52 protein-coding genes, 1 tRNA gene and 1 pseudogene (2 of these 54 running past the window's edge) are annotated in these 56,280 nt (G+C 73.0%); 23 read left to right on the top strand and 31 right to left on the bottom strand.

From position 1 onward, the window contains the following. Together ABD954_RS20440 and ABD954_RS20435 are read right to left on the bottom strand one after the other, a co-directional pair. On the bottom strand, positions 1-1,691 hold the 5' portion of the coding sequence (locus ABD954_RS20440) for an outer membrane protein assembly factor BamB family protein (protein WP_345487571.1). 133 nt of this gene lie to the left of the window's left edge; 1,691 of the gene's 1,824 nt are visible here — the first part of the coding sequence; its start codon is at positions 1,689-1,691; the stop codon falls past the left edge of the window. Between the two features lie 134 nt (positions 1,692-1,825). Further along, positions 1,826-3,631, bottom strand: a complete 1,806-nt coding sequence (locus tag ABD954_RS20435) for an ABC-F family ATP-binding cassette domain-containing protein (protein ID WP_345487569.1) — start codon at positions 3,629-3,631, stop codon at positions 1,826-1,828. 133 nt (positions 3,632-3,764) lie between these two features. Here ABD954_RS20435 and ABD954_RS20430 point away from each other — a divergent pair, with 133 nt between their 5' ends. After that, entirely contained in the window at positions 3,765-4,385 is a 621-nt protein-coding gene (locus tag ABD954_RS20430; protein ID WP_345487567.1) for a Uma2 family endonuclease, read from the top strand. Here ABD954_RS20430 and ABD954_RS20425 read toward each other — a convergent pair. Next, positions 4,363-5,688: an acyltransferase family protein gene (locus ABD954_RS20425; protein ID WP_345487565.1), complete on the bottom strand. Its 1,326-nt coding sequence runs from the start codon at positions 5,686-5,688 to the stop codon at positions 4,363-4,365. The two genes, ABD954_RS20430 and ABD954_RS20425, sit on opposite strands and share 23 nt — an antisense overlap. 184 nt (positions 5,689-5,872) lie before the next feature. On the opposite strand from ABD954_RS20425, the gene ABD954_RS20420 reads away from it, so the two are divergent. Then, entirely contained in the window at positions 5,873-6,913 is a 1,041-nt protein-coding gene (locus tag ABD954_RS20420) for an SMP-30/gluconolactonase/LRE family protein (protein WP_345487563.1), read from the top strand. 38 nt (positions 6,914-6,951) lie between these two features. On the opposite strand, the gene ABD954_RS20415 is transcribed toward ABD954_RS20420, so the two are convergent. The 6 genes from ABD954_RS20415 to rsmI all read right to left on the bottom strand — a co-directional run bounded on the left by ABD954_RS20415 (position 6,952) and on the right by rsmI (position 12,628). After that, positions 6,952-7,848: a 4-(cytidine 5'-diphospho)-2-C-methyl-D-erythritol kinase gene (locus tag ABD954_RS20415; protein ID WP_345487561.1), complete on the bottom strand. Its 897-nt coding sequence runs from the start codon at positions 7,846-7,848 to the stop codon at positions 6,952-6,954. Beyond that, positions 7,845-8,798 carry a 16S rRNA (adenine(1518)-N(6)/adenine(1519)-N(6))-dimethyltransferase RsmA gene (gene rsmA / locus ABD954_RS20410; RefSeq protein WP_345487559.1) on the bottom strand — a complete coding sequence of 318 codons (954 nt, stop codon included), beginning with the start codon at positions 8,796-8,798 and terminating at the stop codon, positions 7,845-7,847. The genes ABD954_RS20415 and rsmA overlap by 4 nt, the downstream gene beginning before the upstream one ends. A 28-nt stretch (positions 8,799-8,826) precedes the next feature. Then, positions 8,827-9,993 carry a resuscitation-promoting factor gene (locus ABD954_RS20405; protein ID WP_345487557.1) on the bottom strand — a complete coding sequence of 389 codons (1,167 nt, stop codon included), beginning with the start codon at positions 9,991-9,993 and terminating at the stop codon, positions 8,827-8,829. Between the two features lie 141 nt (positions 9,994-10,134). Next, positions 10,135-11,004: a TatD family hydrolase gene (locus ABD954_RS20400; protein ID WP_345487555.1), complete on the bottom strand. Its 870-nt coding sequence runs from the start codon at positions 11,002-11,004 to the stop codon at positions 10,135-10,137. Positions 11,005-11,108: 104 nt separating this feature from the next. Further along, positions 11,109-11,588, bottom strand: coding sequence for a hypothetical protein (locus ABD954_RS20395; RefSeq protein WP_345487553.1), 480 nt, complete (start codon positions 11,586-11,588; stop codon positions 11,109-11,111). A 155-nt stretch (positions 11,589-11,743) separates the two neighbouring features. Continuing rightward, positions 11,744-12,628 (bottom strand): 16S rRNA (cytidine(1402)-2'-O)-methyltransferase, encoded by an 885-nt coding sequence (gene rsmI, locus ABD954_RS20390; RefSeq protein WP_382745532.1) that lies wholly within the window; start codon positions 12,626-12,628, stop codon positions 11,744-11,746. Between the two features lie 61 nt (positions 12,629-12,689). On the opposite strand from rsmI, the gene ABD954_RS20385 reads away from it, so the two are divergent. The 5 genes and pseudogenes from ABD954_RS20385 to ABD954_RS20365 all read left to right on the top strand — a co-directional run bounded on the left by ABD954_RS20385 (position 12,690) and on the right by ABD954_RS20365 (position 17,608). After that, positions 12,690-14,462 carry a dolichyl-phosphate-mannose--protein mannosyltransferase gene (locus ABD954_RS20385; RefSeq protein ID WP_345487549.1) on the top strand — a complete coding sequence of 591 codons (1,773 nt, stop codon included), beginning with the start codon at positions 12,690-12,692 and terminating at the stop codon, positions 14,460-14,462. Between the two features lie 150 nt (positions 14,463-14,612). Next, the gene (locus ABD954_RS20380; RefSeq protein ID WP_345487547.1) at positions 14,613-16,244 is read left to right on the top strand and encodes a penicillin-binding transpeptidase domain-containing protein; all 1,632 of its coding nucleotides are present in this window, start codon (positions 14,613-14,615) and stop codon (positions 16,242-16,244) included. 228 nt (positions 16,245-16,472) lie between these two features. After that, on the top strand, positions 16,473-16,973 hold the full coding sequence (locus tag ABD954_RS20375) for a YbaK/EbsC family protein (RefSeq protein ID WP_345487545.1): 501 nt from the start codon (positions 16,473-16,475) through the stop codon (positions 16,971-16,973). A gap of 27 nt (positions 16,974-17,000) precedes the next feature. Beyond that, a pseudogene (locus ABD954_RS20370) lies at positions 17,001-17,150 on the top strand (EamA family transporter); the annotation flags it as partial. A 71-nt stretch (positions 17,151-17,221) separates the two neighbouring features. Further along, a complete protein-coding gene (locus tag ABD954_RS20365; RefSeq protein WP_345487543.1) occupies positions 17,222-17,608 on the top strand; it encodes a hypothetical protein in 387 nt (128 codons plus the stop codon). A gap of 49 nt (positions 17,609-17,657) precedes the next feature. Here the strand turns inward: ABD954_RS20365 and ABD954_RS20360 are convergent, their stop codons facing one another. Then, entirely contained in the window at positions 17,658-18,080 is a 423-nt protein-coding gene (locus ABD954_RS20360) for an ATP-binding protein (protein WP_345487541.1), read from the bottom strand. Here ABD954_RS20360 and ABD954_RS20355 point away from each other — a divergent pair. Together ABD954_RS20355 and ABD954_RS20350 are read left to right on the top strand one after the other, a co-directional pair. Continuing rightward, the gene (locus ABD954_RS20355) at positions 18,074-18,862 is read left to right on the top strand and encodes a GntR family transcriptional regulator (RefSeq protein ID WP_345487539.1); all 789 of its coding nucleotides are present in this window, start codon (positions 18,074-18,076) and stop codon (positions 18,860-18,862) included. The genes ABD954_RS20360 and ABD954_RS20355 overlap by 7 nt on opposite strands. Next, positions 18,859-19,509 (top strand): YdcF family protein, encoded by a 651-nt coding sequence (locus ABD954_RS20350; protein WP_345487537.1) that lies wholly within the window; start codon positions 18,859-18,861, stop codon positions 19,507-19,509. Before ABD954_RS20355 ends, ABD954_RS20350 begins: the two co-directional genes overlap by 4 nt. A gap of 56 nt (positions 19,510-19,565) precedes the next feature. Here ABD954_RS20350 and ABD954_RS20345 read toward each other — a convergent pair whose 3' ends face one another. The 4 genes from ABD954_RS20345 to ABD954_RS20330 form a co-directional block, all read right to left on the bottom strand. Next, positions 19,566-20,744 carry a serine hydrolase domain-containing protein gene (locus ABD954_RS20345; RefSeq protein WP_345492331.1) on the bottom strand — a complete coding sequence of 393 codons (1,179 nt, stop codon included), beginning with the start codon at positions 20,742-20,744 and terminating at the stop codon, positions 19,566-19,568. Between the two features lie 93 nt (positions 20,745-20,837). Beyond that, the gene (locus ABD954_RS20340; protein WP_345487535.1) at positions 20,838-21,596 is read right to left on the bottom strand and encodes an energy-coupling factor ABC transporter ATP-binding protein; all 759 of its coding nucleotides are present in this window, start codon (positions 21,594-21,596) and stop codon (positions 20,838-20,840) included. After that, positions 21,593-22,354, bottom strand: a complete 762-nt coding sequence (gene cbiQ / locus ABD954_RS20335; RefSeq protein ID WP_345487534.1) for a cobalt ECF transporter T component CbiQ — start codon at positions 22,352-22,354, stop codon at positions 21,593-21,595. Before cbiQ ends, ABD954_RS20340 begins: the two co-directional genes overlap by 4 nt. Position 22,355: 1 nt before the next feature. Next, positions 22,356-23,387, bottom strand: a complete 1,032-nt coding sequence (locus tag ABD954_RS20330) for an energy-coupling factor ABC transporter permease (protein ID WP_345487532.1) — start codon at positions 23,385-23,387, stop codon at positions 22,356-22,358. A gap of 164 nt (positions 23,388-23,551) precedes the next feature. Between ABD954_RS20330 and ABD954_RS20325 the strand changes: the two genes are divergently transcribed. Further along, positions 23,552-23,914, top strand: a complete 363-nt coding sequence (locus tag ABD954_RS20325) for an SsgA family sporulation/cell division regulator (RefSeq protein ID WP_345487530.1) — start codon at positions 23,552-23,554, stop codon at positions 23,912-23,914. A gap of 227 nt (positions 23,915-24,141) precedes the next feature. Here the strand turns inward: ABD954_RS20325 and ABD954_RS20320 are convergent, their stop codons facing one another. Continuing rightward, on the bottom strand, positions 24,142-26,352 hold the full coding sequence (locus ABD954_RS20320; protein WP_345487529.1) for an MMPL family transporter: 2,211 nt from the start codon (positions 26,350-26,352) through the stop codon (positions 24,142-24,144). A gap of 131 nt (positions 26,353-26,483) precedes the next feature. Next, a complete protein-coding gene (locus ABD954_RS20315; protein WP_345487527.1) occupies positions 26,484-27,056 on the bottom strand; it encodes a TetR/AcrR family transcriptional regulator in 573 nt (190 codons plus the stop codon). A gap of 185 nt (positions 27,057-27,241) precedes the next feature. On the opposite strand from ABD954_RS20315, the gene ABD954_RS20310 reads away from it, so the two are divergent. After that, positions 27,242-30,865, top strand: coding sequence for a S41 family peptidase (locus tag ABD954_RS20310; protein WP_345487525.1), 3,624 nt, complete (start codon positions 27,242-27,244; stop codon positions 30,863-30,865). On the opposite strand, the gene ABD954_RS20305 is transcribed toward ABD954_RS20310, so the two are convergent. From ABD954_RS20305 to ABD954_RS20285, 5 genes are all read right to left on the bottom strand, one after another. After that, positions 30,808-31,344: a GNAT family N-acetyltransferase gene (locus ABD954_RS20305; RefSeq protein ID WP_345487523.1), complete on the bottom strand. Its 537-nt coding sequence runs from the start codon at positions 31,342-31,344 to the stop codon at positions 30,808-30,810. The genes ABD954_RS20310 and ABD954_RS20305 overlap by 58 nt on opposite strands. A 168-nt stretch (positions 31,345-31,512) precedes the next feature. Then, positions 31,513-31,686: a hypothetical protein gene (locus tag ABD954_RS20300; RefSeq protein WP_345487521.1), complete on the bottom strand. Its 174-nt coding sequence runs from the start codon at positions 31,684-31,686 to the stop codon at positions 31,513-31,515. A 111-nt stretch (positions 31,687-31,797) separates the two neighbouring features. Next, complete coding sequence (locus ABD954_RS20295; protein WP_345487519.1) at positions 31,798-32,679, bottom strand: SDR family oxidoreductase; 882 nt, start codon at positions 32,677-32,679, stop codon at positions 31,798-31,800. After that, a complete protein-coding gene (locus ABD954_RS20290) occupies positions 32,676-33,584 on the bottom strand; it encodes an alpha/beta fold hydrolase (protein WP_345487517.1) in 909 nt (302 codons plus the stop codon). Before ABD954_RS20290 ends, ABD954_RS20295 begins: the two co-directional genes overlap by 4 nt. Next, positions 33,581-35,143 carry a flavin-containing monooxygenase gene (locus ABD954_RS20285; protein ID WP_345487515.1) on the bottom strand — a complete coding sequence of 521 codons (1,563 nt, stop codon included), beginning with the start codon at positions 35,141-35,143 and terminating at the stop codon, positions 33,581-33,583. Before ABD954_RS20285 ends, ABD954_RS20290 begins: the two co-directional genes overlap by 4 nt. 295 nt (positions 35,144-35,438) lie before the next feature. Here ABD954_RS20285 and ABD954_RS20280 point away from each other — a divergent pair, with 295 nt between their 5' ends. Then, entirely contained in the window at positions 35,439-36,059 is a 621-nt protein-coding gene (locus ABD954_RS20280) for a MerR family transcriptional regulator (RefSeq protein WP_345492329.1), read from the top strand. A gap of 317 nt (positions 36,060-36,376) precedes the next feature. Here ABD954_RS20280 and ABD954_RS20275 read toward each other — a convergent pair whose 3' ends face one another. Then, entirely contained in the window at positions 36,377-37,192 is an 816-nt protein-coding gene (locus ABD954_RS20275; protein ID WP_345487513.1) for an exodeoxyribonuclease III, read from the bottom strand. 49 nt (positions 37,193-37,241) lie between these two features. Here ABD954_RS20275 and ABD954_RS20270 point away from each other — a divergent pair, with 49 nt between their 5' ends. Continuing rightward, a complete protein-coding gene (locus tag ABD954_RS20270; protein ID WP_345487511.1) occupies positions 37,242-37,733 on the top strand; it encodes a GNAT family N-acetyltransferase in 492 nt (163 codons plus the stop codon). Between the two features lie 362 nt (positions 37,734-38,095). Further along, entirely contained in the window at positions 38,096-39,073 is a 978-nt protein-coding gene (locus ABD954_RS20265; RefSeq protein ID WP_345487509.1) for a trypsin-like serine peptidase, read from the top strand. A 116-nt stretch (positions 39,074-39,189) separates the two neighbouring features. On the opposite strand, the gene ABD954_RS20260 is transcribed toward ABD954_RS20265, so the two are convergent. The 7 genes from ABD954_RS20260 to galU all read right to left on the bottom strand — a co-directional run bounded on the left by ABD954_RS20260 (position 39,190) and on the right by galU (position 44,613). Further along, positions 39,190-39,263, bottom strand: a tRNA-Ala gene (locus ABD954_RS20260). 95 nt (positions 39,264-39,358) lie between these two features. Next, a complete protein-coding gene (gene sepX, locus ABD954_RS20255; RefSeq protein WP_345487507.1) occupies positions 39,359-40,408 on the bottom strand; it encodes a divisome protein SepX/GlpR in 1,050 nt (349 codons plus the stop codon). 153 nt (positions 40,409-40,561) lie between these two features. Next, on the bottom strand, positions 40,562-41,185 hold the full coding sequence (locus ABD954_RS20250; RefSeq protein WP_345487505.1) for a GNAT family N-acetyltransferase: 624 nt from the start codon (positions 41,183-41,185) through the stop codon (positions 40,562-40,564). Further along, on the bottom strand, positions 41,182-41,718 hold the full coding sequence (locus ABD954_RS20245) for a MogA/MoaB family molybdenum cofactor biosynthesis protein (RefSeq protein WP_345492327.1): 537 nt from the start codon (positions 41,716-41,718) through the stop codon (positions 41,182-41,184). The genes ABD954_RS20250 and ABD954_RS20245 overlap by 4 nt, the downstream gene beginning before the upstream one ends. 86 nt (positions 41,719-41,804) lie before the next feature. Continuing rightward, positions 41,805-42,290, bottom strand: coding sequence for a cyclic pyranopterin monophosphate synthase MoaC (moaC, locus tag ABD954_RS20240; protein WP_345487503.1), 486 nt, complete (start codon positions 42,288-42,290; stop codon positions 41,805-41,807). A 57-nt stretch (positions 42,291-42,347) separates the two neighbouring features. Beyond that, positions 42,348-43,733, bottom strand: a complete 1,386-nt coding sequence (glp, locus tag ABD954_RS20235; protein ID WP_425584043.1) for a molybdotransferase-like divisome protein Glp — start codon at positions 43,731-43,733, stop codon at positions 42,348-42,350. Continuing rightward, on the bottom strand, positions 43,714-44,613 hold the full coding sequence (gene galU, locus ABD954_RS20230) for a UTP--glucose-1-phosphate uridylyltransferase GalU (RefSeq protein ID WP_345487501.1): 900 nt from the start codon (positions 44,611-44,613) through the stop codon (positions 43,714-43,716). Before galU ends, glp begins: the two co-directional genes overlap by 20 nt. 143 nt (positions 44,614-44,756) lie before the next feature. On the opposite strand from galU, the gene ABD954_RS20225 reads away from it, so the two are divergent. Further along, entirely contained in the window at positions 44,757-45,362 is a 606-nt protein-coding gene (locus ABD954_RS20225; RefSeq protein WP_345487499.1) for a 5-formyltetrahydrofolate cyclo-ligase, read from the top strand. A gap of 339 nt (positions 45,363-45,701) precedes the next feature. On the opposite strand, the gene ABD954_RS20220 is transcribed toward ABD954_RS20225, so the two are convergent. Beyond that, positions 45,702-48,431 (bottom strand): penicillin acylase family protein, encoded by a 2,730-nt coding sequence (locus ABD954_RS20220; RefSeq protein WP_345487497.1) that lies wholly within the window; start codon positions 48,429-48,431, stop codon positions 45,702-45,704. 225 nt (positions 48,432-48,656) lie between these two features. Here ABD954_RS20220 and ABD954_RS20215 point away from each other — a divergent pair, with 225 nt between their 5' ends. From ABD954_RS20215 to mscL, 6 genes are all read left to right on the top strand, one after another. Continuing rightward, positions 48,657-50,279: a potassium/proton antiporter gene (locus ABD954_RS20215; protein WP_345487496.1), complete on the top strand. Its 1,623-nt coding sequence runs from the start codon at positions 48,657-48,659 to the stop codon at positions 50,277-50,279. A 246-nt stretch (positions 50,280-50,525) separates the two neighbouring features. Beyond that, on the top strand, positions 50,526-51,806 hold the full coding sequence (locus tag ABD954_RS20210; protein ID WP_345487494.1) for an MFS transporter: 1,281 nt from the start codon (positions 50,526-50,528) through the stop codon (positions 51,804-51,806). Between the two features lie 68 nt (positions 51,807-51,874). Continuing rightward, the gene (locus tag ABD954_RS20205) at positions 51,875-52,189 is read left to right on the top strand and encodes an FmdB family zinc ribbon protein (protein WP_345487492.1); all 315 of its coding nucleotides are present in this window, start codon (positions 51,875-51,877) and stop codon (positions 52,187-52,189) included. Between the two features lie 90 nt (positions 52,190-52,279). Further along, a complete protein-coding gene (locus ABD954_RS20200; protein ID WP_345487490.1) occupies positions 52,280-53,152 on the top strand; it encodes an S-methyl-5'-thioadenosine phosphorylase in 873 nt (290 codons plus the stop codon). Between the two features lie 255 nt (positions 53,153-53,407). Next, on the top strand, positions 53,408-53,947 hold the full coding sequence (locus tag ABD954_RS20195; RefSeq protein WP_345487488.1) for a hypothetical protein: 540 nt from the start codon (positions 53,408-53,410) through the stop codon (positions 53,945-53,947). A 111-nt stretch (positions 53,948-54,058) separates the two neighbouring features. Further along, positions 54,059-54,574 carry a large conductance mechanosensitive channel protein MscL gene (gene mscL / locus ABD954_RS20190; RefSeq protein WP_345487486.1) on the top strand — a complete coding sequence of 172 codons (516 nt, stop codon included), beginning with the start codon at positions 54,059-54,061 and terminating at the stop codon, positions 54,572-54,574. A 19-nt stretch (positions 54,575-54,593) separates the two neighbouring features. On the opposite strand, the gene ABD954_RS20185 is transcribed toward mscL, so the two are convergent. After that, on the bottom strand, positions 54,594-54,809 hold the full coding sequence (locus ABD954_RS20185; protein ID WP_345487484.1) for a hypothetical protein: 216 nt from the start codon (positions 54,807-54,809) through the stop codon (positions 54,594-54,596). 145 nt (positions 54,810-54,954) lie between these two features. Between ABD954_RS20185 and ABD954_RS20180 the strand changes: the two genes are divergently transcribed. Further along, positions 54,955-56,139 (top strand): low temperature requirement protein A, encoded by a 1,185-nt coding sequence (locus ABD954_RS20180; protein WP_345487482.1) that lies wholly within the window; start codon positions 54,955-54,957, stop codon positions 56,137-56,139. 49 nt (positions 56,140-56,188) lie between these two features. Further along, positions 56,189-56,280 carry the start of a P1 family peptidase gene (locus ABD954_RS20175; RefSeq protein ID WP_345487480.1) on the top strand. Its footprint extends 1,030 nt past the window's final position, so 92 of the gene's 1,122 nt are visible here — the first part of the coding sequence; its start codon is at positions 56,189-56,191; its stop codon lies beyond the right edge, outside the window.

Here is a 56,280-nt window from a genome sequence, read left to right as displayed (position 1 = left end):
GAGGAGACCGCCGCCTGGTGCTGGAGCAGCACCTTGGGCGCGCCGCCCGTCGGGGCGAGGGTCGCGACCTGGCCGCCCGCGTCGTAGCGCGGCTCGACGTACAGCAGGACCTCCGAGCCCTCCATGCGCAGCGGCGACATCTGCTGCTCACCGGGCGCCTTGGAGCGCCACTTGGCCTTGCCGGTGTTCAGGTCGAAGGCGACGACCTCGTTCGGGGTGCCGTAGGCGGTCTCGGTCGCCATGTAGAAGGTGTTGGCGTCCGCGGCGACTCCGGTGCAGCCCTGGAGGTTCTTGCCGAAGATGACGAAGCTGCCGCCGCACTTGGGGGCGAACTTGTCGTTGCCGCCCTGGATCTGCGAGCGCTCCTTGCCGTCGGCGGTCAGCGAGAAGATCGCCCACTTCTTCTGCTCGCGCTGGGTGGCGGAGACCACGATCGGGTCGACCGAGTAGACCTTGTCGACCTCCCAGCCGGTCTGCAGCTTGAAGGACCACTTGGGCTTGCCGGTGTTGGGGTCGACCTCGCTGACCGCGTGCGACTCCTTGTTGACGTCGCCGGTGGGGCACTTGGAGGCGGCGATCAGCTTGCTGCCGCCCGCGTAGGCGTAGGGCTTGCAGCCGGTGGTCGGGCCGGTGAACAGCTGCCGGCCGTCGGCGAGCGAGAAGCCGTAGGCGGAGCTGGAGCCGGAGGCGGTCACCGTGTTGCCGCTGATGGTGAGGGTGTTGTCGGAGAAGGCGAAGAGGCCGGTCGGCTTGGGGATGGCCTTCGTCCAGCCCTTCTTGCCGGTCTTGAGGTCGACCTGCTGCATCTGGAGGCACTTGGCGCGGTCGCCGGCGCTGTCCTTGTAGCCGAAGACCATGACGCCGGTGGCGGACGGCTCCGGCGGGGCGGCGCACAGCTCGTAGGGCACGTCGACGTGCCACTTGGGGGAGCCGTCGGCGAGGCTGTAGCCGTCGATGCCCTTGTACATGGCCTTGACGACGGTGTCGCCGACGATCCACGGGCCGTAGACGTCGGCGCCGTTCTTGGGCAGGTCGACGTTGTTCTTGAGCAGCCAGCTGATCTTGGCCTCGCCGTCCTTGCGGCCGTCGTTCAGCCCCTTCTCGCCGTTCTCGCCGTCACCGCTGCCGTCGCCCTTGTCGACGGACTCGGTCGGCTTCGGCAGGGTGGAGGAGGAGGTGGTCGGGCCCGCGACCGGCTCCTTCTCGTCACCGTCGCCGAACGCGAGCCAGGAGACGCCGCCGACGACGAGCAGCGCGGCGGCGGCCGCGGCGACGATGAGGCCGGGCTTGCCCTGGAAGGGGTTCTTGCCGCCGCCGGGGGGCGGGGTCTGCATCGGGGCGGTGGGGTAGCCGCCGTAAGGATTCGGCTGCTGGCCGTACGGGCCGGGCTGCTGGCCGTAGGGACCCGGCTGCTGCTGGTACGGGCCGGGCTGGGCCGGCGGCTGCTGCGGGTAGCCGTACGGGCCGGGCTGGGCCGGCGGCTGCTGCGGGTAGCCGTACGGGCCGGGCTGGGCGGGCGGCGGCGTCTGCGGGGCGGCCTGCGGCGGTGCGGGCGGAACCGGCGGTGCCTGCGGCGGGACCGGCGGCGCCGGCGGGACGTTCTGGCCCGGGTTCTGGTTCGGGTTCTGGTTCGGGTCCGGAGCGCCGAAGCCCCCCGGCACCGGCGGCTGGTTGCTGGGCGGCTGGGTCATCAGCGCTTCCCCCTTGATGTGAGCGGGTTTTCTTTCTACCACTCACCGGGTGGCGCAAAAGCGACCGGTCCGCCCGTTGTTCCCAAGGGAGAACCGGCCCGTGATGCCGTCGTTACGCGTCCGCCACGACTTCTCTACGCGTCCTCGGCCAGCTCCAGCCAGCGCATCTCCAACTCCTCGCGCTCACCCGCGAGTTCCCGCAGCTCCGCGTCCAGTTTGGCCACCTTCTCGAAGTCCGTGGCGTTTTCGGCGATCTGGGCGTGCAGCTTGGTCTCCTTGTCGGAGATCTTGTCGAGCTGCCGTTCGACCTTCTGCAGCTCCTTCTTCGCCGCGCGGGCGTCGGCGGCGGACAGGCCGGGCTTCTCCTTGGCCGGGGCGGCGGCCGGCGCCGGGGCGGCGGCCTCGATCATCTTCTGGCGCCGCTCCAGGTACTCGTCGATGCCGCGCGGCAGCATCCGCAGCGTCCGGTCGCCGAGCAGCGCGAAGGTGCGGTCGGTGGTGCGCTCCAGGAAGAACCGGTCGTGGGAGATGACGACCATCGAGCCGGGCCAGCCGTCGAGCAGGTCCTCCAGCTGGGTCAGGGTCTCGATGTCGAGGTCGTTGGTCGGCTCGTCGAGGAAGAGGACGTTGGGCTCGTCCATGAGCAGGCGCAGCAGCTGGAGCCGGCGCCGCTCGCCGCCGGAGAGGTCGCCGACCGGCGTCCACTGCTTCTCCTTGCCGAAGCCGAACTGCTCGCACAGCTGACCGGCGGTCATCTCCCGGCCCTTGCCGAGGTCGACCCGGTCGCGGATCTGCTGCACGGCCTCCAGGACGCGCAGTTCGGCGGGGAGTTCGGTGACGTCCTGGGAGAGGTAGGCGAGCCTGACGGTCTTGCCGACGGTGATCCGGCCGACGGCCGGCTGGGCCTCGCCGCCGGTGCGGGCGGCGTCGGCCAGCGCGCGCAGCAGCGAGGTCTTGCCGGCGCCGTTGACGCCGACCAGGCCGACGCGGTCGCCGGGACCGAGCTGCCAGGTGAGGTGCTGGAGCAGGGTCTTCGGGCCGGCGGTGACGGTGACGTCCTCGAGGTCGAAGACGGTCTTGCCGAGCCGGGCGTTCGCGAACTTCATCAGCTCGGTGGAGTCGCGGGGCGCGGGCACGTCCGCGATGAGCGCGTTGGCGGCCTCGATGCGGAAGCGCGGCTTGGAGGTGCGGGCGGGGGCGCCGCGGCGCAGCCACGCGAGCTCCTTGCGCACCAGGTTCTGCCGCTTGACCTCCTCGGTGGCGGCGATCCGCTCGCGCTCGGCGCGGGCGAAGACGTAGTCGGAGTAGCCGCCCTCGTACTCGTAGACGTCGCCGCGCTGCACGTCCCACATCCGGGTGCAGACCTGGTCGAGGAACCAGCGGTCGTGGGTGACGCAGACGAGCGCGGAACGGCGGTTCTGCAGGTGCCGGGCGAGCCAGGCGATGCCCTCGACGTCGAGGTGGTTGGTGGGCTCGTCGAGGACGATCAGGTCCTGGTCCTCGATGAGCAGCTTGGCGAGCGCGATGCGCCGCCGCTCGCCGCCGGACAGCGGGCCGATGACCGTGTCGAGGCCCTTCTCGAAGCCGGGCAGGTCGAGCCCGCCGAAGAGCCCGGTGAGCACGTCGCGGATCTTGGCGCTGCCGGCCCACTCGTGGTCGGCCATGACGCCGATGACCTCGTGCCGGATGGTCGCCTCGGGGTCGAGCGAGTCGTGCTGGGTGAGCACCCCGAGCCGGAGCCCGCCACTGTGCGTGACCCGCCCCGTGTCGGCCTCCTCCAGCTTGGCCAGCATCCGGATGAGGGTGGTCTTGCCGTCACCGTTGCGGCCGACCACACCGATCCGGTCCCCCTCGGAGACGCCGAGGGACACCCCGTCGAGCAGGGCACGGGTGCCGTACACCTTGCTGACGGACTCGACATTGACCAGATTGACGGCCATTTCACTCCTGTACGGGGGGATGGATCGAGGTCCAGGGTAGACGGCGGCCCCAAACGTGTGGCGAGGTCACTCTTAGTGATGACCTGATCGGGATCCGCGGCTACTGTGGACGGCAGGCAGAAGGATCCCGTCCATGGAAGGAACCGTGACCGCCGAGCCGACGACCAGGCCGACCACCGAGTCGGCTCCCGAATGGCCGGTGCCGCCTCGCGAGGGCTGGACGGTGGACGACCTGGACACCCTGCCCGGCCTCCCGCCGCACACCGAGTTGATCGACGGGAGCCTGGTCTTTGCGAGTCCGCAGCGTCGTTTCCACAACGTCATGATCCGCCTGCTGACCAATGGGCTGGCTTCCGCCGCTCCGGCGACGCACAGGGTCTACAACGAGATGACGGTGGTCATCGACCGCAGCAACGGCCCCGAGCCCGATGTCCTCGTGGTCCGCAGGGAAGCCGTCAAGGGCCTCCGGCAGACCTCTTATCCGGTTGCCGACGTCGTCCTGGCCGTCGAGGTCGTCTCCCCCGACTCCGAGTCCCGCGACCGGGACACCAAGCCGCACAAGTACGCGGCGGCGGGCATCGAGCACTTCTGGCTGGTCGAGATGGAGGGCGACGACGACCACCCGGTCGTACGGGTCTACGAGCGTGACCCTGTCACCAAGGCGTACACCTGCACCGGCGTGCACCGCGAGCGGCTGAAGCTTGCGGTCCCCTTCGACATCGACATCGACCTCACGCGGATCGACGAGATGTAGGCCGTTCCACCAGCAGCCACCCCGCCACCGTCATCGCCACCGCGGCCGGAGCGGTGATCCTCACCGCGATCAGGGTGGCCGCGTGGCCCTCCAGGAGGCCGCCGAGGCCCGTCATCGACAGGCCGAGCACGCCCAGCAGGGCGAGGGTGACGCCCACGGCGGCCGGGGCGGCCGGGCCGTCGGAGCGGGGGACGGCGGACGGGGCCTCGAAGCGGCGGAAGGCGGCGACGAGCAGGGCGGTGAGGACGGTCGCGGCGGCGAGGCGGAGCGGGAGCTGGGCCCACCAGGCGGCGGTCGCGGGCTCCGGCAGCCGGACGCCGAGGGCGAGCAGCGCCCCGTACACGCCGAGCATGGCCGTCAGGTGCCACAGGAACGCGGTCATGGCGATCCCGTTGGCGGCGACCACCGCCCGCCAGACCCGGGCGCGGGCCACCAGCCGGGTGCCCGGGCCCTTGAGGAGTTCGACCGCGCCGACCAGCCACAGGCCGTGGCAGAGCAGGGCGAGCGTCGGCGGGGCCATGTTGGAGACCTTCTCGCCCGGCATGCCGACCATGGACAGCGGGTACGGCCCGAGGGCCACGAGCAGGGCCGCGCCGGCGAGGCCCGCCGCGGCCAGGACGGCCGGACGGCGGATCATGCCGTCGGCGCGCAGGAAGCCGAGCTGGTGGACCGCCAGCCAGACGAGCGCGAAGTTGAGGAACTCGACGTACGGCACCCCGGCGGCGAACCGCAGCGCGTCCACGGCGACCGCTCCCGCCACCAGCCCGGCGAAGGCGCCCCAGCCGTGGCGCTCGTGGAGCCTCAGCAGCGGCGGGGTGAGGGCGACCATGGCGAGGTAGACGCCGATGAACCACAACGGCTGGGTGACGAGCCGCAGCGCGACCCCGGTCAGACCGCCGTCCGCGCCGAGCAGCTGGACGGCGAGCGCGAGCACGCCCCACACGCCGATGAAGACCGCCGTGGGGCGCAGCAGCCGCCGCAGCCGGCCCCGCAGGAAGTCCGCGTAGCCGGGCCGCGAGCGGTGCGCGAGGGCGTGCGAGAAGCCGCCGACGAAGAAGAAGACCGGCATGACCTGGAGGGCCCAGGTGAGGACCTGCAGGCCGGGGACCACGGCGAGCAGGTTGCCGACCCGCCCGTCGGCGGTGACGGCGGCCATCAGCCAGTGGCCGAGGACGACGACCGCGAGCGAGGCGACCCGCAGCAGGTCGACGTAGCGGTCGCGGGTGGCGGGCGTGGACTCGGCGAGTTCCCGCGCGCCGGCGCGGGTGCCCGTGGGGGTGCTGACACGGCTGCTGATTCCCATGCCCGTACGGTCGCCCGGGGCACCGGACTGCCGTCAGGGCGCAGGTACTCAACCGGCGGATGAGTACCTGCCGTCCGGCCCCAAGTCCTCGGCCACGCGGGCGACCCCCCGGCCCCGGCTGCCCGCCACGGCAGCTGACGGTCCGTCATGTTCCTCTCGTGTTCCCGCCTGCGAGGAGAGACCCATGACCACCGCACCCACGGCCACCGGACCCATGTCCACCCGTCCCCGGGCCACCGGACCCGTGCCCCGCCGCCCGCGTCCCGCGCGCCTGGCGACCGCCGTCGCCGCCGCCACCGCCCTCGCGCTGCTCGCCGCCGGGCCGGCGTCCGCGGGCGACCCCACGGTGACCGACCCGCGCATCGTGGCCCACTTCGACCTGGCGCAGGGCCAGACCCCGGAGAACATCGCGCTCGAACCGGACGGCTCCGCCAACCTCACCTGGGCCTTCGCCCGGCAGGTCGTCCGCGTCGACAAGCACGGCGAGGTGACGCTCCTGGCGGAGCTGCCCGACGTGGCGGACCCGCAGACACCGGGCATCGGCGCCGCCGTCGTCCTGGGCATCGCCCGGGCCCTCGACGGCACGCTGTACGTCACCTACGCCACCGGCAGGGAGGAGACGGGCATCTGGCGGATCGGGCCCGGCGGCGGCGCACCGGAGCAGATCGGGTTCTTCCCCGCGGGCGCCATGCCCAACGGCCTCGCCTTCGACGAGGAGTGCGGCACCCTCTACACCGCCGACTCGGCCCTCGGCCGGGTGTGGAGCCTGCCGGTGACCGGCGGCACCCCCACCGTCTGGGCCGCCGGTCCCGCGCTCGAAGCGACCCCCGCGCTCCCCTTCGGGGCCAACGGCCTCAAGGTCCACGACGGCGCCGTCTGGGTGTCCAACACCGCGCGGGGCACCCTGCTGCGCATCCCCGTGAAGCCGGACGAGTCGGCCGGACCGGTCGAGATCCGGGCCACCGGGCTCGACTTCATCGACGACTTCGACTTCACCGGTCACGGCGACACGGTCCTCGCCGCGCTGATCGAGAGCAACAGGGTGGAGCTCGTACGGCCCGACGGCACCCACCGGACCGTCCTCACCGCGGCCGACGGGCTCGACAACCCGACCTCCGTGGCGGTGGGCGGCAAGACCGTCCACGTGACCAGCGGGGCCTTCCTCGACCCGGCGAACCCCACCCCGGACCCCAACCTGCTCGTGGCGAAGCTGAAGAGGAAGTAGGCCGCGCGACCGCTGAGGGACCGGCGGCCGGACACGTCCTAGCCGAGCACGGTGGCCCCGGCCGCCGGGGAGGTCGCCACCCGGGCCGTCCGGCAGGTGCCGGAGGCGACGAGGGCCGCGGCGACCGCCTCGGCGGCCTCCGCGTCCTTCACCAGGAACGCGGTCGTCGGACCCGAACCGGAGACCAGCGCGGCCAGCGCGCCCGCCTCCGTGCCGGCCGACAGGGTCGCGGCGAGGGACGGGCGCAGGGACACGGCGGCGGGCTGGAGGTCGTTGGCGAGGGCGCCCGCGAGCGCGGTGGCGTCGCCGGTGCGCAGGGCGTCGAGCAGCACCGGGGAGGCGGCCGGCTCGGGCACCTCCACGCCCTCGGTGAGGCGGTCGAACTCGCCGTACACGGCGGGGGTGGAAAGCCCGCCGTCGGCGACCGCGAACACCCAGTGGAAGGTGCCGCCGACCGGCAGTGCGGTGAGCCTCTCGCCGCGCCCGACGCCGAGGGCGGCGCCGCCGACCAGGCTGAACGGCACGTCGGAGCCCAGCTCGGCGCAGATCTCCAGGAGGTCGGCGCGCGAGGAGTTCAGGCCCCACAGCGCGTCGCAGGCGAGCAGGGCGCCGGCACCGTCGGCGCTGCCGCCGGCCATGCCGCCGGCGACGGGGATGTCCTTGGCGATGTGGAGGTGGACGCCGGGGGCGATGCCGTGGCGGGCGGCGAGCAGTTCGGCGGCCCGCGCGGCCAGGTTGGTCCGGTCGAGCGGCACCTTGTCGGCGTCGGGGCCCTCGCAGGTGACCGTCAGGGTCTCGGCGGGGGTGGCGGTGACCTCGTCGTACAGGGAGACGGCGAGGAAGACGTTGGCCAGGTCGTGGAAGCCGTCGGGGCGGGCGGCGCCGACCGCGAGCTGCACGTTGACCTTGGCGGGGACCCGTACGGTGACGCTCACGCGTCCGCCTCCTTCTGCTCCGTCCCGTCCGCCGGCTCGCTGTCGGGCTTGTTCTCCGGCTTGTTGTCCGGCTTGTTGTCCGGCTTGTTCTCCGCGATGCGGGCGAACTCCTCGACCGTGAGCGACTCGCCGCGCGCCTGCGGCGAGACCCCGGCCGCGACCAGGGCCGTCTCGGCCGCGGCGGGCGAGCCCGCCCAGCCCGCGAGGGCCGCGCGCAGGGTCTTTCGCCGCTGCGCGAAGGCCGCGTCGACGACCGCGAAGACCTCCTGCCGGGAGGCGGTCGTGGCGATCGGCTCGGTGCGCCGCACCAGGGAGACGAGACCGGAGTCGACGTTGGGCGCGGGCCAGAAGACGTTGCGGCCGATGGCACCGGCCCGCTTGACCTCCGCGTACCAGTTGGCCTTCACCGACGGCACGCCGTACACCTTGTTGCCCGGCCGGGCGGCGAGCCGGTCGGCGACCTCGGCCTGCACCATGACGAGGGTGCGCTCGATGCTTGGGAAGCGCTCCAGCATGTGCAGCAGCACGGGGACGGCGACGTTGTACGGCAGGTTCGCCACCAGGGCCGTGGGCGCAGGGCCCGGGAGCTCCTGGACGTGCATGGCGTCGGAGTGGACCAGCGCGAAGCGGTCCTTCTTCTCCGGCATGCGCGCGGCGATGGTGGCGGGCAGCGCGGCCGCGAGGACGTCGTCGATCTCGACGGCCGTGACCCGGTCCGCGGCCTCGAGCAGCGCGAGGGTCAGGGAGCCGAGGCCGGGGCCCACCTCCACGACCACGTCGTCGGGCCGCACCTCGGCCGTGCGGACGATCCGCCGCACGGTGTTGGCGTCGATGACGAAGTTCTGGCCCTTCTGCTTCGTGGGACGGACGCCGAGGGCGGCGGCCAGCTCACGGATGTCGGCGGGGCCGAGGAGGGCGTCGGGGCTGTCGGGGCCGGTGGTGGTGCTCACCGGTACAGCCTACGGGGCGTCGCGCGCCTCACCCGTACAGCCGGCGGCCGCAGTGCGGCCAGGGGCTCGCGCCGCGCTGCACGTAGAGCTTCTTCGCCCGGTACGTCTGCTCCGCGGCCGGCGCGTTCTGGGGGACGCCGCTGCCGCCGAGGGAGCGCCAGGTGCCGGGGTCGAACTGGTAGAGCCCACCGTAGGTGCCGGAGGGGTCGACGGCGTTCGGGCGGCCGCCGGACTCGCAGGCGGCCAGGGCGCCCCAGTTCAGGCCGTCGGCCCCGGCGACGGAGGAGGGCAGCGGGCGGGTGCCGACGCGGACCTTCTGGGCGACCGGCTCGCGCACCGTCTCCTCGGCGGTCCGGCGCGGCCTCTGCCGGACGCCGTTGACGGTCCGCAGGGTGTAGGTGACCCGGCGGACACCCGGCACGCCCTGCCGGTCGACGACCTCGGTTCCGGCGAACAGCTCCGGGTCGCGGGTCCGCTCGACGGGGAAGGGGACGGGCTCCTCGCGGACCTCGCGGCTGCCGGTGATCCGCAGCACCGTGATGGTCTGGCCGTCGCGCGGGAAGGAGCCGAGCGGCACGGAGGTGGTGTCCTGGTCGCCCAGGGTGATCCCGGCCTCCTCGACGGCCTCGCGGACGGTGGCCGCGTTGGTGCGGACGGTCCGCTCGCGGCCGTCGGCCAGGAAGGTGACGGCCCGCTCGGTGCGGACGTCGAGGGCGAGGCCGCGGCGGGAGATGGGCGCGGAGCGGGAGACGGACAGGTAGGCGCCCTCGGCGCGGACCCCGAGCTGGCGCAGGGCGCCGCCGACGGTGCGGGCGGTGGTCCACACCTGGCGGCGCCGGCCGTCGAGGGTGAGGGCGACGGGCCGGCCGTAGCGGACGACCACCTCGTCGCCGCTGGCGAGGGCGGCGCCGGGGCCGGGGGCGACGATGTCGTGCGCGCCGACCGCCAGGCCCTCGTCGGCGAGGAGCTCGTCCACGTCGTCGGCGAAGGTGTGCAGGGTGCGCGGGACGCCGTCGACGGACAGCCGGACGGCCTTGTCGTCGGCGACGAAGGCGGTGGTGCCGCCGGCGAGGAAGGCGACGACGAGGGCCTGCGGCAGGATCCGTCGCAGGCCCTCCCCGGCGGGCGCTTTCGCCTTGCGCCGCCGGGCGGCCCGTCGGGCGCCGGCGCGATGACCGGCGTGGGGGGTGCTCACGAGGCCGGGACCCTAGCGGGAGTCCCGGTCACTCTCCACGCCGACCCGACCACGGCGCGTAACCGTTATGGATCGGTGATCAGCCGGCCGGCGGCGGGCCGGGCCGGGTCGGGCCAGGTCGGGTCGGGTCGGGTCGGGGGCTCAGTAGTCGAAGGCGCGGGCCGTGTTGACGGCGATCGCCCCGGCCAGCTCCTCCTCCGTGATCCCGCGGACCGCGGCCATGGCCCGGACGGTGACCGGGATCAGGTACGGGGCGCCCGGGCGGCCCCGGTAGGGCGCGGGGGTCAGGAAGGGGGCGTCGGTCTCGACGAGGACGAGCTCCAGCGGGGCGACGGCGAGGGCGTCGCGCAGCGGCTGGGCGTTCTTGAAGGTGACGTTGCCGGCGAAGGACATGTAGTAGCCCTTGGCCGCGCAGATCTCGGCCATCTCGGCGTCGCCGGAGTAGCAGTGGAAGATCGTCCGTTCGGGTGCGCCTTCCTCGTCGAGGACGCGCAGCACGTCCGCGTGGGCCTCGCGGTCGTGGATGACCAGGGCCTTGCCGTGACGCTTGGCGATCTCGATGTGGGCGCGGAAGGAACGCTCCTGCGCCGCCATGCCCTCGGGGCCCGTACGGAAGTGGTCGAGGCCGGTCTCGCCGACGCCCCGCACGTGGGGCAGGGCGGCGAGCCGGTCGATCTCGGCGAGGGCGTCGTCGAGCGCCGCGTCGCCGCCCGCCTCGCGGGCGCCCTGACGGGACCACCCGTCCGGATCCCCGAGGACGATCCGCGGGGCCTCGTTGGGGTGCAGGGCGACGGCCGCGTGCACGTTGTCGTGCGCCGCGGCGGTCTCCGCCGCCCACTGCGAGCCCTTGATGTCGCAGCCGACCTGCACGAGGGTCGTCACACCGACGGCGGCGGCCTTGGTGAGGGCCTCCTCGACGGTGCCGGACTGCATGTCGAGGTGGGTGTGCGAGTCCGCGACCGGGACCAGCAGGGGCTCGGGCAGCGGAGGCGGGGCGTCCTTGGCACTCATGGCCCCGATCGTACGAGGACCGTGAGGTCACCCGCGAAGCGCCGTCGAGGCGGCCTCCGTCGTGCGCCCTCGTCCCCCGCCCGTGTGCTTCCGCCGCCGCGCGCTCACCGCCGGGAGCGGAAGGGGTGCAGCAGGTCGGAGAGGTGCCAGTGGTGGGGCACCGGCGGCCTTTCGTCGTCGGCGAGGGTCGCGCCCGCGGGACCGGCCGCACCGGCGCTGTCGGCGGCAGCGGCGGGGACGTCCTGCGTGAGTTCCTGGCCGATGGGCCCCGCCGGGGACACCGGCCGCGTCGCCCTGGCCCCGTGGCCGTGCCGCTCGGTCGCCGCCATCAGGTCGAGCACCGAGGACACCTGGCCCGCGCGCATGATCCGGACGACATGGCTGCCGCAGTTCATGCACGTCGGCCGGGACAGCGGGGACGGCACCCGCGCTCCGTCGGCCTTGTAGACGACGTACTCGTGCCCGCGCGCGTCCACGTGGTGTTCGATGTCGTACGCCTGCTCCCAGCCGTAGCCGCAGCGCATGCAGGCGAAGGCGTACGCCTCGTGGGCGACGGGCGTTCCGGTGCCGGTGATCTCACTCATTCCAGCTCCTCTCCACTGAACCAGTGGACGCCTTTTCGGGCCGGAGCGCATCAGCGCCGGAAGAACCATGGACGGAGCATGGAGGGTCTTTGGCGCTTCCTTGCCGAAAGGGCCTTCGGGCGGTCCCGCCGCCGGGTTCCGCTTTGCCTTTCAGATTAATCCTTTACCGTTTCCGCGGCCTTTCCTGTACCGGACGCGGACGCGTTCTTGGCCGCCACGACGGCATCGAACACCTCCCGCTTGGGAAGCCCGGCCTCGGCGGCGACGGCGGCGATGGCCTCCTTGCGCCGCTCCCCCGCCTCCTCGCGCACCCGCACCCGGCGCACCAGCTCCTCGGCGTCGAGCTCGGCGGGCCCGGTCTCCGGGGCGCCCTCGACGACCACCGTGATCTCGCCCCGCACCCCCTCCTTCGCCCACTCGACGAGCTCGCCGAGCGGGCCGCGCCTGACCTCCTCGTACGTCTTGGTCAGCTCGCGGCAGACGGCCGCCCGGCGCCCGTCGCCGAAGACCTCGGCCATCGCGGCGAGCGTGTCGTCGAGCCGGTGCGGCGCCTCGAAGTAGACGAGGGTCCGGCGCTCCGCCGCGACCTCGCGCAGCCGCCCCAGCCGCTCGCCCGCCTTCCGCGGCAGGAAGCCCTCGAAGCAGAAACGGTCCACGGGCAGCCCGGACAGGGCGAGCGCGGTGAGCACGGCCGACGGGCCGGGCACCACGGTGACCTTGATGTCCTGCTCGACGGCGGCGGCGACCAGGCGGTAGCCGGGGTCGGAGACGGACGGCATGCCGGCGTCGGTGACGAGCAGCACCCGCGCCCCGCCCGCGAGCGCCTCGACCAGCTCCGGCGTACGGGCGGACTCGTTGCCCTCGAAGTAGGACACCACCCGGCCCTTGGTGTGCACCCCGAGCGCGCGGGTCAGCCCGCGCAGCCTGCGGGTGTCCTCGGCGGCCACGATGTCCGCGTTCTCCAGTTCGGTGGCGAGCCGTGGCGGTGCGTCCGCGATGTCACCGATGGGGGTCCCTGCGAGTACCAGCGTTCCTGTCACACGGACCATCCTCCCAGCCCGGACAGGCGACGCGCACAGGCGCGTTCCCTACGATGGCGCGGTGACCAGTACCGCACCCGAGGCCCTGGAGGGTCAGCACCCCATGGACCCCCAGGACCCCATGGCTCCGACCGGGGCAGAGCCCTCCGCCTGGCAGCGGCGGCTCGGGCGCCACGGCTACCGGCCGGCCGGCCAGGGCTCCTTGTCCATCGGCCTGCGGGAGCGGCTCGTCCCGCCGTACACCCGTCCCTCGCCGCGGATGTGGTCGCTGCTGGGGATCGGGCCCCAGGCCGCCGAGCGGGTGTGGCGGTACGCCGCCTGGGGCGGGCCGCTGCTCGTCGCCCTGGTCGCGGGCGTGCTGCGGTTCTGGAAGCTGGACCAGCCGCACGCGGTGATATTCGACGAGACGTACTACGCGAAGGACGCCTGGGCGCTGGTCAACCAGGGCTACGAGGGCGCCTGGCCCAAGGACGTCGACAAGACGATCCTGGTCGACCCGGGCTCGGTGGCGGTGCCGACCGACCCGGGCTACGTGGTCCATCCGCCGGTCGGCAAGTGGGTGATCGGCCTCGGCGAGAAGCTGATCGGCTTCGAACCGCTCGGCTGGCGCTTCATGGTCGCGCTGCTCGGCACCCTGTCGGTGCTGATGCTGTGCCGGATCGGGCGGCGGCTCTTCCGCTCCACGTTCCTGGGCTGTCTGGCGGGCGCGCTGCTCGCCGTGGACGGTCTGCACTTCGTGATGAGCCGCACCGCGCTGCTCGACCAGGTGCTGATGTTCTTCGTGCTGGCGGCCTTCGGCTGTCTGGTCGTCGACCGGGACCGGGCGCGGCGGCGGCTCGCGGCGGCGCTGCCGGTGGACGTCGAGGGGGTGCTGCGGCCGGACGCGTCGGTCGCGGAGAGCCTCCGGCTCGGCGCGCGGCCGTGGCGGATCGCCGCGGGCGTGATGCTGGGCCTGGCGGCCGGCACCAAGTGGAACGGCCTCTACATCATGGCCGCGTTCGGTCTGATGACCGTCCTGTGGGACCTCGGCGCGCGCCGTACGGCCGGTGCCGTCCGGCCGGTCGCGGCGGTCGCCCGGCGCGACCTGGTCCCGGCCTTCCTGTCGGTGGTGCCGGTGGCGATCGTGACGTACCTGGCCTCCTGGACGGGCTGGATCGTCACGGGCAAGGGCTACTTCCGCAACTGGGCGGCGGAGCAGGACAGGCTGAACGGCGGCGGGGCGTGGAGCTGGCTGCCGGACTGGCTGCGCAGCCTGTGGCACTACGAGACCGAGGTCTACACGTTCCACGTGGGTCTGAACTCGCCGCACACCTACGAGTCCAACCCGTGGAGCTGGATCGTCCTCGGCCGCCCGGTCTCCTATTTCTACGAGTCGCCGTCCCCGGGCGAGCGCGGCTGCCCCGCCGACGCCAAGGAGAAGTGCGCCCAGGAGGTCCTGGCCCTCGGCACCCCGCTGCTGTGGTGGGCGGCGTGCTTCGCGATCCTGTACGTCCTGTGGCGCTGGGCCTTCCGCCGCGACTGGCGCGCGGGCGCGATCGCCTGCGGCATCGCGGCCGGCTGGGTGCCGTGGTTCCTCTACCAGGAACGCACCATCTTCCTTTTCTACGCCGTGGTGTTCGTGCCGTTCCTGTGCCTCGCGGTGGCGATGATGATCGGGGCGATGGCGGGGCCGCCGGGGTCCTCGGAAAGGCGTCGGACTTTCGGAGCGGTGGGCGCGGGCGTGCTCGTCCTCCTCATCGTCTGGAATTTCATCTATTTCTGGCCGATCTACACCGGGCAGTCGATTCCCATGGACGCGTGGCGCAGCCGCATGTGGCTCGACACGTGGGTGTAGCGGGCCGGACGGGGCGCGGCACCGGGCGCCGCCGGCGCCGGGCCGAGCCGGAAACAGACGGGTTGGTCGCTTTCCGGTAACGACCGTCGCCGATCGTCACTCCTGCCGCCTAGGCTGCCGAGAGGGCCACCGGGGGAGGGAGGCGCAGCCATGCGCAGTGGGGCCAAGATCGCGATCGTCGGAGGAGTCTTCGTCGTCGTGGCGAGCGGGGTCGGTTACGGGGGCTACAACCTCTGGAACGGGATCACGGGAGGGACCGGGGGCACCGGCACGCAGTCCGGCGTCGAGGCGAAGAGGACGGGGCCGGTCACCTCGGAGGAGGTGACCGGGACGGCCGGGGACTTCCTCGCCGCCTGGGCCGGCGGGGAACCCGAGCGCGCCGCCCAGCTCACCAACAACCCGGTGGAGGCCGGACCGGCCCTGGCGGGCTTCGGCGAGGAGGCGAAGGTCTCGGCCGCGACGATCACGCCGGGCCCGGCGACCGGGTCGACGGTGCCGTTCACCGTGAAGGCGACCGTCACGTACAAGGGCGTCTCGAAGCCCTGGACGTACGCCTCGCGGCTCACCGTGGTGCGCGGGCTCACCACCGGTCGGCCGCTGGTCGACTGGCAGCCGGCGGTGCTGCACCCCCGGCTCACGAAGGGCGCCTCGATCCGCACGGGCGGCGCGAGGACGGGAGGGATCCAGGCCGTCGACCACAAGGGCCGGGTGCTGACGGCGGAGAAGTACCCGTCGCTCGGGCCGGTCCTGGAGCAGCTGCGCGAGCGGTACGGGGCGACCACGGGCGGCAAGCCGGGCATCGAGGTCTTCGTCGACCCGGGCGTCGAGGGCGCCCCGGCCACCACGCTCCTCACCCTCGACAAGGGCGAGCCGGGGAAGCTGCGGACGACGATCGACGCCGACGTGCAGGCGGCGGCCGAGAAGGCGGTCGCCCGGTACGGGAAGGCGTCGGTGGTGGCGATCCAGCCGTCGACGGGCGCGGTGCGGGCGGTGGCGAACAGCCCGGCCGGCGGCTTCAACACGGCGTTCTCCGGCGCGAAGGCGCCCGGCTCCACGCTGAAGATCGTGACGGCCGCGCTGCTCCTGGAGAAGGGGCTCGTGAGGGCGGACCAGGTGACGGAGTGTCCGCCCGAGGCCATGTACCACGGCCGGACGATCGAGAACCTGAAGCGCTTCTCGCTGACCGGGGCGACCTTCGCGGAGAGCTTCGCCCGGTCCTGCAACACGGCCTTCATCAAGAAGATCGACGACGTCGGCGACGACTCCGCCCTGGCCCGGGAGGCGAAGGAGGTCTTCGGCATCGGCCTGGACTGGCAGACGGGCATCCCGTCGGTCGACGGCTCCGTCCCGGAGGCGACGGGCGGCGCGGCGGCGGAGCAGTACATCGGCCAGGGCACGGTCACGATGAACCCGCTGAACGTCGCCTCGATCACCGCGACGGCGAAGGACGGCCGCTTCCGGCAGCCGTACCTGGTCGCCGAGGACCTGGACGACCGCGAGTTCGCGCGGGCCGAGCGCCGGCTGCCGGACTCGGTGGCCCGGCACCTGCGCGACATGATGCGGCGCACGGCGACCAGCGGCACGGGGGCGGACGCGATGGCCTCGGTCGGCGGCGACAAGGGCGCGAAGACCGGCTCGGCGGAGGTCGACGGGCAGCAGGTGTCCGACTCGTGGTTCACCGGCTTCGCGGGTGATCTCGCGGCCGCGTCCTTCGTGGAGGGCGGCGGCCACGGCGGGGACGCGGCGGGGCCGGTGGTGGCGCAGGTGCTGAAGGCCGGATAGGCCGGACGGGTGACGGTCCGGCCGGGCGCGGCAGGCCGGCGCGGGGCACGGGACCGGCAGGGCGCGCGGCAGGGCACGGCAGGCGGGGGCGGCCACGGGACCGGCAGGGCCCGGCAGGCCGGGGCGGGGCACGTGGGGCCGGAGCGCGCCCGGGCCACCGGTGCGGCGGGGTCCGCTGCCTGGAAACCCGTCGCGTGCCCCGTGCACGTACCGCTAGCGTGCGGGGGCATGACGACGTCTGACTCGCCCGCACTGTCGCTCGCCCACCCCCGGTTCGCCGCCGCCCTGGAGGAGCTCGAGCTCGATGTCGAGCTCCGCCGCTTCCCGGACGAGACCCGCACCGCGCAGCAGGCCGCCGAGGCCATCGGCTGCGAGGTGTCGGAGATCGTGAAGTCGCTGGTCTTCGCCGCGGACGGGGTGCCGGTGCTGGTCCTGATGGACGGTGCCTCACGGGTGGACGTGGAGCGGGTGCGCGAGGAGCTGGGCGCGGGGGAGGTCACGCGCGCCGACGCCAGGGCCGTGCGGGAGACCACGGGGTACGCGATCGGCGGGGTCCCGCCGTTCGGGCACCGCACGCGGACCCGGGTGCTGGCCGACCGCGGGCTGCTCGACCACGAGGTGGTGTGGGCGGCGGCCGGTAACCCGCACACCGTGTTCGCCCTGGACCCGAAGTCGCTGGTCGCCCACGCGGGCGGCACGCTGGTGGACGTGCGCGAGCGGACGGCGTGACGCCGCTGGTCACGGCGGCCCGGACCCGCCCCGCTGGCCCCGGTCGCGGCACTGCGGGAGTCCTCCGTCATCGTGGGCGCCGCCGTCCGAGCGCTCTTCTGCAAGGAACGCTTCGGCGCCCCGCGAGTGACGGCGGCGGGGCTGATGGTGCTGGGCATCGGCCTGATGCTGTACGCGAGCCGACCGGCGTGGGGCCGGGCGCCAAGGGGGTTGACCTCAAGCGCGCTTGAGGGCCGAGGCTCGGGCCCATGATTCCTCACGACGACGACGCGATCCTGCTCTTCCGCAACACCATGCGCATCACCGCGGGCCACCTGGACGAGTTCCGGTCCGCCATCGAACGGGCCGTCTCCTTCGCCCGGCGGCACGGCCCCCAGCTGATGGTGCAGACCTTCGTGGACGAGGACCGGATGCTCGCCCACAGCTTCCAGCTCTACCGCGACTCCGACGCGGTCCGCACTCACTGGCGGCTGTCGGACCCGTACATCCAGGAGGTCATGGAGCACTGCCGGGTGGAACGCTTCGAGGTCTTCGGCCACCCGGACGCCGACGTCACCGAGGGCATCCGCGCGGCCCTCGGCGAGCAGTGCGAACTGACCTTCTCGCCGCGCGTCGCCGGGTTCGTCCGCCTCTAGGCCGGACGACGGTCTCCAGCGGTCGGCCCTCTCCGGGTGGCCGCGCCGGTCACGCGTCGCCAACGGACGCATCGGTGTGGCAGCTTGAGCCCTCCGTGGGGGCCGGCAGTTCCGCCCACACGACTTTGCCCACCCCCCGACGGCCAGAGACGCCCCACTTCGCCGACAGCACCTCCACCAGTAGTAAGCCCCAGCCTCCCTCAGCGCTGTCGTCCGGCAACGCCACCATCGGGCGCTTCTCCGAGGCGTCGTGCACCTCGATCCGGACCGCGTCCGGCAACCGCAGGAAGCGCGTCTCGATCTCCCTCCCTCTGACGCGACCGTGCCGGACGGCGTTGGCAACGTCCTCTGTTTCGAGTCGCTGCCCTAGGACCGCGAGCTCGACAGGGAGAGATTGGACCACAGTCCCGGGACTGTCAACAGTCCTGGGACTGTGGTTGACTTCTGATGGCGAAAGGAGCTGCTGTGGCACCCAAGTGGCGGGAACTGGCCGACAAACTGGCCGAGCGCATCAGGAACGGCGAGTACGCGGCCGGGCAGCGGCTTCCGCACATCCGGGACCTTGTCCAGGCGGGTGAAGGATCGAAGTCCACCGTCCACGCCGCCTACAAGGCGCTGGAGGCTGAGGGGCTCGTCACCTCGTCGCGAGGACACGGGACGGTCGTACGGGAGCAGGCGCCGCTCAAGCGGCTCGGCATCGCCCGCTACGACAAGGCGAAGTGGCGGGACGGGGACGAGGTCGCCTTCATCGCCGACCGCGTCGCTTCCGGCCGGACGTTCAAGCGGGGCGATCAGACGCAGACCGTGGCCCGCGTGACGGCACCCGCGCTCGTCGCCGCCGCGTACGGCCTCCCCGACGGCGCGGAGGTCTACGCGAGGGCCCGCCTGGTCAGGGAGAACGGCCGACCAACCCATACGCTGACCAGCTACTACCGCCCCGAACACGTCGAAGGGACGCGGCTCGTCGACCCGAGCCCCGGGCCCGCCGGCCCGGGCGGCGGGTTCCGCGTGCTGTACGACGCGGGCCACGAGATCGACCGTATGCGCGAGGAACTGCGCGCCCGGCCGGCCACACCCGACGAAGCCACGCTGCTGCAACTGGCACCGGGGGAATGGGTCATGGAGCTGCACCGGACCGCGTACACGGCGGACGGCACGGTCGTCGAGTTCGCCGTCGGCGTCCACGCGGCCACCCGGTTCGCCTGGAGCTACGACTTCACGGTGCCCGACAGCTCCACCGGGGAGGCGTCGTGATCTCCGCGTCGGCATGGGCCGATGCCCAATTGCTGTGGGACTTCCAGCGGATGGGACACGTTCCGCGGCCTTGCTCGGTGGCGGTCGGGCTCGGCAGCCACGACCTGGGCGTAGCCGATGTGGCGGTCGGGCTGTACCGGCGCGGCCTGGTGCCCCTCATCGTCTTCACCGGCGCCACCAGCCGCACGACGGCGGCGCGGATGCCCCGAGGAGAGGCGGAGCACTACCGGGAGCGGGCGCTGGAGCTGGGAGTGCCGTCGTCGGCGGTGCTCGTCGAGCCGAGGGCTCGCAACACGGGCGAGAACATCCGGTTCTCCCGGGAGTTGCTTGCCGGGCACGGCGTCGACGTGGCCTCCGTGCTCCTCGTCAGCAAGCCGTACGAGGAGCGCAGGGCGTATGCGACGGCCCGCAGGCTCTGGCCGGACGTGGAGATCGTCAGCGCGTCCTCGCCGATGTCGCTCGACGACTACGTGACGACGATCGGCGACACCCGGCTGGTCCTCGACATGCTCGTCGGGGCGGTGCAGCGCCTGATGGTCTACCCCGCGCGGGGGTTCATGATCGAGACGGAGATCCCGGAGGCGGTCGCCGCGGCCTACGAGCGGCTGCGCGCCCAGGGTTTCACCAGCCGCTTGGTCGCCGGCTAGTCCCCGCTCGGCTCCTCGTATCGACAAGGGTCCCGCCCGGTGCGGCCGTCACGCCGTCACAGCGACGCCCGGACCGCCTTGAGCAGAGCCTGGGCGCGGGGGTCGGCGGTGACGGTCCTGCGCATGCCGTTGGTGACGTAACCGAAGGCGATGCCCGTGTCCGGGTCGGCGAGGCCGAGGGAGCCGCCGCGGCCGGGGTGGCCGAAGGAGGAGGGGCCGAGGAGGGGGGAGGCCGGGCCGTGGAGCATGTGGCCGAGGCCGAAGCGGGTGCCCACGACGAGGACGCGGTCGGGGCCCGCGGACTCCTCGGTGCGGGCCAGCGTGAGGGTCGCCGGGGCGAAGAGGCGGGGGCCGCCGTCGACCGGGCCCAGGGTGGCCGCGTAGAAGCGGGCCAGCGCGCGGGCGGTGGCGACGCCGGCCGAGCCGGGGAGTTCGGCGGCGCGGTAGACCGGGTCGTTCTCGTCGGGGCGGGGGTCGATGACCCCGAAGGCCCGGCGGGTGAGCGACTGCGGGTCCTGGTAGGCGGCGGTGACGGCGGGCTTGGGGCGGAGCTTCAGCGCCGGGCTGTCGGCCGGTTCGCGCTCCTCGACCGGGCCGAGGCGGCCGGCCCGGTGGGCCTCTTCGGCGGGCAGTCCGATCCACAGGTCGAGGCCGAGCGGCCGGGCGATCTCCTCGGCGACCCAGCGGCCTATGGTGCGGCCGGTGACCCGGTGGACCAGGCCGGCCAGCAGCCAGCTGAAGGTGTGGGCGTGGTAGCCGTGGGCGGTGCCGGGCTCCCAGGCGGGGGCCTGGGCGGCGATCGCGGCGGTGGCGGTCTCCAGGTCGACCGCCTCGGCGAGGGTCAGCGGGCGGTCGAGGACCGGCACGCCCGCCCGGTGGGCGAGCATCTGGCGTACGGTCACGCGGTCCTTGCCGGCCGCCTTGAACTCGGGCCAGTACGTGGCGACCGGCGCGTCCAGGTCGAGCTGACCGCGCTGGTGCAGGAGCAGCGGGACGGCCGCGGCGACGCCCTTGGTGGCCGAGCGGACGACCTGGGCAGTGTCCACGGCCCATGGCGCGTCCCCGGTCCCCTCTCCGCCGTCGGCATCCCGCGTCCCTGCCCACAGGTCGACGACCTTCGTGCCGTCCCGGTACACCGCGACCGCCGCGCCCCGCTCGCCCCGCTGCTCGAAGTTGTTCAGGAACGCGTCCCTGACCGGCTCGAATCCCGCCGCCACCGTGCCCCGGACGTCCACCTGGTCCACTCTTCCTCTCGTACGACCGACTCCCCATGGTGCAACGGGGGACGAGCCGCGCCGATTCCGGGGCCCCGACCGGGCGCGGGCCGCTCAGGCCACCGAGCTGGGCACGAAGCCGTACGGCAGTTCCAGGCGGTGCCGGGCCATGAGCTCCTCGTCGCCCAGGATGTCGGCGGTCCGCCCGTCCGCGGCGATCACGCCCTCGCTGAGGATCACCGAGCGCGGGCAGAGCTCCAGGGCGTACGGCAGGTCGTGGGTGACCATGAGGACGGTGACGTCCAGGGAGCGCAGGACGTCGGCGAGCTCGCGGCGCGAGGCCGGGTCCAGGTTGGAGGACGGCTCGTCGAGGACGAGGATCTCCGGCTCCATGGCGAGGACGGTCGCCACGGCCACCCGGCGCCGCTGGCCGAAGGAGAGGTGGTGCGGGGGCCGGTCGGCGAACTCCGCCATCCCGACCCGCGCCAGCGCCTTGTGGACGACCGCCTCCAGCTCGGCGCCCCGCACCCCGGCCGCCGCCGGCCCGAAGGCCACGTCCTCGCGGACGGTCGGCATGAACAGCTGGTCGTCGGGGTCCTGGAACACGATGCCGACCCGGCGCCGGATCTCGGCCATGTGCTGCTTGCCGACGGGCAGCCCGGCGACGGTGACGGAGCCCGCGCCGCCGGTGAGGATGCCGTTGAGGTGGAGGACGAGGGTGGTCTTGCCCGCGCCGTTGGGGCCGAGCAGGGCGACCCGCTCGCCGCGGCCGACGGTCAGGTTCACCCCGAAGAGGGCCTGGTGGCCGTCGGGGTAGGCGTAGGCGAGGCCCCGGACGTCGAGGGAAGGGGGCGGGGTTCCGGGGTGGGTCATAGCGTCCATCCGAGGAGGCAGATCAGCAGGGCGGCGAGCGGGAGCGCGGCCGCGTGCCGCCACTGGGCGGCGGTCGCGGCGACCTCGTCGATGACGGGCATCGAGCCGGTGTAGCCCCGGCTGACCATGGCCAGGTGCACCCGTTCCCCGCGTTCGTACGAGCGGATGAAGAGGGCGCCGGCGGTCTTGGCGAGGACGCCCCAGTGCCGTACGCCCCGGGCCTCGAACCCGCGCGAGCGGCGGGCGATCGACATGCGGCGCATCTCGTCGGTGATGACGTCGCCGTACCGGATCATGAAGGAGGCGATCTGGACGAGCAGCGACGGGAGCCCGAGGCGCTGGAGGCCGAGGAGCAGGGCGCGCAGCTCGGTGGTGGCGGCGAGCAGGACGGAGGCGGCGACGCCGAGGGTGCCCTTGGCGAGGACGTTCCAGGCGCCCCACAGTCCGGGCACGCTCAGCTCGACGCCGAGGACGGTGGTCTGTTCCCCGGGCACCACGAAGGGCATGAGCAGCGCGAAGGTGACGAACGGGATCTCGATCAGCAGCCGCCGCAGGACGAAGCCGGCCGGAACGCGGGCTACGGCCGCGACGGCGGCGAGCAGCAGCGCGTACACGCCGAAGGCCCACATCGCCTCGCGGGGCGTGGCGACGACCACGACGACGAAGGCGAAGACGGCGGCGAGCTTGGTGTGCGGGGGCAGCCGGTGGACCGGCGAGTCCCCTCGCCGGTACAGCTTGTGCGCGTGCCCCGCGCCCATGTCAGACCTGCGCCCCGGTGTGCTGCCTGCGGCGGCGCACGGCCCAGAAGGCGCCGGTGCCGACGGCCAGGGTCGCGCCGACGCCGATGACACCGGCGAGGCCGCCGGACAGCCGGGCGTTGTCGACGTCCTTCACGCCGTAGTCGGCGAGCGGGGAGTCGGCGGCGGCGTGCGGGCGGACCTCGGCGTCGATGCCCTGGTCGGCGGCGACCTTCTCCAGGCCGTCGGGGTTCGCGGAGGCGTAGAAGGAGACCAAGCCGGCCAGGACGAGGGCGGTGACGACGCCGCCGGCCCAGAGCTTCTTAGGGGAGCGGGCGGGGGCCGGCCCGGGGTCGGCGGGCGCCGCGTCGACGAGCTCGCCGTCCACGCGCAGCTTCAGCGGGGCGCTCAGGCCCCGGGCGCCGTACACGAGGTCGGGGCGGACGGCGATGACCGCGCCGACGGTGAGCATGGTGATGACGGCCTCGCCGATGCCGATGAGGACGTGCACGCCGACCATCGCGGTCAGGACCTTGGGGAGCGGTACGTCGGTGGTGCCGCCGATCGCGTAGATCAGGGTGAAGGCGGCGGCCGCGGCCGGTACGGACACCAGCGCGGCGGCGAAGGAGGCGACGGTCACCGAGCGGCGGGTGCGGGGCAGCAGCAGGACCAGGCCGCGGAAGAGGGCGTAGGCGACGAGGACGGTGACGCCGCCCATGACGGTGATGTTGACGCCGAGGGCGGTGAGGCCGCCGTCGGCGAAGAGAACGCCCTGCATGAGCAGGACGACCGCTATGCACAGGACGCCGGTGTAGGGCCCGACGAGGATGGCCGCGAGCGCACCGCCGAGAAGGTGCCCGCTCGTTCCGGCCGCGACGGGGAAGTTGAGCATCTGTACGGCGAAGACGAAGGCGGCGACGAGACCGGCCAGCGGCGCGGTCCGCTCGTCGAGCTCCTTGCGGGCTCCGCGCAGGCTGACGGCGACGGCGCCGGCGGCGACGAGACCGGCGGCGGCCGATACGGGGGCGTTGATGAATCCGTCAGGTACATGCACGTCCGCATGATAGAGCGCTCCTGCGAACGGTTTGCAAGAGCGCTCAGGGGTCAGGTGAAGAGGATGCCCCTCGGGCGCACGCCCGGAAAGAGTGGGACATTAGGGACTAATAGGTACGTCTGACAGGTGTACGCCTGTGAGTGCCGAGTGTGAGGAGCCGACCGATGCCCCGCGCCGCCGATGACCACGGAGTCGAGGACCACGCCAAGGGCCGGATCATCAGCGACGCGCCGCTCTCCCGGCCGGTGCCGGTGGCCCTCCGCTTCGACCCCGACTTCAAGCCCGCGACCGTACGGTTCGTCTTCCCCGGGGACATCGAGTGGTCCTTCCCCCGCGCCCTCCTGGAGACCGGGCTGCGCGCCCCCGCCCGGCGCGGCGACATCGGCGTGTGGCCGTGCGGCCGGGTCCAGACGATCGTGGAGTTCCACACGGACGACGGGGTCGCGGTCGTGCAGTTCGACACGACCGCGCTGCTGCGCTTCCTCAAGCACACGTACGCCGTCGGCGCGCCGATGTCGGCACGCTGACGGCGTACGCGCCGCGTCGGCTCCCCGTCCCCACGGGTTCCGGCGCGGCCCGGGTCCGCCACCCGCTCACGCGGCGGCCCCGGAGTCCACGGGCTTCGGAGTTCGGAGTCGTACGGCCTCGGGCGCAGGGCACGGCCCCGGCGCAGGGCACGGCCATCAGCGCAGGGGCACGGCCCCGGGCGCAAGGGGCAACGCCCCGGACCGGCTCCCGTCCTCCGCCCGTACGTTCAGGCCCTGACCAGCTCCTTCTCGGCCGGCGTCCCCGCGGTGGCGGCGGCCGTCAGGCCCTCGCCCTCGACGTCCACGTTGGGCAGCACGCGGCCGAGCCACTTCGGCAGCCACCAGGCCCTGTGCCCCAGGAGGGCGAGCACCGCCGGGACGATCGCCATGCGGACCACGAAGGCGTCGAAGAGGACGGCGACCGCGAGGCCGAAGCCGATCATCTTCACCATCTGCTCGCTGGAGCCGATGAAGCCCGCGAAGACCGCGATCATGATCACCGCGGCGGCGGTGACCACCCGGGCGCCGTGCTTGAAGCCGGTGACGATCGCCTCGCCGGGGCGCGCCCCGTGGACGTACGCCTCGCGCATCCGGGTGACGAGGAAGACCTCGTAGTCCATCGCGAGGCCGAAGACGACGCCCACCATGAAGATCGGCATCATCGACATGATCGGGCCGGTCTGCTCGACCCCGAACAGGCTGCCCAGCCAGCCCCACTGGAAGACCGCGACGACCGCGCCGAGGGCGGCGACCACCGAGAGCAGGAAGCCGAGGGCCGCCTTCAGCGGGACCAGGACCGAGCGGAAGACCACCATCAGGAGCAGGAAGGCCAGTCCGACGACGAGCGCCAGGTAGGGCAGCAGGGCGTCGTTCATCTTCTGCGAGAAGTCGATGTTCATCGCGGTGGCGCCGGTGACCAGGACGTCGTCGCCGGTCGCACCGCGGATGTCGTGGACGAGCTCCTCGGTCCGCACGGACGACGGGCGGTCCTCGGGGACGACCGTGATCATCGCGGTGTCGCCGGCCTTGTTCGGGGTGGGCGGGGTGACGTGCGCCCAGCCGTCCAGGCCCTTGATCGCGGTCACGGTCTTGTCGGCGGCGGCCTTGTCGCCGTCGACGACCACGAGCAGCGGGCCGTTGAAGCCCGGGCCGAAGCCGTCGGAGAGCAGGTCGTAGGCGCGGCGCTCGGTGGCGGAGACGGGCTTCACGCCGTCGTCGGGCAGGCCCATCTCCAGGGAGGCGGCGGGCACGGCGATCGCGCCGAGGCCGAGGACGCCGACGAGCAGCACCATCAGCGGGCGGCGGAGCACGAAGCGGGCCCATCGGGTGCCGGCGTTGGCCTTCGCCTCGGTGGAGGCCGGGGCGGCGGCCCCGTTGGTGGCCGGGCCGGTGGCGTCGGCGGCGGCCTCGGCGGCCTTGCGCTGCTTGCGGCCGACGACCTTGTCGCCGGCGAAGCCGAGCAGGGCGGGTATGAGGGTGAGGGCGATCAGGACGGCGATCACGACCGTGCCGGCCGCTGCGAAGCCCATCTTGGTGAGCATCGGGATGTTCACGACGGCCAGGCCCACCAGGGCGATCACCACGGTCAGACCGGCGAAGACGACGGCGGAACCGGCGGTGCCGGCGGCGCGCCCGGCGGCCTCCTCCTTCTCTCGGCCCTCGGCGAGCTCCGCGCGGTAGCGGGAGACGATGAAGAGGGCGTAGTCGATGCCGACCGCGAGGCCGATCATCATCGCGAGGGTGGAGGTGGTGGAACCGAGGTCGAGGACGCTGGCGAGCGCCGTGATCGTCGAGACGCCGATGCCGACGCCGATGATCGCGGTGAGCAGCGGCAGTCCGGCGGCGACGAGCGAGCCGAAGGTGATGACGAGCACGATGCCCGCGACGATCACGCCGATGATCTCTCCGGCGCCGGTCTCCGGCATGCTCTGGAGCGCGTCGCCGCCGATCTCGACGGTGAGCCCCTGGCCCTGCGCGGCCTCGCCGGTCTCCCGCAGCGCCTGACGGGTCTCCTCGGTCAGCTCCATCGCGTTGACCTTGTAGGCGACGGAGACATAGGCGGTGGAGCCGTCGCGCGAGATGGTCTTGGCGGTGTACGGGTCGGTGACCTGGGCGATCTGGTCCGAGCCGGTCTTCAGCGCGGCGACGGTCTTGTCGACCTTGGCCTTGTTGGCGGGGTCCTGCATGCTCTGGCCGGCCGGGGCCTTGAAGACCACCCGGGCGGTGGCGCCGTCGGCGCTTCCGCCGGGGAAGCGCTCTTCGAGCAGGTCGAAGGCGCGCTGGGCCTCGGTGCCGGGTATGGAGAAGGAGCTGGAGGTCGCGGTGGGCGCGGTCGCGGCGCCGACGCCGGCGAGCGCGAGCAGCGCCACCCAGAGGAGGGCGACGAGCCGTCGGCGCCGGAAGGCGGAGCGACCCAGCTTGTAGAGGAACGTGGCCACGGGGGCGTACTCCCGGTGTTGGTGGGACAGGGCATGGGGAGCCGGCCCGACGGCGTGAGCGGTGCGCAGCGTCAGGTGGTGCGGGATGTGCGGGTGGTGCGGGTGGTGCGGGTGGTGCGGGGACTGGCCGGTCAGACGCCGAGTGAGGGGAGCACGACGGCGTCGACGTAGGCGTGGAGGAACGTGGTGTCCACCGGCTGGTCGTCGATCAGCGGGCGGGCGATGAACGCTCCGATCAGCATGTGGGGCACGAGTTTCAGCGCCGGGTTCCCGGCGTCGACCTCGCCCCGCCGGACGGCTCGGTCCAGCACTTCGTCGAGGCCGGTCATCTCGGGTTCGATGAGCAGCTCGCGCAGCGCCTGGAGCAGTTCGGGGTTGTCGTGGACGGCATGGACCAGGCCCCGCATCAGCGCGGAGTCCTTCTCCATCTGGCAGTCGTCGGTGCGCTCCAGCATGACCCGGAAGTCGCCGCGCAGGGTGCCGGTGTCGATCTCCGCGAGCGAGACCGGCTTGTTGTGGCGCAGGGCCCTGGCGACGAGCTCGGGCTTGCTCCCCCACTGGCGGTAGAGGGTGGCCTTGCTGGACCGGGTGCGGGCGGCGACGGCATCCATGGTGAGGGCGTCGTAGCCGACCTCACGGAGCAGGTCGAGCACGGCTTCGTACAGCTCGCCCTCCCGTTCGGGGGTGAGCCTGCTGCGGGCCATGCCCCGCCTCCTGTCCGACGTCGGCCAACGAACGAAACGGTTTCGTACACCACGACGATACCCGGGGCTCCAGCGAAACGAAACCGTTTCGTACGTGTCCTGGGCCACACCCCGCGGGACGGTGGTGCCTACACGGGACGTACGTACGAGTTGCCGCGGCCCCTTCGCGCGGAAAGCATGAGGAGGTGAGTGACGACCTCGCGTATCTGCGCTTCCCGCACCTCCACGGAGATCTGCTGTGCTTCGCGGCCGAGGACGACCTCTGGGTCTCCCCCCTCGTCCCCGAGGGCGGCCGGCCCGGCCGCGCCTGGCGGATCACCGCCGACCGGACCCGGGTCGGTCATCCGCGCTTCTCCCCCGACGGGAGACACATCGCGTACACGAGCTGGCGCAGCCTCGACCCGGAGATCCACCTCGCGCCCGTCGACGGCGGCCCCTCCCGGCGGCTCACCTACTGGGGCTCCCTCGACACCCGGGTCTGCGGCTGGTCGCCCCCCGGCGAGGACGGGCGGTCCGACATCCTCGCCGTCTCCTCCCACGGCCAGCCCTTCTCGTACTTCTCCTGGGCCTACACCGTGCCCACCGACGGCTCCCCCGGCGGACGGATGCCCTGGGGGCCGGTCCACGACATCGCCGTCGCCGACCTCGACGGGCAGCGCCGCACCCTGCTGCTCACCGGGACCCCGCCGCACGAACCCGCCTCCTGGAAGCGCTACCGGGGCGGCGCGATGGGCCGGCTGTGGCTGCACGGCGAACGGCTGCTGCCCGATCTCGAAGGCCATCTCGACACCCCCATGTTCGTCGCCGCGCCCGACGGCGAGGGCGGCCGGCGGATCGCCTTCCTCTCCGACCACGAGGGCATCGGCAACCTCTACTCCTGCCTGCCCGACGGCACCGACCTGCGCCGCCACACCGACCACGACGAGTTCTACGCCCGCAACGCCTCCAGCGACGGCCGGCGCGTGGTCTACCAGTGCGCCGGCGAGCTGTGGATCGTCGACGAACTCACCGCGGACTCCCGGCCCCGCCGCCTCGACGTGCGGCTCGGCGGGCCCCGCACCGGCCGCCGCCCCTACCAGGTGCCCGCCTCCCACCACGTGGACGCCCTCTCCGTCGACGAGACGGGACGGGCCAGCGCCGTCTCGGTGCGCGGCAGCCTCTACTGGCTCACCCACCGCGACGGCCCCGCCCGCACCATCGCCGACACCCCCGGCGTCCGCGTCCGGCTCCCCGAGATGCTGGGCAGCGGCGGCCAGGTCGCCTACGTGACCGACGCGGAGGGCGAGGACGCCATCGAGATCGCCTCCCTGCCCCGGGCCACCGGCCACCGCCCGCCCCGCCGGCTCGCCTCCGGCGCCCTGGGCCGGGTCGAGGAACTGGTCTCCGACCCCGACGGCGACCGCCTCGCCATCGCCTCCAGCGACGGCCGCCTGCTCCTGATCGACCTGTCCGAGGACATGACGACCCCCACGTCCACGGACATGGACGCGGCCACGGCCACGGACACGGACACGGCGGAGCCGGAGCGCACCTCCGGGGCGAAGGGCGCCTCCGGGGCCGGGACAGCCTCCGCGGCGGAGGGCGTCTCCGGGCCCGAGGGCACCTCCCGGGCGGAAGCCACCGCAGGACCCGAGGGCACCGCCGGGGCCGAGGGCACCGCCGGGGCCGAGGGCGCCTCCGGGACCGGCGGCACTCCCGCAGCCGTGGCCGCTTCCGGGGACCCGGCCGCCTCCCGGCCCGAGGGTGCCTCCCGCGCCCCCGGTACCGGCGGCGCCGGTGACGGCGTCGTGACGGAGCTGATCCGCTCGGTCAACGGGCCCGTCCGCGACCTCGCGTTCTCCCCCGACGGCGCCTGGCTGACCTGGTCCCACCCGGGCATCGGCCGCTCCCTGCGCTCTATCAAGATGGCCCGCATCTCCGGCCCCGGCGCCCCCACCATCGTGGACGTCACCAACGGCCGCTTCGAGGACGAGAGTCCGGTCTTCACCCGTGACGGCCGCTATCTCGCCTTCCTCTCCTGGCGCGGCTTCGACCCGGTGTACGACGTGCACACCGGCGACCTGTCCTTCCCGCTGGGCTGCCGCCCCTATCTCGTACCGCTCTCCTCCGCGACCCCCTCTCCCTTCGCGCTGCTTCCCGACGGGCGGCCCGCCGCCGGCGGCATGGACCCCGCCGACGACGAGGCGGGCGCCGGCGACGGCACCGTGACCGTCGAGATCGAGGGCCTCGCCGACCGGGTCACGCCCTTCCCCGTGACCGCCTCCAAGTACTCCGGACTGCAGCCGGTCGCCGGCGGCGGCCTCGTCTGGCTGCGCTGGCCGATCTCCGGCGCGCTCGGCGAGACCTTCGCCAACCCCTCCGACCCCTCGCCCCGGCCCACCCTGGAGCACTACAGCATCACCAGAGCCCGCAAGACCGAACTCGTCGACCACCTCGACTGGTTCGCGGTCAGCGGCGACGGCTCCCGGCTGGTCGTCGTCGACGAGGGCGAGCTGCGGGCGGTCCCCGCCACCGAGTCCGGCGACGGCGACAGCACCGTCTACCTGGACCTGCGGCGCATCGTGCACGAGGTCGACCCGGCCGCCGAGTGGCGGCAGGCCTTCGACGAGGCCGGCCGGATCGTCCGCGCCTACTTCTGGGAACCGGACATGGGCGGGGTCGACTGGACGGCCGTCCTCGACCAGTACCGGCCCCTGGTCGAACGGGTCGCCTCACCCGACGAGTTCGCCGACCTGCTGCGCGAGGTCATGGGCGAGCTGGGCACCTCACACGCCTACGTCACCCCCGCCCGCCGCAACGAGGGTCCCCCGCACTACCAGCGCCCCCAGGGCCTGCTCGGCGCCAACTTCGTGCCCCGCGACGGCCGGTGGGTGGTCAAGCGGATCCTGCCCGGCGACTCCTCCGACTCCAAGGCCCGCTCGCCGCTCGCCGGCACCGGCATCCGGGAGGGCGCCGTCCTCACCCATGTCGACGGCCGTCCCGTCGACCCCGTGGCCGGTCCCTATCCCCTCCTCGCCGGCACCGGCGGCACCACCGTCGAGCTCACCTTCGGCCCCGCCGAGGGCGAGGGCCCCGCCCGCCGGGTCGCCGTCGTGCCGCTGGTCGACGAACGCCCCCTGCGCTACCAGGACTGGGTCACCAAGCGCCGCGCCGTCGTCCGGGAGGTCAGCGGCGGACGCTGCGGCTATCTCCACATCCCCGACATGGGCGGCTCCGGCTGGGCCCAGTTCAACCGCGACCTGCGCATGGAGGTCTCCCGGCCGGCCCTGATCGTGGACGTCCGCGGCAACGCGGGCGGCCACATCAGCGAGCTGGTCATAGAGAAGCTCACCCGCAAGATCCTCGGCTGGGACCTCACCCGCAACGCCCAGCCCGTCAGCTACACCTCCAACGCTCCGCGCGGCCCCGTCGTCGCCCTCGCCGACGAGGCCACCTCCTCCGACGGCGACATGATCACCGCCGCCTTCAAACTGCTCCGCCTGGGCCCCGTCGTCGGCCAGCGCACCTGGGGCGGAGTCGTCGGCATGACGGGCCGCCACCGGCTCGGCGACGGCACTCAGATCACCGTCCCGATGAACGCCGCCTGGTTCCCCGAATACGGCTGGTCCATCGAGAACCACGGCGTGGCACCGGACCTCGAAATCCTGCGCACCCCCCTCGACTGGGCCGAGGGCCGGCACGCCCAGCTCGACGACGCCGTCCACGTGGCCCTCGCCCTGCTGGAGGAGAACCCGCCCGCGAGCCCTCCCGGCTACGAGTCGGTGCCGGACCGCTCCCGGCCGAAGCTGCCGCCCAGGTCCAACTCGTAGGCGGTGCCGGGCTGGCCCTCCAGCGTCACGCTGCCGACCGCACCGAAGCCGACCCGGGCCAGCACGGCCCGGGACGGCCCGTTGTCGAGCGCCGCGAAGGCGGTCAGCCGGCGCAGCCCGTACTCCTCCACCGCCCGCCGGCACACCTCGCGCACGCCCTCGGTGGCGAGCCCGCGCCCGGTGGCCTTCTCGGCGAGCCGGTAGCCGAGCTCGGCGGTCCCGGCCGCCTCGTCGACCTCGACCAGGTTGACCCGGCCGAGTATCTCCCCCTCCTCCCCGACCAGGACGTGGAAATGGATCTCACCCGCCTCCTGCGCCGCCAGCAACTCCTCGAGGCGGGCGTCGAATTCGGAGAAGAACGCATCCCCGCGGTCGGGCACGAAGGCGGCGAAGAAGGCCCGGTTCTCCCGCTCGAAGGCGAGCAGGGCGGGCGCGTGATCGGATCGCAGTCGCTCGATGACGAGCTCGGTAACGGCCATGGGGATCACGGTACGTAACTTCCCCGTTCCATGTCGCCGGTTATCCACAGCCGGCCCGCCTGTGGAAAAGCCGCGCGCCCCGCAGGTGCGGCGGACAGCGCGAAGGCGCACCCGGCGTCCCGGGTGCGCCTTCCCTGCAGAACAGGCGTCAGGCCTCGTGGGCCTGGCTCAGGCCTGGTACTCCCGGCCCTGGCGGTCCTGGTCCTCCCGCTGGGCCCGGTCCCGCTTCTCCTGGAGACGGTCCTTGGCCTGGGAGGCGCGCTCGGACGCCTCGTCCTTGGCGCTGCGCGCCTTGTCCTTGGCCTGCTGCGCCTTGTTCTGCATCTCGTCCTTGATGCTCATGAAGATTCACTCCTAGACGGGTGTGAGGGGAGCGGGGCGGTGGTTCGCCCCGCGGCCTCGACCAGACTGACACGCCAGGACACTCTGCGCATTTCGATCAGATACGGACAGTCACCGCGGGGCGGTCCGCTCCTGTTCGTCGGCCGCCCCGCCCGCCCCCACGAGCCCCTTGGAGACGGACGCGAGGCGCGGCTCGAAGCGCCTCATCTCGCGCTGTCCGACGGCGGCGATGATCCCCGGCAGATAGCCGCGCGTGGACTGCATGCCGCGCAGCCACCACTGGGCGTACACGTGGGCGGAGCGCCGTTCGATGCCCGCGACGATCCGGTCGACGGCCGGACCCAGCGGATACGTGCGGTTGGACGGCCACGGCAGCCGGGAGCGCAGCTCGCGCATCACGTCGTCCTGGTCCGCGCCCCGCACCATGTCGGTGTCGGTCCAGGAGAGGTAGCCGACGCCGACCTTCACGCCCTTGTACGCGACCTCGGCGCGCAGGCTGTGCGCGAAGGCCTCCACGCCGGACTTGGAGGCGCAGTACGCCGTCATCATCGGCGCGGGGGTGATCGCGGCGAGCGAGGCGATCTGCAGGAAGTACCCGCGGGACTCCATGAGGACGGGCAGGAACGCCCGGGCCGTCACGGCGCCGCCGATCAGGTTGACCTCGATGACCCGCCGCCAGGAGACCGGGTCGGAGTCCACGAACGGACCACCGGCCGCGACACCGGCGTTGGCGACCACGATGTCGACCTTGCCGAACCGTTCCTTGACCTCGGCCGCGACCCTGGCCATGGCCTCGTGGTCGGTGACGTCGGCGTGCCACCAGTCGGCCTCGGTGTGCAGCCGGCCGGCGACCTCCTTCAGGAGCTCCGGCTCCAGGCCGACGAGCGCGATCTTCGCGCCGCGCGCGGAGAGTTTGCGGGCGAGGAGTTCGCCGACCCCGCGGGCTCCTCCGGTGACGACCGCCACCTGTCCTTCCAGGCTCACCCTGCTCATGCCCCTGCCTCCTCCTTCTCCTCGGCGTTGTCCCCGGCGCCCAGGTAGGTGAGCGTCAGTTCGCGGATCTGCGCCGTGACGGCCTCGGGGGCCTCCACCGGCGTCATGTGCCCCATGCCGGCCAGTTCGACCAGCCCGGTGCAGTGCGGCAGGGCGGCCGCCAGCGCGCGGGAGTGCCGGGGCGGCGTCAGCCGGTCGGCTGTGCCCACGAGAACCGCCACGGGCATCCGCAGCTCCCGTACGTCCGCCTCGACGTCGAGTCCGGCGAGGACCCGCGACCAGCCGTGCCGGACCGCGCGCGGGCAGGCGTGGACGATCCGGGCACACGCGTCGACCCGGTCGGGCGCCGAACCGGGCCCCATCGTCGCGTACTTGAGGATCCTCTTCGACAGGGGCGTGACCGGGCCCAGCGGCGCCTTCGACCCGAGGATCGAGCGGGTCAGCCGGGTCCGCACCCGGCCGGGGCCCAGCGGTACGACGAGGGCCTCGGCCGTGAGCCGCGAGGGCCCGGTCGAGCAGAGCAGGCCCGCGGCGGCGTGCTGCCGGACCAGCGGGCGCCGGGCCGCGGCCATGATCGTCATGCCGCCCATGGAGTGTCCGGCGAGCACCGCCCGCTCGCCGGGGCCGAGGACGGCCGCCAGCACGGCCTCCAGGTCGTCCGCGAGCGCCTCCGCGGAGTATCCGGCCGCCCGGTCCAGCGGCTCGGGCGAACCGCCGTGCCCGCGCTGGTCGTAGGCGATGACCCGGTGGTCGACGGCGAGGGCCCGTATCTGCGCGTCCCAGAAGCGGATGGAGCAGGTCCAGCCATGGGCGAGGACGACCGCGGGGGCGCCCTCGGGGCCGTACACCTCGACCCGTATCCGGGAGCCGTCGGCGGAGGTGACGGTCAGCTCGCGCGGGCTCACTGGACCGCCTCCTTCTCGCGGACGGAGGCGGACGCCGAGGAGGCGTCGCGGCCGCCGGTCGCGCCGACATCCTGTGCCTGCGGCTTCGCGGGGGCGCGCAGCACCTCGTACTCGGACAGGTCCACGGCCCGCGTCTGGCGCCGGAACTCCGCGGTGGTGCCCGGCCACAGGGTGGTGTTGCGGCCGTTGGCGTCGAGGTACCAGCTCTCGCAGCCGCCCGCCTTCCACACGGTCCGCTCCATCCGGGACTGCACGCGGCGGTTCCAGGCGCCGACGGCGGAGGGCCGGGCGGCGAGGGCGGCGCGCCCGCCGAGGACATCGAGCTGGCGCAGGTAGTCGGCCATGTAGTTCAGCTGGGACTCGATCATCAGGATCATCGAGGAGTTCCCGAGGCCGGTGTTGGGGCCGATGATCGTCATCCAGTTGGGGAAGCCGGCGGCGGTCGCGCCGCGCAGCGCCTCCATGCCGTCCTTCCAGTGCTCGGCGAGGGAGCGGCCGTCCGCGCCGATGACCCGCGGGGCGATCGGCATGTCGGTGACGTGGAAACCGGTGCCGAAGATGATCGCGTCGACCTCGGTCTCGGTCCCGTCGGCGGCGACCACGACGTTCCCCCGGACCTCCTTCAGACCGGAGGCGACGACGTCGACGTTGGGCTGGGCGAGCGCCGGATAGTACGCGTTGGAGAGCAGGATCCGCTTGCAGCCGAGGCGGTACGAGGGGGTCAGCCGGGCCCGCAGCGCCGGGTCCTTGATCGACCGGGCGATGTTGGCCTTCGCGAGCCGCTCGACCAGGCCGAGCTCGTTGGGCCGCTTGGTGAAGGCGCTGACCTGGAGCTCCCGGATGCCCCACAGGATGCCGCGGCGGGCGGTCGCGGTGAACGGCAGCTGCCGGTGCAGCCAGCGCTCGGGGCCGCTGATGGCCCGGTCCACGCGGGGCATGACCCACGGGGGCGTGCGCTGGAGGAGGGTGAGCCGACCGACCTTCGGCTGGATGGACGGGACGATCTGAATGGCGGAAGCGCCGGTTCCGATCATGGCGACGCGCTTGCCGGTGAGGTCGTAGTCGTGGTCCCAGCGGGCGGAGTGGAAGACCTTGCCGGGGAAGTCGGCGAGCCCGGGGATGTCGGGGATCTTGGGGTCGGAGAGCGGCCCGGTGGCGGAGACGACGACGTCGGCGGAGAAGGAGCCGCCACTCGTCTCGATCTCCCAGCGCAGCTCGTCCCCGTTCCACGCCATCTTCGTGACCTCGTGGTTCAGCCGCAGGTGCGGCCGGATCCCGAAGGTGTCGGTGACGTGCTCCAGGTACGCGCGGATGTGCTGCTGGCCGGAGAAGGTGCGGGGCCAGTCCGGGTTGGGCGCGAAGGAGAAGGAGTAGAGGTGGGAGGGGACGTCGCAGGCGCAGCCGGGGTAGCTGTTGTCCCGCCAGGTGCCGCCCACGGAGTCGGCCCTCTCCAGGACGACGAAGTCGGTGATCCCCTCGCGGCGCAGCCGGACGGCGGCTCCCAGTCCGCCGAATCCCGATCCGATCACCGCCACCCGTACGTGCTCGTGCTTCGCCATGCCGCCTCCCGTGCGCCCGGCCAAGATTACGCCAGCAATCACTGGCACAATCGGGACTGTAGAGCAGCGGCATACCGAGCGGTAGGGGTGGAGCCAGGGAAAGTTACCGGCGGTACAACATAGGCTGGCGGGCGTGGCAGAACGATCAGGGGAACAGGCGGACACGGCCGGGACGCCCGGGGCGGCGGGGGCGGACGCGACGCCGGGGCCCGGCACCGAAGCCGCGCCGGCACCGGGCTCCGGGGCGGGCGCCGGGGCGCAGGGCGAGAGCGGAAGCGCCCCGCGCGAGTACCGCATGGCCGACCTGGCCGCCGCGGCCGGCATCACCGTGCGCACCCTGCGCTTCTACCGTGAGCGCGGTCTGATCCCCCCGCCCCGCCGCGAGGGCCGCATCGCCTGGTACGACGACCGCCACCTGGCTCGCCTGCGCACCATCGCCGCCCTGCTGGAGCGCGGTCACACCCTGAACGGCATCGCCGACCTCACCACCGCCTTCGAGTCCGGTCGCAACGTCGGCGAGGTCCTCGAACTCGGCACGCCCACCGAAGAGGAACCGGTCCGCCTCACCCCGGAGGAGCTCGCCGACCACTTCGCCGGCGAGGTCACCCCGGAGAACCTCGCCGCCGCCCTCGACCTCGGCTACCTCGCCACCGACGGGGAGGACATCGTCCACGTCAGCCGCCGCCTCCTCGACGTCTCCTCCGCCCTCGTCCGCGAGGGCGTCCCGCTCGCCGCCGTCCTGGAGGCGGGCGGACGGGTCCGCGAGCACGCCGAGGCGCTCGCCGAGCTCTTCACCGACCTCCTCGGCACGTACGCCGGCCGGGAGGACATCCAGCGGCTGCGCCCGCTGGCCAAGAGCGTCGTGGAGGCGGAACTCTCCCTCGCCCTGGACCGGCGGCTGCGCGAGAGCCAGTGACACGCCGCCCGGCACGGGCGGCCGGCTCGCGCCCTGCGGCTGCGGGCGCGGCGGTGAGGCGCGCGGACGACGGCCGGGCGCGGCGGTGAGGCGCGCGGACCGACGGCCGGGCGCGGTCGGGGCGCCGGGCGCCGGTCCGGGGGCCGGGCGACGGGCGGGAATCCGGGGGCCGGTCAGGGCGCCGGTCCGGGGGCCGGGGCCAGTCGGGAATCCGGGGGCCGGTCAGGGCGCCGGGCGCCGGCCCGGGATGCGGCGGCGATGCCGCCACTGCCCGGGCTGGGCGCCGCCGCCGGTGCGAGCGCCGGCGGGCGAGGTGGCTACAGCCCGGGGCCGAGCGCGTAGACGGCGGTCACGGGCGCGTGGTCGCTCCAGCGTTCGCCATGGGTGGCGGCCCGCTCGACGTACGCCTTGAGGGCCCGGCCCGCGAGGCCGGGCGTGGCGATCTGGTAGTCGATGCGCCAGCCGCTGTCGTTGTCGAAGGCGCGGCCGCGGTAGGACCACCAGGAGTACGGGCCGTCCTGGTCGGGGTGGAGGGCGCGGACGACGTCGACGTAGCCGCCGTCGCCCTCGGCGAGGACGCGGCTCAGCCACGCCCGCTCCTCCGGGAGGAAGCCGGCGTTCTTCTGGTTGGCGCGCCAGTTCTTGAGGTCGGCCTCGCGGTGGGCGATGTTCCAGTCGCCGCAGACGACGACCTCGCGGCCGTCGGCTGCGGCCCGCTCCTTGAGCTCCTTCAGGTAGGGCAGGAAGGCGTCCATGAAGCGGACCTTCTCGTCCTGCCGCTCGGTGCCGACCTCGCCGGAGGGCAGGTAGAGGCTGGCGACGGTGACGCCGGGCAGGTCGGCCTCGATGTAGCGGCCGCTGCCGTCGAACTCGGCCGAGCCGAAGCCGACGCGTAGGGCGTCGGGCTCGCGCCGCGTGTAGAGCGAGACGCCGGCGCGGCCCTTGGCGGCGGCGGGCGCGTGGGCGGTGAACCAGCCCTCGGGGGCACGGACGGCGTCCGGCAGCTGCGCCTCCTCGGCGCGTACCTCCTGGAGGCAGACCACGTCGGAGGTGGTCCCGGCCAGCCACTCCACGAAGCCCTTCTTGGCGGCGGCCCGGAGACCATTGACATTCACGGACGTCACAGTGAGCATCCCGGGAGAATACCGACACAGGCAATCGCACAGATGTACGATGCTCTGCATGGATATTCGCCCCATGCCCTTCGACGACCCCGATGCGGTCAAGCTCAACGACGCCGTCCAGCTCGAATACGCCGAGCGGTACGGGGACGAGGACGGCGATGGTGAGGGCGATCTCACACCCCTGGACGCCTCGATGTTCGTCCCGCCGCGGGGCCTCTACCTGATGGCGTACGACCCGCTGGGCCGCCCGGTCGCCACGGGCGGCTGGCGCACCCAGGACGCCAACGACGAAGGCTACTCCGACGGCGACGCCGAGCTGAAGCGGATGTACGTGGTGCCGGAGGCGCGCGGCCTGGGCCTGGCCCGCCGGATCCTGGCGGCCCTGGAGGCCGACGCCCGCGCCGCGGGGCGGGTGCGCATGGTCCTGGAGACGGGCACGGCCCAGCCGGAGGCCATCGGCCTCTACACCTCCTGCGGCTACGAGCCGTGCGCGAAGTTCGGCTACTACCGGGAGTACCCGAACAGCCGCTGCTACGCGAAGGCGCTCTGAGCCGCCGAGACCGCGGGGCGGGCCCCTGCGACCGCCGGGGCAACCGGACCGCCGGGCGGCCCTTGCGACCGCCGGGGCCACCGGGCGGTCGCGGGCCGCCTGACCGTCGGGCCGCCGGGGCCGCCTGACCGCCTGGCCCCGAAGTCACCGGACCACCGAGCCCTGGGGCCATCGCCCCGCCGGGCCCGACGGGGCCACCGGGCCACCGGGCCACCGGGCCACCGGGCCACCGGGCCACCGGGCCACGCGAGTGTCGCGTGACGCGGTCCTGACAAATTCCTCCCGTTCTGGCACGCTGCCTCACGCACGTCGATCCGCACCGTTCTCGTTCCCCCACCTGCCCCAGGCAGAAGGAGACCTGCGTGAGACGCCATCGCATCGCCACAGCCGTCCTGTTGTCCGTCGGCGCCCTGTTCGCCGGAGCGCTGACGACCACCGGGACGGCCCAGGCGGCCGGAGACACCGGCCACTCGTTCTCCGCCTCCGCCCAGCGCGAGGCCGCGAGCTTCTGGACCGCCGATCGCATGCGGTCGGCCACCCCCCTCGACCTGACGGCCGCCCCCGGCGCCGTGCGCCAGGTCGCCCGCTCGGCCACTCCGACGACGATCGCCCCGACCACCGCCACGGCCGCTTCGCCGTCCGCCGTCTCCCCCGCCGCCTTCCCGCAGGCGGGCGGCGCGTGGACGGGCGGCGGCGCGGTGGTGAAGACCTCGGGCCGCGTCTTCTTCACCTTCCAGGGCCGTACGGCCTCCTGCTCCGGCAACGCGGTCACCAGCCAGAACGCCAGCACGGTCATCACGGCCGGCCACTGCGTGAAGTACCAGGGCTCCTGGCACACCAACTGGGTCTTCGTCCCCGCGTACGACAACGGCAGCGCCCCCTACGGGCAGTGGACGGCGACGAAGACCCTGACGACCCCGCAGTGGGAGGCGAGCGAGGACATCAACTACGACGTCGGCGCCGCGGTCGTCGCCCCGCTGAACGGCCGGACCCTCACCTCGGTCACCGGCGCCCAGGGCATCCAGTTCAACGGCGGCTACAACAAGGCGATGTACGCCTTCGGTTTCCCGGCGGCCTCCCCGTACGACGGCTCGAAGCTCGTCTACTGCTCGGGGAACTCCTCCAAGGACTTCCTCTTCTCCCAGGACCACGGCCTCGCCTGCAACATGACGGGCGGCTCCAGCGGCGGCCCCTGGTTCACCTCCTTCAACGAGGCGACGGGCACGGGCCTCCAGGTCTCGGTGAACAGCTTCGGCTACACCTTCCTGCCCAACCGCATGTTCGGCCCGTACTTCGGCACGGACGCGCAGAACCTCTACAACAAGGCGCAGGCGTCCTGACGCTCTGACCGCCTGAGGACCGACCCTTCGCCGCCGCCCCTGAGCAGCCACCTGGGTCCCTCGCAAACGACGAGATCCCGCCCGATCTTGCGATCGGACGGGATCTCGTGTGTCTGTGGACCTGTGGGGATTTGAACCCCAGACCCCCTCGATGCGAACGAGGTGCGCTACCAGACTGCGCCACAGGCCCTTGCGACGTGTGAAACATTAGCATCCCCACCGGCGAAGTTGGAAATCCGTTCCTTCGCAGGTCAGCCGGGGGCCGTCGCGGGCCCCCGGCCGGGGTCACTCGTTGGCCGCGCGGGGGCGGTCGTCGTCCGCGTACTGGTCGAAGAGCGGGGTGCGGCCGTGGTCGCGGCGGGGGCGGGGCGGGGCGGTGCGCTGGCGGGGGGCCGGGGTGGGCGGCGGGGTCGGGTCGGCGGCCGTGGAGGAGCGGGCCGAGCTCCAGGTCTCCGGGTCCGTGATGTCGACGCCGCCCGAGGCGCGCGGGGCGACCGGGGCGGTGACGTACGTGGGGAGCGGGACCGGGACCGGCTCCCAGCTGTCGCCGCGGGCCGGACCGCGGTCGCGCTGCTGGTCCACCCACTCCGCGTGGTCCGTCTGCTCCACCAGAGCACGGCGGTCCGCCTCCTGCGGGGAGACGGCCGACGAGGGCGCCGGGGCCGGGGCGGCGGGCTCCGGTTCGGCGGCCGGGGCGGGGCGGCGGCTCTCGCGCAGCCGGGCCGCGGCGGCCTCGGCGTTGCGGCGGTCCATCACGTAGACGAAGCGCCGCCGCTCCTGCACGCGCAGGTAGACGATGTACGAGCTCAGGAGCACGGCCGGCACGGCCGGGGCCCACAGGAAGGCGAGCCCGCCGACGGCCGCGACGACGGCGCCGACGGTGAAGGCGAGGAAGAGGATGACGGTGGTGCGCCGGCGACGGGCGAGGACCTTGCCTCTGCGGGCCCGCTCGGCCGCGGCGCTGGAACCGCGTCGTACCGGGGCGGGCGCGGGTGCCGGGGCGGGCGCCGGTGCCGGTTCGGGGATCTCCAGGCGGGCTTCCGTCCTGGCCGCGGGCGCGCAGAAGTCCCGGACGTCGACCGAGCTCAGATGCTCCGTCTCCGCGTCCGGGTCCACGTCGGGCGCCGCGCCGTCCACCGCCCGGCCCCGGTCCCTGAGCTCCTTGGCGTAACGGCGCTCCATGCCCGCCCGTCCGGACAGCAGCCGGATGGCGGTGCTGAAGCGTTCCGTCGGACGGGCCTCGTTCAGCTCGTCCTGCCTGCGGAGCCACATCGGCACCAAGTAGGCGGCCCAGGCCCCGACGATGACTGCGTAGATGAGGCCGCTGCTGCTCACGCCTCACACGGTAGAGGGGTTCGGGTGAGGGCATCGGCCAATTGGACCGGTGTGTCGCACGATCTGGCTGATATCACTGAACTTTTTTGTGATTGTTCAGATCGATTGACGCCCAACTACCGAATAAATTCGAACACTTATTGGAATAAGCGGTCAGGTGGCGGGATGCTGGCGCCGCGCCTGGTGCCAGCGGCGCACCAGCCCCTCCGGCACCTCCTCCGCCGTCAGGGCGAAGACCAGATGGTCGCGCCAGGCACCGTCGATGTGGAGGTACCGGGGCCGCAGCCCCTCCTCCCGGAATCCCAATTTCTCCACGACCCGCCGCGAAGGGCCGTTCTCCGGGCGAATGCAGACTTCCATCCGGTGCAGGCCGACGTTACGGAAACAGTGGTCGACGGCGAGCGCGACGGCCGTCGGCATGACGCCCCGCCCCGCCACCTCGCTGTCCACCCAATACCCCACGTGGCCCGAGCACATCGACCCCCAGGTGATCCCCGCCACCGTCAACTGGCCGACCAGGCGCCCCTGGTACTCGATCACGAACGGCAGCATCCGGCCCGCGTTCGCCTCCGCCCGCAGATGGCGCACCATCTGACGGTACGTGGGGCGCTGCGCCACCGGTCCGCCGGGCGCGGGCGGCGGCACCGTCGCCTCCCACGGCCTCAGCCAGTCCCGGTTGCGCCGGTTCACCTCGCGCCAGGCCCGGTGGTCGCGCATCTTTATCGGGCGGAGCAGCACATCGCCGTCCACCAGGACCACGGGCCAGGACGGAATCATGACTCCGGGCCCGCTTCCGGCACGGGTCTGGGGTGATCACCGCCGCGGATCTGGTCGACGGCGTGGCGCAGCAGCGGCTCCAGGACCGCGAGCCCGTCGCGCACCCCGCCCGTCGAACCGGGCAGGTTCACGATCAGGGTGCCCCGCGCGACCCCGGCGAGACCGCGGGAGAGCGCCGCCGTGGGCACCTTCTCCCGGCCGTACGCGCGGATCGCCTCGGGAATGCCGGGGATCTCCCGGTCCAGGACGCGCCGGGTGACCTCGGGGGTCTCGTCGGTGGGCGAGATGCCCGTACCGCCGGTGGTGACGATCACGTCGTAACCCGCCGCGATCCCGGCCCGCAGCGCCGCCTCGACCGGTGCCCCGTCCGGGACGACCTGCGGGCCGTCCGCGGCGAAGCCCATGCGCCGCAGGGCCTCGGTGATGAGCGGGCCGCCCTTGTCCTCGTAGACGCCGGCCGCGGCCCGGTTGGAGGCGGTGACGACCAGGGCGCTGTAGGGGGCGAGCAGGCCGCCGCCGACGTCGTTGCCCAGTGCCGCCGGCGCGTGCTGCTCGGGCTCGTGCCCGCCGTGCCCGTGCCCGTCGTGCTCGTGGGCCCCGGCCACCTTGCCCGCGCGCGTCACGACGCGCTCCGCGTCCAGTGGCCGGACTTGCCTCCGGTCTTCTCCTCCACCCGTACGTCGGAGATGACCGCGCCCTTGTCGACCGCCTTCACCATGTCGACGACGGTCAGCGCCGCCACGGACACGGCCGTCAGGGCCTCCATCTCCACGCCGGTGCGGTCCGTGGTCTTCACCGTGGCCAGGATCTCCACCGCGTCGTCGGCGACCGTCAGGTCCAGCGTGACGCCCGAGACGGCCAGCGGGTGGCAGAGCGGGATGAGGTCCGGGGTCTTCTTCGCGCCCATGATCCCGGCGATGCGGGCGGTGGCGAGCGCGTCGCCCTTCGGCACGCCCTCGCCGCGCAGCAGCTCGATCACGCGCGGCGAGACCAGGACGCGTCCACTGGCCCGCGCGGTGCGGGCCGTGACGTCCTTGCCGGAGACGTCGACCATGCGGGCCGCCCCCGCCTCGTCGATGTGGGTGAGTCCTTGCTGCGTGCTCATGGCGGTGACACTCCCGGTCGCTGTGTGGGACGACACCGTACCCCCACCATGGCCCGCTCAGCCGAGGAGGACCACTTCGAGCTCCGTGCCGGGCTCCACCGCGGTCACCTCCTCCGGTACGACGAGCAGCGCGTCCGCGTGGGCGAGGGCCGCGATCAGGTGGGATCCGGAGCCGCCCACAGGGGTGACGGTGCCCGATTCGGCGTCGTACGTCCCGCGCAGGAACTGGCGCCGGCCCTCCGGCGAGGACAGCGGCCGGTCGGCCCCCAGCACGGCGCGGACCCGGGGCCGCCGGCTGTCGGGCCGGTCGGCCAGGCCCATCAGGGCGCGGATCGCGGGGCGCACGAAGAGCTCGAAGGACACATAGGAGGAGACCGGGTTGCCCGGCAGTGCCAGCAGCGGGATGTGGTCGGGGCCGATCATGCCGAAGCCCTGCGGCTTGCCCGGCTGCATCGCCAGCTTGCGGAAGTCGACCTCGCCGTCCGCCGTCAGCGCCTCCTTCACCACGTCGTACGCCCCCACGCTGACGCCGCCCGTGGTGACGATCAGGTCGGCGCGGATCAGCTGGTCGTCGATGGCCGCGCGCAGCGACTCGGCGTCGTCGGCGACGGCCGGGACCCGGTAGGCGAGGGCTCCGGCGTCGCGGGCGGCGGCGGCGAGGGCGAAGCTGTTGGAGTCGTAGATCCGGCCCTCGGTCAGCGGCTCGCCGGGCTGGGTGAGCTCGCTTCCGGTGGAGATCACGACCACCCGCGGGCGGGGACGCACCCGCACGGTGCCGCGGCCGATCGCCGCGAGCAGGCCGATCTGCGGCGGTCCGAGGAGCGTGCCGGCCGCCAGGGCCAGCTCGCCCGCGCTGACGTCGCTGCCCCGGGCGCGGACGTGGGCGCGGGCCTCGGCGGCGCGGTGGACGCGGACCTCACCGGCCGCGCCCTCGGGTGCCGCACTGGCCGGGCGCATGGCGCCGGCCGCGCCATCGCCCGTACCGCCGTCGGTCCATTCGACGGGGACGACGGCCTCGGCGCCGGGCGGCAGCGGGGCACCGGTCATGATGCGGGCGGCCTGGCCGGGGCCGACCTCGGGCAGTCCGCCGGCTCCCGCCGCCACGTCGCCGATCACGGTCAGGACGGCGGGGAACTCCTCGCTCGCCCCGGCCACGTCGGCGACCCGCACCGCGTATCCGTCCATGGAGCTGTTGTCGAAGGGCGGCAGGGCGACCGGCACCGTGACGTCCTCGACGAGGACGCATCCCTGGGCGTCGGGCAGCTGGAGCTCGATGGGTTCGAGCGGGGCGACCGCCGCCAGGATGTCGTCGAGGTGCTCGTCGACGGACCACAGGCCGCGGGCCGGGCCCGCGCAGGGGTCGCCGGGCCCCTCGCCGGAGTGGCCGTGGGCCGACGGTGCCGTACCGCTGCTGCTCAAGGTGCTACATCCCCTCGCTGACATAACTGCGGAGCCAGGTCCGGAAGTCCGGCCCCAGGTCTTCACGTTCGCACGCCAGTCTGACAATGGCACGCAGATAGTCGCCACGGTCTCCGGTGTCGTAGCGGCGGCCCTTGAAGACGACGCCGTGGACGGGTCCGCCGACCCGCTCGTCCTGGACGAGCTTCTGCAGGGCGTCGGTCAGCTGGATCTCGCCGCCGCGGCCGGGCCCGGTCTCCCGCAGTATGGCGAAGACGGCCGGGTCGAGGACGTAACGGCCGATGACGGCGAGGTTGCTGGGCGCCTCGGCCGGCTCCGGCTTCTCCACCAGGCCCGTCACCTTCACCACGTCCGACTCGGTGGTCGGGCCGACGGCGGCGCAGCCGTAGAGGTGGATCTGCGCGGGGTCGACCTCCATGAGCGCGATCACGCTGCCGCCGAACCGTTCACGCACCTCGACCATGCGGGCCAGCAGCGGGTCGCGCGGGTCGATCAGGTCGTCGCCGAGGAGGACGGCGAACGGCTGGTCGCCGACGTGCGGGGCGGCGCACAGCACCGCGTGGCCGAGGCCCCGGGGGGCGCCCTGGCGCACGTAGTGCATGGTGGCCAGGTCGTTGGACTCCCGGACCTTGGCGAGGCGTTCCTCGTCGCCCTTGCGGGCCAGCGCCTCCTCGAGCTCGTAGTTCCGGTCGAAGTGGTCCTCGAGCGGCCGCTTGTTGCGGCCGGTGATCATCAGGACGTCGGAGAGTCCGGCCGCGACGGCCTCCTCCACGACGTACTGGATCGCCGGCTTGTCCACGACCGGCAGCATCTCCTTCGGCGTCGCCTTCGTGGCCGGGAGAAACCGGGTGCCGAGGCCGGCGGCGGGGATGACAGCCTTGGTGAGGGACGGCGTCTGAGTCATGCGGAGCACCCTAGCCGTTCGGTATGGGAAGGAATACGGGGAAAGCGGTGGGATGGCCGGGATGCCCTCGGCTTCGCCCGTCTCCCGCGGTCTCCTCCGCTCTCGTACCGCTCCCGCCCGATCGCAGAGGAACCCGAGCCGCCGTGACTGCCCATGAGCGTGAGGAATCGTCAGAGAAGGCGCTGTTGCGCCGTGCCCTGCTGACCGCCCGTGCCGCGCTGACCGCCGAGGACACCGAGCGTGCCGCGGGGCTGCTCGCGGACCACGCTCTGGAGCTCGCCGAGCTGGCGGACGCGGGGACGGTGGCGGCGTACGTCTCGGTGGGGCGTGAGCCGGGCACGCGTGCGCTGCTCGACACGCTGCGCGCGCGGGGCGTACGGGTCCTGCTGCCGGTGCTGCTGCCGGACAACGACCTGGACTGGGCACCGTACGAGGGGGCCGGGTCGCTGGCCAGGGCGGGCCGGGGGCTGCTCGAACCGGTCGGAGCGCGGCTGGGGCCCGAGGCCGTCGTCGGGGCGGACGCGGTGCTGCTGCCGGGGCTCGCGGTCGACGGGCGCGGGATGCGTCTGGGCCGGGGCGGCGGCTCGTACGACCGGGTCCTCGCCCGGCTCTCCCGGGCGGGCGCCGATCCGGCGCTGGTGGTGCTCCTGTACGCGAACGAGGTGGTCCCGCGGGTCCCGGAGGAACCGCACGACCACCCCGTGCACGCGGTGGTGACCCCGGAGTGGGTCCGGCGCTTCGAGCGCTGAGAGCCGGCGCCGGCGCCCGGAGGGCAGGCGGCGAGGGCCTGCCCGGGGCCCGGCGCCGAGCGGCCTGCCGGGAGTCCGGCGCCGAGCGGCCTGCCCGGGGTCCGGCGCCGAGGGGCCTGTCGGGGCCTGCGTCGAGCGGCCTGCCCGGGTCCGGCGCCGAGCGGCCTGCCCGGGTCCGGCGCCGAGCGGCCTGCCCGGGTCCGGCGCCGAGCGGCCTGCCCGGGTCCGGCGCCGAGCGGCCTGCCCGGGTCCGGCGCCGAGCGGCCTGCCCGGGTCCGGCGCCGAGCGGCCTGCCGGGAGTCCGGCGCCGGGGTCGTCCCAGGTCCGGCGCCGGGTCCCCTACGGCTGGAGCGTCAGGGTCTCCCGGGTGGCGGCTTCCACGGCCGCCTTCCCGTAGGCCCAGTCGAGCAGCTCGCCCTTCGCCCACAGCTCCGTCTGGTCGGTGTAGTTGCTGTGGAAGGCGTGGCCCGAGGCGCCGCTGAGGTTGATCCAGCGGGACCTGTCCCAGTCGCCGACGTTGACGACCATGCGCATCGACGGCACCCAGATCACCTCGTAGCCGCCGGCCGCGTTCCAGCCGGTCGCGTTGACCGCGGCCTCGCCGCCGCCCAGGTTCCACGGGCCGCGGTTGAGGAGCGACTGGACGAAGCCGGGGCCCGCGGTGCCGAGGGTCTGGTTCTCCAGGGTCAGCTGGTGCAGCCGGCCCCAGCTCCAGGTGGAGACGTCCTTGCCGAGCTTGGCGGTCAGCTCCCAGCGGGCGTCCTTCATGGCCTGGGCGAGCAGCTGGTCACGGGTCTCGGTGGGGGCGTTGAGCCGGTCGCCCGGCGTCTTCCACCACTCGTTCTTCTCCTGCTTGAGGAGCGGGCGGACCACCTCGTACCAGCGGTCGCCGCCGTCCGGCTGCGCGGAGTCGGGGGCGCGCTCGCCGCACTCGCGGACCGGCTTGTTCTGCTCGTCGACGGGGGCGGTGGAGTCGGCCAGGCGGACGGTGATGCACTCGCCCTTGACGCGCAGTTCCTTGGGCAGCTTCTCCCCGAAGGCGAGCTTGAGGACGTTGCGCCAGACGGCGTTGAAGTACGCGGCGGCGGCCGAGTCGGGCTCCTGGGTGTAGTCCCAGCCCTCGAGCAGCTTCTGCGCCTCGCGGACCTGCGGGTCGGCGATGTCGATCTTCAGCAGGAGGGGGTTGAGGAGGGTCGCGATCTCGCTGCGGTTGTCCATCTGCATGGTCCGCATGTCGTCCGGCGAGATCTTCCCGCCGTCCTTGGTCTTCGACTCGATGAGGTCGTGGATGCGCTGGCTGCGCGAGCCGTAGCCCCAGTCACGGGTGAGCAGGTGGGGGTACTTCTTCTCGTCGACGACGGCCTGGTTGGCGGTGACGATGTAGCCGCGCTCGGGGTCGTACTCGTAGGGCAGCTCGTCGAAGGGGATGTAGCCCTTCCAGTCGTACGAGGAGTCCCAGCCCGGCGCGGGCAGGGTGCCGTCGTAGCCCTTGGCCTTGGTGCGGACGGGGATCTTGCCGGGCGCCTGGTAGCCGATGTGGCCCGCGGTGTCGGCGTAGATCAGGTTCTGGGAGGGGACCTCGAAGTTCTTGGCGGCGGCCCGGAAGCTCTTGAAGTCCTTGGCGCGGTTGAGTTCGAAGACGGCGTCCATCGACTTGCCGGGCTGCAGGGCGGTCCAGCGCAGGGAGACGCCGTAGCCGGTGCCGCGGTCGGGGGCGGCGTTGCCGACGGGGGCCTTCTGGCCGACCTTCTCCAGCTCGGTGGAGCGGTCGGAGAGCAGCGGCCCGTGTTCGGTGGCGCGGACGGTGATGGTGCGGTTCCCGCCGCCGGCGACCTTGATGGTCTCCTCGCGGGTCGTGAACGGCTTGACCTTGCCGTCGACGACATAGCCGTCGGTGCCGATCTTCTCCAGGTAGAGGTCGGTGACGTCGGCACCGAGGTTGGTGAAGCCCCAGGCGATGGAGTCGTTGTGTCCGATGATCACGCCGGGCGTGCCGGAGAAGGTGTAGCCGGCGACGTCGTAACGGCAGGTGGCCGAGACGGTGCGGCAGTGCAGGCCCATCTGGTACCAGAGGGACGGCAGCATCGGGGCGAGGTGCGGGTCGTTGGCGAGCAGCGGCTTGCCGGAGGTCGTGTACCTGCCCGAGACCACCCAGGAGTTCGAGCCGATGCCGTTGCCGTTGGGGCCGAGGAGGGCCGGGATCTCGTCGAGGGTGTCGGAGAGCGCGGCGAGCTGGGACTGGACGCCCTGGGCGGCGTCGCCACCGCCGCCGGTGGTCCCGTCGGTGTCCTCGGCCTCGGCCGCCGGGTCGAACTTGCCGGTGATCTTGTCGACGGCGCCCTTGTCGACGATCGGCTGGTGCAGTTCGTACGGGTAGCCGGGGTAGAGGTCCTTGATCTGGGCGGAGGTCAGCCGGCTGGTCATGAGGGAGCGGTCGATCTCGTCCTGCATGTTGCCGCGCAGGTCCCAGGCCATGGCCTTGAGCCAGGCCACGGAGTCCACCGGGGTCCACGGCTCGATGGCGTAGTCGTTGCTGAAGGCCAGGGCCGCGTACTCGACGGAGATGTCGGAGGGGTCCCGGTCCTTGAGATAGGCGTTGACACCCTCGGCGTATGCCTGGAGGTTCTTCTTGGTCTCCGCCGACAGGACCTTGTCGTACTCCTGCTGCGCGACGCGGCGCCAGCCCAGCGTACGCAGGAAGGCGTCGGTGCCCACCTGGCTCTTGCCGAACATCTCCGAGAGGCGGCCGGCCGTCATGTGACGGCGGACGTCCATCTCGTAGAAGCGGTCCTGCGCCTGGACGTAGCCCTGGGCGCGGAAGAGGTCGGCCTCGTTGTCGGCGTAGATCTGCGGGACGCCGTGGGCGTCGCGTTTGACCTCGACCGGGCCGGTGAGCGCGTCGATCCGGATGGTCCCCGTGGTCTGCGGGAACGAACCCCGGACGGTGCTGACGCCCCAGTACGCCCCGTATCCGACGCCCGCGACCAGAGCGAGGACCAGGACGAGGACGATCAGGCGGGCACGCCGCCCCTTCTTCTTGGCGGGGGGCGCGGTCGTGTTGGAGGGCATCGCTGTCCTTCGAGGGGCAGGGTGGTCCTGGAGTACGGGAGCAACCTTAGGCGCAGCGTCCCGGGGGCCCGGACGCGGTGTCAGGAAGAGAACCGTACTGATGCGCACTGGCGTGCGATCGGACACCAAGGAGGCGTCAAGAAAGCGTTAAAGATTAGGTAAGGTAACGAAGTGTGGTGGCTGGAGGAACGATCCGGCCGTCGATTCACGTCATATGCCCACACCATGTGCCGACGCATGCATGTGCCGTCACCATGCAAGGGGAAGGAACGGCCACTGACTGTCCACCAGCTCAACGAACTCCTGCTCATCTGCTCGCTCGTGCTGCTCATCGCTGTCGCGGCGGTGCGGATCTCGTCCCGGAGCGGGCTTCCGAGCCTTCTGCTCTACCTCGGGATCGGGGTCGCCATCGGGCAGGACGGCATCGGCAACGTCGCCTTCGACAACGCCGAACTGACCCAGGTGATCGGCTATGCCGCACTGGTGGTGATCCTGGCCGAGGGTGGCCTGGGCACCAAGTGGAAGGAGATCAAACCCGCGTTGCCGGCGGCGGCCGTACTGTCGACCGTCGGTGTCGCGGTGAGTGTGGGCGTCACGGCCGCGGCCGCGCACTACCTCGTCGGCCTGGCATGGCAGCAGGCCCTCATCATCGGCGCCGTCGTCTCCTCGACCGACGCCGCCGCCGTGTTCTCCGTCCTGCGCAAGGTGCCGCTGCCCTCCCGGGTCACCGGCGTTTTGGAGGCGGAGTCCGGCTTCAACGACGCACCCGTCGTCATCCTCGTCGTCGCCTTCTCCACCGTCGGCCATGTCGACGCCTGGTACGTGCTCGTCGGCGAGATCGCCCTGGAACTCGCCATCGGCGCCGCCGTCGGCCTCGCCGTCGGCTTCGCCGGCGCCTACGGGCTGCGCCACGTCGCCCTGCCCGCCTCCGGCCTCTACCCCATCGCCGTCATGGCCATCGCCGTGGTCGCCTACGCGGCCGGCGCCATGGCCCACGGCTCCGGCTTCCTCGCCGTCTACCTCGCCTCGATGGTGCTCGGCAACGCCAAGCTGCCGCACGCCCCGGCCAACCGCGGCTTCGCCGAGGGACTCGGCTGGATCGCGCAGATCGGCATGTTCGTCCTGCTCGGCCTGCTCGTCACGCCCCACAAGCTCGTCGACGACTTCTGGCCGGCCATCGTCATCGGCCTCGTCCTCACGGTGGTCGCCCGACCGCTGGAGGTCTACCTCAGTCTCCTTCCCTTCCGCATTCCCTGGCAGGAACAGGCCCTGATGTCCTGGGCCGGCCTGCGCGGAGCCGTCCCCATCATCCTCGCCACCATCCCGATGGTGTCCGGGATCGAGGGCAGCGAACGGATCTTCAACATCGTCTTCGTGCTGGTCGTCGTCTACACCCTGGTCCAGGGCCCGACACTGCCCTGGCTGGCCAAGGCGCTCCGCCTCGGCGACCAGGCCGAGGCCGCCGACCTGGGCGTCGAGTCCGCCCCCCTGGAGCGGCTGCGCGGCCACCTGCTGTCCGTGGCGATCCCGGAGGGCTCCAAGATGCACGGCGTCGAGGTCGCCGAGCTCCGGCTGCCCGCCGGCGCCGCCGTCACCCTCGTCGTTCGGGACGAGAAGAGCTTCGTCCCCGGCCCCGCCACCGTGCTGCGCCGCGGCGACGAACTGCTCGTCGTCGCCACCGACCCGGTCCGGGACGCCGCCGAACGCCGGCTGCGCGCCGTCGGCCAGGGCGGCAAGCTGGCCGGCTGGCTCGGCACCGGCGGCGCCACCGCCGCAGGCGACCGGAACCGCTCCCAGGGCCTCCTCCGGCACCCCCTCAAGGACCGGCCTCGGCGAACATCCGGTTAATCCGAGGCATCAATTCGGGTGCGAGGGCGTTTTCCCAGGCGGGAAGACGCCCTTCCCTGTACCATGAAGGCACACCTGATCGAACCAACTCTGCCTGACGCAGAGCTGGCGCGACCGTATGGCGGCCGAGGCGCCCCCCGCAGTGGGCCCCGGTATCTACCGCAGTTCCGCGCAAGAGGACAGCTCTCGGCGAAGCCGGCACCACCGTGCCCGGGCCCGCTACCAGGCGGCAGAAAGGCAAGGACCGTGGCGTCCACGGTCGTCTCCGAGAAGCGGACCGGCTACGGACAGCTGCTCCGTACCCCCGGTGCGCTCTCCTTCCTCCTCCCGGGCTTCGCCGCCCGGCAGCCGTTCGCGATGCTGACCATCGGCATCGTCCTGCTCGTCCAGCACACCACCGGCTCCTACGGCAGCGCCGGTGCCGTCGCCGCCGCCACCGGCGTCTCCATGGCGCTGTTCGCCCCGCAGAGCGGCAAGCTCGCCGACCGCTTCGGCCAGCGCGCCGTCCTCGTGCCCGGCGTGCTCATCCACACCGCCTCCGTCTCCCTTCTCGTCGCCCTAGCCCTGGCCGGCGCCCCGCTGTGGGCCCTGTTCCTCGCCGCCATCCCCTCCGGCGCCTCCGTGCCGCAGGTCGGCCCGATGGTCCGGGCCCGCTGGGCCGCGAAGCTGGACGGCACGCCCCTGATGCCGACCGCCGCCGCCTTCGAGTCGGTGACGGACGAGTTCACCTTCGTCGTGGGCCCGGTCCTCGCGACCGCCCTGTGCACCGGAGTGCACCCGGCCGCCGGCCTGATCGCCGAGGCCGCGCTCACCCTGGTCGGCGGCCTGTTCTTCGCCGCCCAGCGCCGCACCCAGCCCGCCCACGGCCTGAGCGCCGAGGCCGGCCGGACCGGCGCCGAGCCGCACCGCTCGGCCCTGTCCATCCCGGGCGTCCGGGTCCTCGCCATCGCCTTCCTCGGCATCGGCTCGGTCTTCGGAGGCATGCAGGTCTCGCTCACCGCCTTCACCGAGGAGATCGGCAACCCCGGCGCCAACGGTCTGCTGTACGGCGTCTTCGCCGCCGGCAACATGCTCGCCGGCATCGCCATGGGCGCCATCGCCTGGAAGATCGGCCCCCGCCGCCGCCTGATCCTCGGCTACGCCGGTCTCACCGTCGCCGCCTCCCTTCTCTGGTCCGTGCACTCGGTCCTGCTGCTCGGCGCCCTCGGCCTGGTCGTGGGTCTGTGCATCGCCCCGGCCCTGATCACCGGCTACACGATCGTCGAGACCCTGGTCCCGGCCTCCGCCCGCACCGAGGCCTTCACCTGGCTGACCGGCGCCGTGGCGCTGGGCCAGGCCGCGGCCGTCACGGTCGCCGGCCGACTGGCCGACGCCCACGGCGCCAGCACCGGATTCCTGGTGCCGATGGCGGGCACGGTGCTCGCCCTCGTCACCCTGGTCGCCCTCCGCTCGCGGCTGCGCCCCCACATCCCGAGCCGGGTCGCGGCACGTGGTATCGGTCACCGAGTTCCCGTGTCGGTGGACTGAACCCGCGGAATGCGTCACTATGGATCGTCGTTAGCACTCGATGAGTGTGAGTGCCAGGAGGAAGACAAGTGCCGACCTACCAGTACCAGTGCACCGAGTGCGGCGAGGGCCTCGAGGCGGTGCAGAAGTTCACTGATGACGCTCTGACCGAGTGCCCGAGCTGCAAGGGACGCCTGAAGAAGGTGTTCTCCGCGGTCGGCATCGTGTTCAAGGGCTCCGGCTTCTACCGGAACGACAGCCGCGGCTCGTCGTCCAGCAGCTCGCCGGCCTCGTCGAAGTCCTCCTCGGCTTCGTCGTCGTCCTCTTCTTCGTCGGCCTCCTCCTCGGAGTCGTCCACGTCGTCGTCGGCCTCGACCTCGTCGAGCTCCACCTCGGCCGCCTGATCCAGCTCTCTTCGCCCATGCCCTGTCGATCCGATCGGCAGGGCATTCGGCGTTGCTCCGGACGGGGAGACAGCACCTAGGGTGACCGTCATGGCGACCCATATGACGGCCCAGCGGGCGGACTCTTACGCGGACATCGGCGTGATCGGCGGCTCGGGCTTCTACTCCTTCCTGGACGAGGTGACCGAGGTGTCGGTCGACACCCCGTACGGCAGCCCCAGCGACTCCCTCTTCCTCGGCGAGGTCGCCGGCCGGCGGGTGGCCTTCCTCCCCCGGCACGGCCGCGGCCACCACGTGCCGCCGCACCGGATCAACTACCGCGCCAACCTCTGGGCCCTGCGCTCGGTCGGCGTGCGCCAAGTCCTCGGGCCCTGTGCCGTGGGCGGACTGCGCGAGGAGTACGGCCCCGGCACCCTCGTCGTGCCCGACCAGCTGGTCGACCGGACGAAGGCCCGCGCGCAGACCTACTTCGACGGGGAACCGCTTCCGGAGGCGTGGGGCGGCGCCATACCGAACGTGGTCCACATGACCTTCGCCGACCCCTACTGCCCGGAGGGCCGCCGGGTGGCCCTGAAGGCCGCGCGAGGGCGGGGCTGGGAGCCGGTCGACGGCGGCACGCTGGTCGTCGTCGAGGGGCCCCGCTTCTCGACGCGCGCCGAATCGCGCTGGCACGCGGCCGCGGGCTGGTCGGTGGTCGGCATGACCGGCCACCCCGAGGCCGTCCTCGCCCGGGAACTGGGACTCTGCTACACCTCCCTCGCACTCGTGACGGATCTGGACGCCGGTGCGGAGACCGGGGACGGGGTCTCGCACACCGAGGTCCTGCGGGTGTTCGGCGAGAACGTGGGCCGGCTGCGCGACGTGCTCTTCGACGCGGTGGGCGCGCTCCCCTCGACCCTCGACCGGGACTGCCTGTGCACCCGGGCCCACGACGGGTGGGACCTGGGGATCGCACTGCCCTGAGCGACCGGGGCCGGCAGCCGCTCGGACGGCCCGGGCCCCGGGCGACCGTGGGGCGGGCCGCCGGCGTGGACCGGACCGGCTCAAGCGTCGCCGACCGCCCGCCGACGAGGCAATCGCTCGCCCGGGTGAGGAAGTTATGCACAACCGGCCGGTTGTCCACAGGCCCGAGCGGGATCTCGGCGGCTGAGGCACGGTGAACACGGTCCGCCGGACGGTCCGGCGAACGACCCGTGTTCACGACAGGCGGTTGCGCTCATGACCACACACTCCTGCTTCCCCCACACCCGCACCTCCGTGCCCACGCCGTGCGGAGTGCCGCAGTTCGATCCGCTGCGCGTGCGCGGCGGAAGGCTGCGGCTGCGCCGGGCGCTGCGCCGCCGGCGGCGGACGCCGGCGGCTGTGCTGGCGATGACGGCGGCCGCGCTGGCGGCGACGGGCGTCGCGGGTGCCGACGACCCCGTGCCGCAGCCGCCCCCGCCGTCCGCGCGAGAGCCGCAGCGGGCGGCTGCGGCCCCACGGCTCGTGGCGGCCCCGGTGCGGATCGCCGACGCGGCGACCGTGCGGCTGCTGCGGCCCGGCGACCGCGTGGACGTGATCGCCGCGCCGCACTCGCCGGCCGGCCCGGCGGGCGAGGCCCGTGTGGTGGCCTCGGCCGCCCGGGTGGCCGAAGTGCCGCGGGCGGGCGAGACTCGTCCGGACGGCGGGGCGTTGGTCGTCCTGTCCGTACCGCGGTCGACGGCCACGGCTCTCGCCGGTGCGGGTCTCACGTCCCAACTGGCGGTGACACTGTGCTGATTCGCACGGACGGCCTGTCAAGTAACCGTCCCGTGTGTACGGATTGGACGCCTCTGCGCCGCGCGCGGCGTAATGGCTCCGCACACTGCACACGCGACGAAAGGCACCTTGGTGGCCGAGAAGAAGGAAAGTCTGCTGGAAGGCTTCAAAGCCTTCCTGATGCGCGGGAACGTGATCGACCTGGCGGTCGCGGTCGTCATCGGTGCCGCGTTCACCAACATCGTGAACTCGGTGGTCAAGGGAATCATCAACCCCGTCGTGGGCGCCTTCGGGACGAAGGCCCTGGAGGGCTACGCCTCCTGTCTGAAGGCACCCTGCCGGGTCGTGGACGGCGAGATGCAGGGCATCCAGATCCAGTGGGGCCTGGTGCTCAGCGCCGTCCTCAGCTTCCTGATCACGGCCGCCGTCGTCTACTTCCTGATGGTCCTGCCGATGGCCAGGATCCTCGCCAGGCGCGCGGCGCAGGAGAAGGAGAAGGAAGGCGTCCAGGAGACGATCGAGGTCAGCGAGCTGGAGGTCCTCAAGGAGATCCGCGACCACCTGGTCTCCCAGCGGGGCCCGTCCGTGAACAACACGGGGACGCACACGCCGGCCGGCGGGGGCACGGGGACGCACTCCACCTCCTGACCGACGGCTCGCGTCGGCGTCAGAGGTGGTGCGGCGGCTTCTCGTCGAGGAAGCGCGCAAGGTCGGCGGCGCTGTCGCCGCCGGAGGGAGGCCGCTCGCCCCACCCGCGGTCCGTGTCGTCCGCGGACTGCTGGTCCAGTGGATCGTCGAAGATCAGTGCCGGCTTGGGTTGCGAGGGGGATGCAGAGTCGGACTGCTTCGCTGTTCGCGGTCCGTGGGCGGGGGCGGTGCTCATGTCTCAAGCGTACGCCCGGATCCTCTCGCGCACCCCTGTGATCTGCGGCGGTCCGGGCCGGAGCAGTGATCGTTCGCGTCGAGAGGGGTCACGCCCGTGGTGTCGCGGCGGGCTCGCGCGGGCCGGGTCTGCTGTCCTGTGGAGCATGACTCACCCCTTCCTCCCCCTCACCGCCCGGTCCCGTGACGAGGCGCACCGGGCCGCCACGCCGCTGGAGCTGTTCTTCGACCTCTGTTTCGTCGTGGCCGTGGCGCAAGCCGGCGCGGAGCTGGTGCATGCCGTCGCCGAGGGGCACGCCGGGGAGGGGATCCTGAACTACGCGATGGTCTTCTGGGCCATCTGGTGGGCCTGGATGAACTTCACCTGGTTCGCCTCCGCGTACGACAACGACGACGTGCTCTACCGGGTCCTCACCCTCGTGCAGATCGCCGGCGTCCTGGTCCTGGCCGCCGGGGTGTCGCGCGCCTTCGACGGCCACGACTTCCTGGTGGTCTACATCGGCTACGTCGTCATGCGGCTGGCGCTGTCCTCGCAGTGGCTGCGGGCCGCGCACCACGCCGCGGACGCCGGCGAGCGGACGATGTGCCGGCGGTACGCGGGCGGGGTGGTGGCCTGCCAGGCCGGGTGGACAGCGCTGCTCTTCGCGCCGGAGGACGCGCGGCCGTGGGTGTTCCTGGTGATGGCGCTGGCCGAGCTGGCCGTTCCGGTGTTCGCGGAGAGGGACGTCACGACGCAGTGGCATCCGCACCACATCGCCGAGCGCTACGGGCTGTTCACGATCATCGTGCTGGGCGAGTCGATCGCGGCGGCCACGGTGGCCGTGAAGTCGGGCGTGACGGAGAACGACGCGCTCGGTGAGGTGCTGCCGGTCGCCGTCGGCGGCCTGCTGATCGTCTTCGCCGCCTGGTGGATCTACTTCGTGGTGCCCGCGCACGACCGGCTCACGTCCAACCGGCAGGGCTTCCTGTGGGGCTACGGCCACTACCTGATCTTCACCACGGCGGCCGCGATCGGCGCGGGCCTCGAGATCGCGGTCGAAGAGGCGGTCGGCAAGGCGCACGTGTCGACGCTCACCGCGTCGTCCGCCGTGACCGTTCCGACGGCCCTGTTCCTGCTGTGCGTCTGGCTCCTTCACGCCCGCTACTTCAAGGTCGGCATCGCCCAGCAGTCGGTGCTGCCGTTGGCGGCACTGGTGATCCTGATGTGCACGTTCGCCGGGCACTGGGCGGTCCTCGCGGCCGGACTCGTGGCCGCCGCGGCCGTGGCGGTGGGGGTGACCCTCACGGCCACCAACCCGGCGACGCGCCGCACCACCGACACCCGCCACTGAGGCTGCGCCTCCGGGTCCGTGCGCCGGGACTCCGTGCTAGGCAAGGGGCATGACGGAGCAGCAGGACATCAGGCAGCGGGCCGGCGACCCCCGTGACGGCACCGGTCACCGCCCCCTCCACGACGGGCTCACCGATGTGGC

It is taken from the genome of Streptomyces roseoviridis, from assembly GCF_039535235.1.
In the GTDB taxonomy this organism is placed as follows: Bacteria; Actinomycetota; Actinomycetes; order Streptomycetales; family Streptomycetaceae; genus Streptomyces; species Streptomyces roseoviridis.
Note: the sequence above shows the minus strand (reverse complement) of the source record. Positions and strands in the feature narration are given on the sequence as shown.

Bases quoted from the DNA above. Each gene is read 5' to 3' on its own strand.
- ABD954_RS20435 (WP_345487569.1), bottom strand. From the start codon at position 3,631: ATGGCCGTCAATCTGGTCAATGTCGAGTCCGTCAGCAAGGTGTACGGC.
- ABD954_RS20185 (WP_345487484.1), bottom strand. From the start codon at position 54,809: ATGAGCACCGCCCCCGCCCACGGACCGCGAACAGCGAAGCAGTCCGAC.
- ABD954_RS20200 (WP_345487490.1), top strand. From the start codon at position 52,280: ATGGCGACCCATATGACGGCCCAGCGGGCGGACTCTTACGCGGACATC.
- ABD954_RS20275 (WP_345487513.1), bottom strand. From the start codon at position 37,192: ATGCTCACTGTGACGTCCGTGAATGTCAATGGTCTCCGGGCCGCCGCC.
- ABD954_RS20280 (WP_345492329.1), top strand. From the start codon at position 35,439: ATGGCCGACCTGGCCGCCGCGGCCGGCATCACCGTGCGCACCCTGCGC.
- ABD954_RS20250 (WP_345487505.1), bottom strand. From the start codon at position 41,185: ATGATTCCGTCCTGGCCCGTGGTCCTGGTGGACGGCGATGTGCTGCTC.
- ABD954_RS20400 (WP_345487555.1), bottom strand. From the start codon at position 11,004: ATGAGTGCCAAGGACGCCCCGCCTCCGCTGCCCGAGCCCCTGCTGGTC.
- ABD954_RS20365 (WP_345487543.1), top strand. From the start codon at position 17,222: ATGATTCCTCACGACGACGACGCGATCCTGCTCTTCCGCAACACCATG.
- ABD954_RS20395 (WP_345487553.1), bottom strand. From the start codon at position 11,588: ATGAGTGAGATCACCGGCACCGGAACGCCCGTCGCCCACGAGGCGTAC.
- ABD954_RS20305 (WP_345487523.1), bottom strand. From the start codon at position 31,344: ATGGCCGTTACCGAGCTCGTCATCGAGCGACTGCGATCCGATCACGCG.
- ABD954_RS20195 (WP_345487488.1), top strand. From the start codon at position 53,408: ATGACCACACACTCCTGCTTCCCCCACACCCGCACCTCCGTGCCCACG.
- ABD954_RS20315 (WP_345487527.1), bottom strand. From the start codon at position 27,056: ATGGCCCGCAGCAGGCTCACCCCCGAACGGGAGGGCGAGCTGTACGAA.
- ABD954_RS20425 (WP_345487565.1), bottom strand. From the start codon at position 5,688: ATGGGAATCAGCAGCCGTGTCAGCACCCCCACGGGCACCCGCGCCGGC.
- ABD954_RS20295 (WP_345487519.1), bottom strand. From the start codon at position 32,679: ATGAGCAGGGTGAGCCTGGAAGGACAGGTGGCGGTCGTCACCGGAGGA.
- ABD954_RS20375 (WP_345487545.1), top strand. From the start codon at position 16,473: ATGACGACGTCTGACTCGCCCGCACTGTCGCTCGCCCACCCCCGGTTC.
- ABD954_RS20325 (WP_345487530.1), top strand. From the start codon at position 23,552: ATGCCCCGCGCCGCCGATGACCACGGAGTCGAGGACCACGCCAAGGGC.
- cbiQ (WP_345487534.1), bottom strand. From the start codon at position 22,354: ATGGGCGCGGGGCACGCGCACAAGCTGTACCGGCGAGGGGACTCGCCG.
- ABD954_RS20180 (WP_345487482.1), top strand. From the start codon at position 54,955: ATGACTCACCCCTTCCTCCCCCTCACCGCCCGGTCCCGTGACGAGGCG.
- ABD954_RS20430 (WP_345487567.1), top strand. From the start codon at position 3,765: ATGGAAGGAACCGTGACCGCCGAGCCGACGACCAGGCCGACCACCGAG.
- ABD954_RS20380 (WP_345487547.1), top strand. From the start codon at position 14,613: ATGCGCAGTGGGGCCAAGATCGCGATCGTCGGAGGAGTCTTCGTCGTC.
- ABD954_RS20285 (WP_345487515.1), bottom strand. From the start codon at position 35,143: ATGGCGAAGCACGAGCACGTACGGGTGGCGGTGATCGGATCGGGATTC.
- galU (WP_345487501.1), bottom strand. From the start codon at position 44,613: ATGACTCAGACGCCGTCCCTCACCAAGGCTGTCATCCCCGCCGCCGGC.
- ABD954_RS20215 (WP_345487496.1), top strand. From the start codon at position 48,657: ATGTGCCGACGCATGCATGTGCCGTCACCATGCAAGGGGAAGGAACGG.
- ABD954_RS20340 (WP_345487535.1), bottom strand. From the start codon at position 21,596: ATGACCCACCCCGGAACCCCGCCCCCTTCCCTCGACGTCCGGGGCCTC.
- ABD954_RS20220 (WP_345487497.1), bottom strand. From the start codon at position 48,431: ATGCCCTCCAACACGACCGCGCCCCCCGCCAAGAAGAAGGGGCGGCGT.
- ABD954_RS20270 (WP_345487511.1), top strand. From the start codon at position 37,242: ATGGATATTCGCCCCATGCCCTTCGACGACCCCGATGCGGTCAAGCTC.
- ABD954_RS20300 (WP_345487521.1), bottom strand. From the start codon at position 31,686: ATGAGCATCAAGGACGAGATGCAGAACAAGGCGCAGCAGGCCAAGGAC.
- moaC (WP_345487503.1), bottom strand. From the start codon at position 42,290: ATGAGCACGCAGCAAGGACTCACCCACATCGACGAGGCGGGGGCGGCC.
- glp (WP_425584043.1), bottom strand. From the start codon at position 43,733: ATGTCAGCGAGGGGATGTAGCACCTTGAGCAGCAGCGGTACGGCACCG.
- ABD954_RS20420 (WP_345487563.1), top strand. From the start codon at position 5,873: ATGACCACCGCACCCACGGCCACCGGACCCATGTCCACCCGTCCCCGG.